Here is a 55,547-nt window from a genome sequence, read left to right on the forward strand (position 1 = left end):
CGGGGTCCTCAGGTCGCCGGGGACGATGCCGAGGAGTTCCTCGCCGTCGTACTTCGGCGGGTCGGCGATTCCCGGATCGGGCTGCGCCCGGCGGTGGTTGAGGCGGGCGACGACGCGGCGGGCCTGGCGCAGCGCGTCGGGTTCGTCGACCGCGTAGTAGTCGGCGAGCCCGGAGGTGCGGGCGTGCATGTCGGCGCCGCCGAGCGATTCGTCGTCGCTCTCCTCACCGGTGGCCATCTTGACCAGCGGCGGCCCGCCGAGGAAGACCTTCGACCGCTCCTTGATCATGACGACGTGGTCGGACATGCCGGGGACGTACGCGCCGCCCGCCGTCGAATTGCCGAACACCACCGCAACGGTGGGGATTCCGGCGGCCGAGAGCCGGGTGAGGTCCTTGAACAGCGCCCCGCCCGGGATGAAGATCTCCTTCTGGCTGGGCAGGTCCGCGCCGCCGGACTCGACCAGGCTGACCACCGGCAGCCGGTTGGCGAAGGCGATCTCGTGGGCGCGCAGCGCCTTCTTCATGGTCCACGGGTTGCTCGCCCCGCCGCGCACGGTCGGGTCGTTGGCGGTGATGAGGCACTCGACGCCCTCGATCACACCGATCCCGGTGACGAGTGACGCGCCCACCGGGTAGTCGCTGCCCCACGCTGCGAGCGGCGAGAGTTCGAGGAACGGGGTGTCCGGATCGACAAGCAGCTCGATGCGTTCGCGGGCGAGCAGCTTGCCGCGCTCGCGGTGCCGGGCGGTGTACTTCTCACCGCCTCCGGCCACGGCCTTGGCGTGCTCGGCGTCGAGTTCGGCCAGCTTGCCGAGCATCGCCTCGCGGTTGGCGGCGTACTCCGGCGCGGCGGTGTCGAGAGCGGACGGCAGGACGGTCACAGGAGGACCTCCGGGATGTCCAGCCGGCGGGAGCGCAGCCACTCCCCCAGGGCCTTGGCCTGCGGGTCGAAGCGGGCCTGGGAGGCGACGCCCTCGCCGAGGATGCCGTCGACGGTGAAGTTCAGTGCCCGCAGGTTCGGCAGCACGTGCCGCGTCACCTCCAACGAGGCTGTCTCGGGCAGTAGTTCACGGAAGCGGTCGACGGTGAGGGTGTGGGCGAGCCAGCGCCATCCCTGCTCGTCGCGGGCCCATGCGCCGACGTTGGCGCTGCCGCCCTTGTCGCCGCTGCGCGCCCCCGCGACCAGGCCGAGCGGCGCCCGGCGGGCCGGCCCGTCCGGCAGCGGCTCCGGCAGGGGCGGTTCCTCGACGTCCGCGAGTTCGAGCGTCGTCGCCGGGTGCGGTACGGGGACGCGTTCACCGTCGGGGAGCACCGCGGTGTGGGTCACGCTCGCGGCGTCCGTGTGCACGGCCTCGAACACCCCGTAGGGCGCGCCCTTGCCGGGCGGCGCGGTCACGTGGAAGCCGGGGTAGCCGGCGAGGGCGAGTTCGATGGCGGCGCCGCTGAGCGCGCGGCCGACGGCGTCGGCGTCCGGGTCTCGGACGACCAGCCGCAGCAGCGCGCTCGCCTCCTCCTCGGTGCCGGCGTCGGGGTGGTCGGTGCGGGCGAGGGTCCAGTGCACCTCGGCGGGGCGGTTGCTGCCGAGGGCGTCGTCCATCTGGTCGCGCACCAGCTGTGCCTTGGCCTCGATGTCGAGGCCGGTCAGGACGAACACGACCTCGTTGCGCCAGCCGCCCATCCGGGTCAGCCCGGTCTTGAGGGTGGGCGGCGGGGCCTCACCGCGGGTGCCCTCGACACGCACCCGGTCGGGGCCGTCCTGGGTGAGGCGGACGGTGTCCAGCCGGGCGGTGACGTCGGGCCCGGCGTACCGGGCGCCCGCGGTCTCGTAGAGGAGCTGGGCGGTGACGGTCCCGACGGTCACCGCGCCGCCGGTGCCCGGGTGTTTGGTGACGACGGCGGAGCCGTCGGCGTGGATCTCGGCGAGCGGGAAGCCGGGGCGGCGCACGTCGTGTTCGCCGAAGAAGGCGTAGTTGCCGCCGGTGACCTGGGGGCCGCACTCCAGCAGGTGCCCGGCGACGACGGCCCCGGCGAGCGCGTCGTGGTCGTCCGGCTTCCAGCCGAAGTGGGCGGCGCACGGCCCGGTGACGAGGGCGGCGTCGGTGACCCGGCCGGTGACGACGACGTCCGCGCCGGCCCGCAGGCACGCGGCGATCCCGGCGCCGCCGAGGTAGGCGTTGGCGGTCAGGACGCCGGGGGGCCAGCCGCGCTCGGCGGCCTCGGGCAGCAGGTTGTCGCCCTCGACGTGGGCCACGCGGACGGGCACGCCGACCCGGTCGGCCAGCTCGCGCACGGCGTCGGCGAGTCCGGCGGGGTTGAGGCCGCCCGCGTTGGCGACGATCCGCACGCCGCGCTCGTGCGCCAGGCCGAGCCCTTCCTCCAGTTGCCCGAGGAAGGTGCGGGCGTAGCCGCGGCCGGGGTCCTTCATCCGGTCCCGGCCGAGGATGAGCATGGTGAGTTCGGCGAGGTAGTCGCCGGTGAGGACGTCGAGCGGGCCGCCGGTGAGCATCTCGCGGAAGGCGTCGAAGCGGTCGCCGTAGAAGCCGGAGGCGTTGCCGATCCGCAGGGGGGCGCTCATGCGGCGCCTCCTGACGGCTCGCGGCCCGGGCCGGGCGGTCCGGCGAACGCCTGGGCGATGTCCAGCCACCGGTCGGCGCCGGCGCCCTCGGCGCGCAGGGCGAGGTCGGCGCGGTGCGCGCGCTGGGTGACGAGCAGGCAGAAGTCCAGGGCCCGTCCGGTGACCCGCTGGGCGGCGTCCTCGGGACCGAACGTCCACAGCTCCCCGTCGGGGGCGGTCAGTTCGACGCGGAACTCCTCGCCGGGCGGCTGGATTCCGTGGGCCAGGTGCGCGTAGTCGCGGGTACGGGTGCCGAGGCGGGCGATGTGCCACAGCCGGGCGGACGGGGGCCGCGCGACCTCGAGCGCGTCGGCGACGTCCTGCCCGTGCGCCCAGGTCTCCATCAGCCGGGCAGAGGCCATCGAGGCGATGCTCATCGGCGGGCCGTACCAGGGGATGCGGGTGCCCTCGGGGAGGTCGACCAGGGTCTCGACCAGTTCCTTGCGCCCCTCCCGCCACAGCATCAGCAGCTCGGACGGCGGGTGGGCGGCCAGCGGCTCGGCCCCGTCGTCGACGAACGTGTCCGGCGCGGCCAGGGCCTTCCCGGCCTCCTGGGCGAACGCGTCGGGTTCGTTGACGGCGAGCAGCGCCTGCTCGTCGGTCCAGGCGAGATGGGCGATCTGGTGGGAGACGGTCCAGCCGGGTGCGGGGGTGGGCCGCTTCCAGTCCGCGGGCGGCAGCCCGCCGACCAGCCGGTCCAGCTCCTCGCCCTCGCTGTGCAGGTCGATCAGCACGGTTCGGGCATCGGACACGGTGTGCTCCCCTCGTCGGGCGTGCGGGCACGGCCGGCCGGTGCGGCAGCGGCGCCGCGGGCCTGCGGGTCAGCGTGGCAGCGACCGGCGCACCAAACAAGCATGCGTGCATGATTTTTGCCGGTGGCCGGGCCGGGAGACGTGGCGGAGCGTCAACTCGAGTTGTACGGATTCTGTAGCAGTAGACTTGTACGAGTTCCGTTCAAGTCGACTTGACTGGGAGCCACCGTGACGTATGACCTGGCCAAGCCCTCCGACGTGGTCGACCGCGAGCGCGAATGGGATCTGCTGACGGACTTCCTCGCCGACCCGTCCCGCGAGATGCGGCTCGGCATCGTGTCCGGGCGCCGCCGGCACGGCAAGTCGTACCTCTTGCGGGCTCTCTCCGAGAGGGTCGGCGGCCTGTACATCACCGCCGTCCGCGAAGAGGGCCGCGGCACGGCCCTGCAACGCTTCAGCGATGCCGTGGTCGCCCACGCCGGCATGCGACCGGGGACCCTGCGGTTCAGCGACTGGCGCGATGTCCTGGTCAATGCGATGGACGTCGTCTCACGCCAGGCGGCTACGCCCTTGCTGGTCATCGACGAGCTGCCGTACCTCATCCAGCACTCCCCCGAGGTTCCGGGCCTGATCCAGCAGCTCTACGACGAGCATCAACAGGGCGGGGGCACCGGCGCCCGGCTGGTCCTCTGCGGTTCCGCGATGAGCGTGATGCACGAGCTGCTGTCCGGCGCCAAGCCGCTGCGCGGGCGGGCCGTCGTCGATCTGCGGCTGGGTCCGTTCGACTTCCGCGCGAGCCGGGACTTCTGGGGGATCGAGGATCCGCTCACCGCGCTCCGCGTGCACGCCGTGCTCGGAGGCGCGCCCGGATACCTCCCCGTTGCGGGCCGTCCGAGCCCGAACAACGGCTTCGACCAGTGGCTCGTCAGCACGCTGCTCGACCCCGGACGCGCCGTGTACTCCCGCACCGAGACCGAGTACCTCCTGCGGGAAGACCCTCGTATCACCCACCACACGCTCTACTACGACATCCTCACGGCCATCGCTCAGGGAGCCACCACCCCCACGAAGGTGGGATCCGCTCTGGGGCGGCAGCGCACCGCGATGACTCACCCGCTCGATGTCCTGATCTCCACCGGTTACGTGCAACGCGAACAGGACGTTCTCCGCACGCGGCATCCCGTCATCACCCTGGCCGACCCCGTCATCCGTTTCAACCAGCTCGTCACCCTCCCCCAGGCCGTCACGATCGAGGAGGGGTTCGCCGAACAGATCTGGCAGGCCTCCACCCCCACCTTCGACTCGAAGATTCTGGGGCCGCATTTCGAGGACCTCGCGCGCCAGTGGACGCGTCGCCATGCACACGCCGTACTGCCGGACGGCCTCCCCGGGCCGGTCGGAACCACCGAGGTTGCCGACCCGGCAGCACGGACCCGACACGAAGTGGACGTTCTTGCCCTTGTCTTGGGTGAACGCCCCCAGTCCCCGCGCGCCCGGATCGCCGTGCTCGGCGAAGCCAAGGCGACCGCAGCGCGACGCGGTGCCCGGGATCTGGAACGACTGGAACGGATCCGGGATCTGCTCGCCGAGCAGGGACACGACACCAGCGGGACGACCCTGGCGCTGTACTCACTCCACGGCTTCCACGACGACGTCGTGCAGGCCGGCGAGCGACGCAACGACGTCCTCCTCGTCGACCTCCCCGGCCTCTACGGAGTGCGGGAACCGGTGGTCCGTCCCTGACCGCCCACGCGGCGCCGGCCCGCTCCGACGGGGAGGCACCGACCGGACGACGGCGGCGCGCGGCGGTCACAGCTCCGTCGGCGCTCCGCCCCCGGTCCCGTGCGGCGGCCGGGGGCGCGTGAGGAGACGCTCCTCGAGCACGGTCGCGTAGATCGCGGCCTGCGTGCCCGCGGGGTGGTTCGGCGGCCAGATGCGCCGGCGGTGGGAGAACCGTGTGCCACGGAACACCACCACGGCCCGGACCCGGACCAGGGGCTCACCCGGAGGCCCCGACCACTCGGCATGCAGCGATTCGAGTTCGCCGCCACGGCGGTCGAACAGGTCGACCAGGGCAGGGCGGGCCCGCCGCAGGAAGTCCTCCACGAACTCCTGCGGCGAGCCGTACTCCGCCCGGTCGTCACCCACCGCAGTGGTGCACGGCGCTCTCGGCCGACCCCAGCACCAGGTCACCGGCACCGCCGGCCAGGACCAGCCTGACGCCGTTCACCGACTTCCCGGCGTCGGCGCCGCTGACGGGCTTCTGTTCGTTCACGATGAGCCGCGCACCTCCCGCGAGGGGAACCTCACTGTTGGGAGCGGTCGGCACCGCGACCGGCTCCCCTGCGATCTCGAGGTCAAGCGTGGTGCTGCCGGTGGCCTTGGTGCAACTGCTGCCGGTAGTCGACGTCAGACCGGAGATCTCGATGAGCGGCAGGCCCGGGAGGCCGATCCGCGCATGCGCCACGGTCGCCGTCGCGGTGACCGTGCCCGGGGCGAGCGTGGTCACGACCCGGGGGCACAGCTTCTCCACGGTGAGCAGCGGCGACGCGAAGCGGGCCGCGCAGGGGGTGGAGGTGGTGGAGCCCCGCGCGGTACGGATCCGGCCGGTGTCGGGCTGCGGCTCGATGTCGAGCAGCGGCAGGGGGCCCAGCTTCGCGTCGGCCGAGAGCCCGTAAGCGCGTCCGGTCGCATACTGCAGCCGCAGCTCCGCGGAGGTCTCGGACGCCAGGAACGAGGCATCACCGGCGAAGGACGCCGTCAGCGGCACGGTGGCGTCGGCGTTGAGGGGTTGGTCGACCGAGTCCACCGTGCATGTCGCGGTCCCCGACCCGGAGGTCGTGCCGGTGCACCGCTGTGCGGTGTCCCCGCTGCCGAGGGTGAACTCGACGGTGCGGCCGGGGACAGCAGTGTCCCGATGGTCCGAGAGACGGGCCGCGAGCCGCGCCGACGTGCCGTTCGCGATGTGCCTGTCGCCCGTGTAGGCGAGTTTCGTGGGCGTCGTGATCCCCAACTCGGCCGCATCACGGGACGGGTGGTAGTCGGAGTCGCCGGCGAAGGACGCGGTCAGCGCGATCCGGCCGGTGCCCGGAGGCTGGTCGACCTCCGTGACGGTGCACGTCGCCGTGCCCGAACCGGCTGTGGTTCCGGTGCACTGCTGGGCGGCGTCACCGCTGCCGAGGGTGAAGCGGACGGAACGGCCCTGGACCGGCGTGCCGAACTCGTTCGTGAGCCTGGCGGAGAGCCGGGCGGAGGAGCCGTTCACCACGGCGCCGGGTCCGGTGTAGGCGAGGGTGGTCTTCACCTTCGCCGGAGGTTCCGGCGACGGGCACTTCGCCGCCTGGAAGCACGGCAGGAAGTAGTAGGCGGTGATGATGCCGAACGGCCTGCCGTCCCCGGAACGCGCGTCGACGTGGGTGGCGTAGACCACGACGAGACTGAACTCGGTGTTGGTGCAGATCACGCGGTCGTCGGGCGCGGGGACGCAGTAGCCGGAGGTGCCGACGGTTTCCTGGATGTCCTCGTGGTCGGGGACCATCCCGTGGCCGTCCTCGATGTGGTATTTGCCGAAGCCGTCCTGGTCGGGGTGGTCGTGCTGGCCGTATCGGAGCGGGATGTCGTTGCCCGCCGGGCCGGTGAAGTCGTCGAACACGTTCCAGTTGATGATGTTGGGGTTCGGGTCCCCCGGGTCGGCGTACGCGGCCGTCGGGGCCAGCATCGCTGCGATCAGACCCACGATCAGGCCTAAGACGACGGATCCCGTTCCCCGGCGGCTTCGCACCCTGCCGTGCTGCTGTGTCATGACATTCCCCCTGGTGGTCGGTTGGGCCCCGGCGCGCGGCACGTCGGCGCGTGCCGACGGACCGGAGCTTCCACCGTTCCACGTCGGCGGTGCACATGACAGGAGTTGGCGGGCGCGTCGCGCGATCGGCCGTGGCGTTCGCCGGGGCGCGTTCGCGAAGTGCCGGGCCAGGACGCCTCGTGGCCTGACCGGCCCGGGCCCGTACCGACGGTTGCTCGCCGCCGGGTCGGCCACGTCATGCACGAACGGGCCGCACACCCCGGGCTCCGCGGCGCTGTGCGGTGCCCGGGGTGCCTGCTGCCGACCGCGCCGGACGAGATGCCCGGCCGTTCGGGTGTCAGTGGTACTGGCCCACCTGGTAGTTCCCGGCGGGCTGCTGGGTGATGACGTTTCCGCGGTTGAAGGCGTTGATGAGGGCGATCTGGGCCACCAGGACGGCGAGCTGGTCCTCGTCGTAGTGCTTGGCGGCGTTGTCCCACACCTCGTCCGGGACGCCGCCGGCCGCATCCGCGATGCGGGTGCCCTCCTCCGTCAGCTCCAGCGCGGCGCGCTCGGCGTCGGTGAAGACCGTGGCCTCGCGCCAGGCTGCGACCAGGTGGAGGCGCAGCGCGGTCTCCCCGGCCGCGGCGGCGTCCTTGGTGTGCATGTCGATGCATCCGGCGCAGCCGTTGATCTGACTGGCGCGGAGCGACACCAGTTCGCGCGTCGCGGCGGGAAGTGTCGAGTCCGCGAGCGCCCTGCTCGCGGAGATGATGTGCTTCATGGCCTGGGCTGCGACCGGACTGGCCATGATGTTCAAACGGGCTTCCATGCGTACTCCTGTTGTCGTTGTCGGGAGTTGCACCTTCTCGACGGAACAGCCCGGAACTTTGTGACACGGTCGGATGTGACGTGCGTCTCCCGGCCGCCTCGAGAGACGCGGACCATGACGACGCTCCGTGCCGCCGGCCGGACTCCGTCTCCGCTCACCGTGGTCGCCGCCCGGCTTCACGTTCCACGGCCTGCGTCGAGGCGCCGCGCCGCCGAATCGCGGTGTCGGCGGCCGACCGTCCACGAGCACGTCGGGGCGATCGGGCCGCCGTCGATCGCCCACCTGCCTGGCACACCATGCGGAAAACCGGTGTTCCGGGCGCCTGGGCAGTGCCTACTCTTCCGGCTCATGGATGACACCGGTGCCCCGCCGCGACTGACCCGACTCACCTTCCACGGCCCCCTCTCCGAGGAGCGGGCCGCCAGGATGATCGGCCGGCTCCCCGACCGAACCGCCCCGACCGCCCCGACCGCCCCGACAACGGTGCTCGACATCGGTTGCGGCTGGGGCGAGTTCATGCTCCGTCTCCTCGAAGCGACGCCCGGCGCGACCGGTGTGGGAATCGACCTCGCGGAGGACGACCTCGCCCGCGGGCGCGCCGACGCCGAGGCCCGCGGGCTGGCCGAGCGCGTCCGCTTCGTCCGGGAGTCCGCCGTCGACACCGTCCGAGGGCCCGCCGACCTCGTTCTGTGCTTCAGCGCCTCCCACGCCCTGAGCGACGCCAGGCCGCCGGAGAACACCGCCACCGCACTGCACGTCCTCCGCCGACTGGTGAAGCCGGGCGGCCGTGTCCTTCTCGGCGAGGGCTTCTGGCAGCGTCCGCCGTCGGACGACGAGTTGTCGGCCATGTGGCCCGACGCCTCCGAGTCCGAGTTCCACGACCTCCCCGGCCTCGTCGACCTCGCCGTCGCCGCGGGCTTCCGCCCCGCCTGGATCGAGACCGCGAACGCCGACGAATGGGAGCAGTTCGAGTCCGGCTACCAGTCCGACGTCGAGGAATGGCTCGCCGCCCATCCCGATCACTCGCTGGCGGAGGAGACCCGCGACCGTGTGGACCGCCACCGCCGTACGTGGCTCCGCGGTTACCGCGGTGTCCTGGGACTGGCCTACCTGACCCTCGTTCCGGTGCACTGAGGATCTACGAGACCGGAAAGGGCTCACCGCGCAGATGCGGCAATGCCGTCGTCATGCGCGAAGCTTGGTGCCATGCAGATCAGAGCAGGTGCGCAGGACGACATGGAGCAGATCGCGGCACTTCACACCGACAGCTGGCGCACGGCTTATCCGGGGATCATGCCGCAGAGCTTCCTGGACGGCCCCGTGTTCGAAGACCGCCTGGCCCTCTGGCGGGGACGGCTCACCGAGCCCCGACCGGCTGCCGGGCTGTTCGTGGCCGAGGACGGCGGCAGCATCAACGGGTTCGTGTATCTGACTCCTCGTTCCGACGGCCGTCTCCTGCTGGACAATCTGCACGCCCGGCCCGGCCGTACGGGCTCGGGCATCGGCGGACGACTGCTGCAACACGGCCTCGCGTGGGCTGCCTTCGAACATCCCGGACGCGACGTCTACCTGGAGGTACTGCGCGCGAATGTGCGTGCCGTCGCCTTTTACGAGCGGCACGGCGCGGTCCTTACCGACGAGCGCGTCTGCCATTTCGAGCAGGGCTTCGAGATCCCTGAGTTCGAGTTCACGTGGACGGCGGACTCCGTGCCGGTGGCCGCGGGCCTGTCGTCGCGTTGATGCCCGGACCAGGAACGAGCCGAAAGGAAGCCGATCAGCGATCTCCGGAGAGCGAACCCTGGAATGCCGGCGGGCCCTGTTCGATGCGGCGCAGCACCGGTTCGAGTCGGTCGAGGTCATCACCGCTCTGGAGTTGCCGCTCGTCCCACCAGGTGGCGCCGGCGTCCCGCAATGGGCCGATCAGGTCGCGCGCTTTCGCGGGGTCGCCGGGGGTGGCCCCGCCGAGGACGATCTCGAACGGCTCGTCGCGGCGGTCCCCGCGCTGCCCGCGCAGGTATCCGACCAGGTCACGTACCTCGTCCACCCGCGGGATCTCCCCGTGCCGGGCGGTGGCGAACAGCGGGACCGCGCCGTCCCAGCGGGCGGCCCGGCGCATGGGCGGGCGGTTCGGCCAGAAACCGCCGACCCAGACCGGTGGACGGGAGCGCTGCACGGTGGCGGGCCGCAGGGTGACGTCCCGGACCCGGTAGTGCTTCCCGTCGTGGTCCACCGGTTCGCCGGACCAGTAGCGTCGCAGCAGGTCGAGGCCCTCGTCCAGGCGTTCGGCGAGCACGACCGGGTCGGTGGGCTCGCCGAAGCTGCCGTACTCGTCCTCGATCGGCCCGCCCAGGCCCGTCCCGAAGATCACCCGGCCGCCACTGATCGATTCCAACGTGGCGACCTGCCGGGCGAGTTGCTCCGGACGTCGGCGGGCGACCGGGGTGACGAGCGGTCCCAGGCGGATCCGGGAGGTCGCCAGCGCGGCGGCGGTCAGCAGCATCCACGGGTCCCCGAAGTGCGTGGTCCGGCGCAGCCGCTTGTCGTGCACCACGTGGTCCCAGACGAACAGCCCGTCCCAGCCCGCCTGTTCGGCTGCCGCGGCCACCGTGGCGACGTTCCGGGCATCCGCGAAGTCGCCGAAGTTCGGAATATTGATCGAAAAGCGCATCCCCGCATGCTCCTCCGCGACACCGGGCCCGGCAACGGGATTCGCGCGGGCGCCCGCACGGCCCCGGACTCGGGACCGGAGCCACCACCGGCGCCCGCACCCAGGTCCCGCACTGGAGACGAGGCGGGGTACAACCTCGCCAGTGAGCAGGGGTGTTGGCATCATCGACCGCGTGACCACGCCTGGCGCCTCGCACGACACCGACCGGTCTTTTCGTCGTCGCCTCATGGATCTGGTGGAGGGCATCTCCCCCTGGGACGACCAGGAGCGCGGCCACGTCGCCGTGGTTGCGGAGTGGATCACTCGCGGATCCCCGCTGCACCGGGTGCGGAAGCCGGACGTCCCCGACCAGCACCTGGTCTGCTACTTCGTCGTACTCGACGAAGCCCATGAGCAGCTGCTGCTCGTCGCCCATCGCAAGGCCGGGCTGTGGCTCCCCAGCGGCGGGCATGTCGAGCCCGGAGAGGAGCCATGGGACACAGTGGTGCGGGAGTGCCGGGAGGAACTGCGCATCGGGGCACGTCCGTCGGCGCTGTCGGGCACCCGGCCCTTCTTCCTGACGGTCACGCGGACGCGCGGAGCGGGCGAGCACACCGACGTCTCGCTCTGGTACCTCCTGCAGGCCGACCCCGACGACATCACGTCCTTCGACTCGGGCGAATTCGAAACGGTCCGCTGGTTCCCCCTGCGCCAGGTGCTCACGACGCCCGTGGACACCCTCGACCCCCACATGCACCGGTTCACCCGCAAGCTGCTGGCCGCCGTCCCGACGGGGTGAGAGCGGGCTCCACCGGGGCGCTGCCGGAAAAGGAAGTGCGACGGAAGCCGCGCTCCGCCACCCTCGGGCGATGACTTCAGCCGGGACGAGTTCCCTCCTCGCCGCAGCAGTGCAGAACAACGCCGAGTGGTGCGACGCGGTCTGCCGCTCCCACGGGCTCCCCGGGGCGTTCGGCGACCGGGTCTGGCGCAGTCCCCGCCGCACCCCGGTGTACTACCCCGACTCGGTCACGCTGCGCCCCGACGCCGTGCCCGGCGACGTCCTTCTCGGGATCGACGCCTCGCCCGGGTGCTCGGTCAAGGACAGTTACGCCGGGCTCGACCTCACACCGCACGGCTTCACCGAACTCTTCGGCGCCCACTGGATCCACCGAGCGGCCGATCTCCCCGCGCCCGGAGCCCCGGCGCTGCGGGCCGAGCGGGTCCGCACCGCCGGCGGGCTGCGCGCGTGGCAGGACGCCTGGCACGGCGCAGACGGGGCCCCGGACGTGTTCCGGCCGACGCTGCTGGAGGACCCGGAGGCCGTGGTGATCGCCTTCCTCGACGTCGACGCCCTCGCCGGAGGCGCGGTGCTGTACCGGGGCGCGGGCGTCGTCGGCGTGTCCAACCTCTTCGCGGCCGGGGGCCGGGACGTCGCCGGCGCCTGGTCCTCGGTGATCGCGGCAGCCGCCGGGCACTTCCCGGGGCTCCCCCTCGTCGGCTACGAGCACGGGGACGACCTCGCGCCGGCACTCGACAGCGGCTTCACCCCGATCGGCGACCTCCGCGTCTGGCTGCGCACCGGCTGACCGCCGACAGCGCCGGGCCCCGTCCGACGTCGATGACGACGGGCACGCGAGCCCCCTGGACGGCCCGGGCACGCCCGCGCCCTACGCTCCTGACCGGCCCGGCCGGCCGGAGCCCGGCGATCGATCACCGTCGGCAGCGAACTCGGCCGCGAAGGCGACGAAGGCCGACCACGCGGCGGGCGCGAACGCCAACTGCGGACCCTGCCGGTCCTTCGAATCCCGGACATGGACGGCGGCAGGGGCTGCGGCGACCTCCACGCAGTTGCCACCCTCGCCTCCACTGTGGCCGCTCTTGATCCAGTCGAGCTGCAGGGATGGCGAGGTGCGCTTGCCGGTATTCACAGGTCTCCCACCAACTTCTCGATCAACGCCAAGGACTCCCTGGGCGTGAGAGCTTGCGCCCGGATAATCCCATAGCGCGCGGCGACGACGCGCACCTCTTCGGAGTCTGTGATCAGACGGCTGTGTCCTTGGACCTCGAGATACGCCACTTGCTGCCGCCCCTTGGGGGTGAGGAGAACGAGCGGGCCATCGAAGCCCGGATTGTCCTCGGTCACCGTAGGCATCACCTGCAGGCGGACGTTGCGTAGTTGGCCATAGCTCAGGAGCTGTCGCAACTGCTCTCGGAGCACCTTCGCGCCCCCGTAGGGCCGGTGCAGAGTGGCTTCTTCGAGCGTGAAGCTCAGCGTTGGAGCCGGCCAGCGCTGGAAGATCTCCTGTCGCTCGATCCTCGCCGAAACGCGCTCTTCGATGGTCCGCTCGTCGAGCAACGGCTGACGGATCGAGAAGATGGCTCGAGCGTAGTCCTCGGTTTGAAGGAGCCCCGGGATCGTCTGGGTCTCGTAATCGTGACGCTCCACCGCCTCGGCCTCCAGGCGGGCGAAGTCGCGGAACCACGACGGATGCTTCACGCGCGCCTTGGCCTTGGCCCGCACCACGTCGTCCTTTGCCGCCTTCAACAGGCCTCCCGCGCCCAGCAGTTCGTCCGCCGCGTCCAGGAACTCCGGCTGCGGGATGCGGCGCCCGCGTTCCAGGGAGGAGATCTGGTCCTCGCCGTACCCGAGCCGGTCGCCCAGCTCCCGCTGTGTCAGGCCCGCCCGCTCCCGCAACAGCTTGACCTGCTTGCCCATCGCGCGGAACAGGTCGACCGTCTCGTCACGGTCCTCAGCGGGTTCCGGACGTCGTTCCGACGGCCCGCCCACACCTGCCATCTCGCCACCTCCCCGTGCGTTCCGGTCACGGCCGCCGCGGCGGACAGGACACCGTCCGCACCCGGACAGGCACCCTGCGTACCGGGGTCTTTCCTGGTCAGGGTAGGCCCGACCGGCCACGCTGGGTGACGTGAAAGCCGAAATCATCACCCCTGCCGGTGTGTTCACCCAGCGGTTCAGCTCCACCCGGCACGGGGCACGCCTCGCCCGGCACCTGGCCGTCCAGCAGCTCGACACATGGGGCGTCCCGTACGACAGCGACCCCTCGGACACCGCAGCCGTCATCGTCGGCGAACTCGCCGCCAACGCCGTGACCCACGGCCGCGTCCCCGGGCGGGACTTCGAGCTGCGCCTGACGCTCGACGGCCGCACGATCCGCGTCGAGGTCGGCGACACCCGAGACGACAGGCTGCCGGACCGGGACGCCGCACCTCCGGCTCCCGACGCCGAGTCCGGCCGGGGGCTGCTGCTGGTCGGCCTGCTCGCCACGCGCTGGGGCGTCCGCGAGCGGGCGGTCGGCAAGACGGTGTGGGCGGAGTTCCCGTCCGAGCCGGACCCCGATCCGGCCGCGCAGGGGAGCCCCCGGCGTCCGGCACCGCTGCCGGCCAAGGGCCGGACCCGACGCACACGGTCCTGACGCGCCCATGGAGAAGAGTTCGCCAAGACGAGGGCCCCGGAGTCACAGGGCGATCAGGCCTGCCGCCGTCTCACGGAAACCGCAGGCGTCGAGATAGAACCGCCGCAGGTGCTCCTCGAAGTCGACATGCAGCCATGCGCACCGCGCGGCGCGGGCCTCCCCGGCCGCCGTTGCGACCAGCGCCGCCCCGAGCCCCCTGCCGCGGCACCGCTCGGCCACCACCGTATCGAGGAGGAAGGCATGGGCTCCGCCGTCCCAGGCGACGTTGACGAAGCCGACCAGGGCGCCGGCCTCCCGGGCGCACACCCAGCCGAGGCTGTGCCGGTGCAGCCGGGTCCACCAGTCGACGGTGCCGGGCGGACCGCCGAAGCCCTCGGCGTGCAGCGCGTTGAGGGACGCGTTGTCGACGTCGCCCCGCCACTCGAACTCGACCGTCACGCCCCGATCGTAGGTCCGGGCATCCACCACCGGGGTAATTCCGTGAGCAGCGGACCGGATCCCGGCCCGGGCAGCGAGGAGGCGGGTCAGCCGAGCCGGGTGGAGGCGAGGTGCGCGAAGACCACGACGTTGTCCTCGTAGTCCTTGGCCTTCCGGTCGTAGTCGCCGCCGCAGGTGATCAGCCGCAGTTGGGCGGTCGGGGCGTCCGCGTAGACCCGATCGTCGGGGAAGTCGTCCTTGTTGAAGGTCTCGACCGAGTCGACCTCGAACGTGGCGACCACGCCGTCCTCACGGGCGATCTCCACCGTGCTGCCCTGCTTGAGTGAACTGAGGTTCAGGAACACCGCGGGCCCGGTCCTGGTGTCGACGTGCCCGGCGACGACCGAGGTGCCGCGTTCACCGGGTGTGGCACCGCCCTCGAACCAGCCGGCCAGGTTCTTGTGGTTCGGCGGCGGGGCGTTGAGCTGCCCGGTCTTGTTCAGCGTCAACGGCGTGAAGGGGGCGTCGACGGCGATCTCCGGGATCCGGATGCGCTCCGGCTCGGAGCGCGGCAGGGCCGGGTCGGCAGAGCGGATGCCGTTCCCCGGTTCGGAGGCCACGGACGGTGCGGTCACCACGGATCCGGCCTGGGGTTCGCCCTCCGCGTTCGTGTCGAAGGAGTTGAAGATCAGGAGGGCGCCCAGCCCCACCGAGGCGGCGGGCCACAGCAGGGCCTTGCCGAGGGAACGGGTGCCGGGGGGTTTCCGGGCGGGAGCCGGTCCGGAGGGCTGCTGGGCGACCATCTGTGCGTGCCTTTCGTCGTGCGAGGTGGATCACCGGCGCTGCGGGAGCGCCGCCCGCCGCCGGATCGCGGCGGAACGGGCATGTCGGTGCGGGAACTTCGGGGCGCTGCCGGGGGTGCGGGGCGGCCGTGGCCACCGCCGGAGCGATGGCCACGGCAGCCCGCGGTCGTGCCGGGACTGCCGGCCGTCAGGCGGCCGCGCCGCCCGAAGCGCCTCGGCGGCGCATGCGGTACGCCGCGACGGCGAGCCCGCCGAGCAGCAGAGCCGAGCCCGCAGCGGCGCTGCTGCCGCTGACGGCCGTGGCGCCGCCACCGGTGTGGACGCCGCCGTTCGGCTTCTCGTGCTTCCACTTGTCGTGGTCGTCCTTCCACGACTTCTCCTGCTCGCCCTTACCGGACTTCTCCTGCTCGCCCTTCCAGGAGTCCTCGCCCTTGCCGGACTTCTCCTGCTCCTCCTTGCCGGACTTCTCCTGCTCGCCGCTGCCGGAGGAGTTGCTGTTCGGGTCCCATTCGGTCTTCGAAGCGAGGGCGCCGCCACCGGTGCGCATGCCGCCGTGGGGCTTCTTGTGCTCCCACGACTTCTCGTGCTCCTTGTCCTTCTTCCACTCCTCGCGCTTCTCCTCGTTGCCGGACTTCTCGCGCTCGTCGCCACCGGACCGGGCCTCACCGCTCGGGTCGTCGGCCGTCACCCGGGCCAGCGCGCCGCCACCGGTGCGCATGCCGCCGTGGGGCTTCTTGTGCTCCCACGACTTCTCGTGCTCCTTGTCCTTCTTCCAGTCGTCGCTCTTCGCCTCCTTGCCGGACTTCTCCTGCTCGCTGCTGCTGGAGGAGGAGCTGTTGTCCGGGTCCCAGTCCCCCAGGCCGAGGGCGCTGACGGCGGGGGCGGAGATCACGAGTACCGCGGCGGTCGCGGCCGAGGCGAACAGGGTGCGGGCTGTGCGCATAGGGACACATTCCTTCCGCCGCGACTGCGATGGCCGACCCCTCGCCGGCTCATCGGATCGCAGTGGCGACGTGATCACCGTCAGTCGTCCCGGCCCGGCGCACCAGCAGAGAGCAGCATTAGAACGACAAATGTGCGCTTATCGGGTGATGATCGGCCTCGTCCGCCGTCGGACACGACGCGTGACGCGGCGCCCGGAACAAGCACCGGGCGGGCGACGGCGGCTCCGCTCGCAGCGTCACGCGGCGCGCGGCTCGACGGGGAGAGCGGCCAGCCGCCACTCGAGCATGCCGTCGGCCAGCCGCTTCGCCCGGCGCCCGCGGGCACCGAGCAGGCGTACGGCGTCATGGGCGAGGACACAGTTGGCGCCCCGGCAGTAGGCCACGACCTCGGCATCCGCGGGAAGTTCACCCAGACGGGCCTCGAGTTCACCCAGGGGTAGGGACAGGGCCCCGGGAATGTGGCCGGCGGCGTACTCCTCGGCGGGCCGGACGTCGACGACAACGACAGAGCCGTCCTTCACCCGTTCCAGGAGTTCGTCGCGGGTGAGGTGGTCGGTGTCCTCGGGACCGAGGTAGGCGGCGCGGGCGGCATCCGCCGCGGCCTGATGAGTACGGGCGACCTGCTGCAACAGCCCGTACAACGCCACGACATCGTCACCGGCGAGCCGGTAGTGGACGCGGGTGCCCTCGCGCCGGGTGACGACCAGGCCGGCCTGCTTCAGCGTCTGCAGGTGCGCCGAGGCCGTCGTCACGCCCAGACCCGCGGCCCTGGCGAGGGCGTCGACACTGCGCTCGCCCTGGGCGAGCAGGTCGAGCAACTCCAGCCGCTTGCCGTTGGACAGCGCCTTGCCGGTCCGGGCCAGCGCATCGTAGAGAGCAGCCTTGCGCTCGGGGTCTCCCACGACTCCCCTCCTTTCTCCAATATTCCATGGAATACTATATCTGCGTGGGTGGCGTCCGGTCACTCCGTCGCGTCCCCGAGGAGGCACCGTCATGAGCTTCACCGACGACCACCTGATCCCCCTGGTCGACGCCGGCCTGGGCAACACCTCCTACCTCCTCGACCTCGGCGACGGCCGCGCGCCGGCCGTCGACGCAAGCCGCGACCTGCGCACCCTGCACGCGCCGTCCGCAGCCACGGCACCGCCCGGCGCCGTGGTGATGTGCGGCCACGGAGAGCGCGCCATGACGGCGGCCGGCCTCCTCGCCCGCAACGGGGCCGGAACGCCCGCCGTACTGACCGGTGGCGCCGCCGTCTGGGCGAACGCCACCGGACGCACCCTGGAGGAGAGCGCGTGACCACGACACCGGCCGACCGCTCGGCGCGGCAGCACACCCTGCGGCTGGGCCTGCGGGCGAACCTCGCCCAGTTCACGCTGCTCGTCGTGGTCAACGCCCTGGTCGGCGGCATGCTCGGCCAGGAACGCACCGTGCTGCCGCTCCTGGCGGACGACGTCTTCCACCTGTCCGCCTACACCTCTGCCCTGACGTACATCGTCGCCTTCGGCGCCACCAAGGCCGTCACCAACTTCTTCGCCGGCACGTTCTCCGACCGCTACGGCCGCAAACCGGTGCTGGTCGCCGGATGGCTCGTCGCCCTGCCCGTTCCGGCCATGCTGGCCTGGGGGCCCTCGTGGGGCTGGATCGTCGCCGCCAACGTCCTGCTGGGCATCAACCAGGGCCTGACGTGGTCCACCACCGTCATCATGAAGATCGACCTGGTCGGACCGGAACGCCGCGGGCTGGCCATGGGCTTCAACGAAGCCGCCGGATACGTCGCCGTGGCCGTCACGGCCGTGGCCACCGGCGCCGTCGCCGACCACTTCGGACTGCGACCGGAACCCTTCCTGCTCGGCGCCGCCTATGCGCTCCTGGCGCTCGGGCTCTCCACCCTGGCCGTCCGGGAGACCCGCGGGCACGCGCGCCTGGAGGCCGCCGGCCATTCCGGCTCCCGGAACCCCAGCCACCACGGGGAACTGAGCACCGGGCAGATCGCCCGGCGCGTCAGTCTCGGTGACCGGGCCCTGTCGACCGCGAGCTGGGCCGGCCTGGTCAACAACCTCAACGACGCCCTCGCCTGGGGTATCTTCCCGCTGTTGTTCGCCGCCCACGGCCTCGGTGTCGCCCGGATCGGCGTGCTGGCCGCGCTCTATCCGGCCGTGTGGGGCGCCGGGCAGATGCTCACCGGGTGGTGGTCGGACCACATCGGCCGCAAGCACCTCATCACCGCCGGCATGCTGCTGCAGGCCGTCGCCATCGCGGCCGTCGCCATCGGCACCACCTTCACCGTGTGGGCCGCCGCCCAGGTCGTGCTCGGCATCGGCACCGCCCTGGTCTACCCCACCCTGCTAGCCGCCATCGGCGACGTGGCCCACCCCATCTGGCGGGCCCGCGCCGTCGGTGTCTACCGGCTGTGGCGGGACGGCGGTTTCGCCGTCGGCGCGCTCCTCGCCGGAGGCCTCGCCGACGCCTACGGCCTGACCACCGCGATCTGGGCCGTCGCCGCTCTCACCGCCCTCTCCGGCCTGGTCGTCGCGGTCCGGATGTACGAAACCCACCCGCGCTCCGCAAGCCCCGCCCATGCCGGTGCCGGATAGCGCGTGCGCTGCCCCTCGCGCAGGCAGCCGGCCGCCCTCCGGGGTTCGCGCGGCAGCCCCGCCCCCCTGCCCGGCCGGCCCATGCTTTGCGTGGTGCAGGACTCCGACCCGAGGGAGCGAACCCCCGAAGCACCTGCAATGGGCCAACGGGCTGTCCCTTCTCCGGGCCGGTCGCGCCTCAGTCCCCGGGCGGCAGCCCGTCCGCCAGCACCTCCGCGAGGTGCCGTCCGGTGCGCCCGGCGAGCTGGTCCAGCTGGGTGCGGCAGGAGAAGCCGTCAGCGAGGATCTGCGCCCCCTCCGGGGCCTCCCGCACGGACGGCAGCAGCTGTTCCTCCGCGCAGGCCACCGAGACCTCGTAATGCCCCTTCTCGAAGCCGAAGTTGCCGGCCAGACCGCAGCAGCCGCGACTCAACTCACCGGTCAGACCGGCCCGTTCCCGCAACTTTCGCTCCGCTGCGTCGCCGAGCACCGCGTGCTGGTGGCAGTGGACCTGGCCGACGACGGGACGGTTCACCTGCGGCGGCTCCCAGTCCGGCGCGTACTCGTCCAGGGCCTGGGCGAACGTCTTCACCGAGGCCGCCAGCCGCGCCGCCCGCGGATCGGACCCGCCCACGAGCTCGGGCACATCACTGAGCAGCGCCGCCGCGCAGCTCGGCTCCAGCCCGACCACCGGCAGGCCCGCGTCCAGTACCGGCTCCATGACGTCCAGCGTGCGCCGCATGACCGCCCGCGCCTTGTCGAGCTGCCCCGTCGAGACGTACGTCAGCCCGCAGCACACCTTCCCCTGCGGCGGCAGCACCACCCTCAGCCCCGCCGCCTCCAGCACCCGTACCGCGGCCCGGGCGACGGACGGGGACAGGTGGTCGGTGAAGGTGTCCGGCCACAGGACGACCGTGCGCGCGGCGTCGTCCCCCTCCCCCGCCCGCGGGCGGTCGCCCCACCACCGGCTGAACGGCTCCGCCGCGATCTCCGGGATCCGGCGCTCGGGAGCGATCCCGGCGAGCCGCTTGGCGATTCCCGACAGCGGGCTGCGTGCCGCGGCATTGAGCGCCGGCACCAGCCGGGAGGCGGCGGCCGCCCGCAACCAGTCCGGCAGTCGCCCCATCGCATAGTGCGCAGCGGGCCGCACCCGGCCCCGGTAGTGCTGGTGCAGGAACTCCGCCTTGTACGTGGCCATGTCCACCCCGACCGGGCAGTCGCTGCGGCAGCCCTTGCAGGACAGGCACAGGTCGAGCGCCTCGTGCACCTCCGGTGACCGCCAGCCGTCGGTGACGACCTCGCCGGCCAGCATCTCGTGCAGCAGCCGCGCCCGGCCCCGCGTCGAGTGCTGCTCCTCGCCGGTGGCCCGGAAGGACGGGCACATCACCCCCGAACCGGCCGATGTGTTGCGGCACTTGGCGACGCCCACGCAGCGGCGCACCGCCGCCGAGAAGTCGCCGTTGTCGTGCGGGTAGCCGAACTCGACGTCCACCGGCTGCTTCGGGAGCACGTCGAAGCGCAGGTTCTCCTCCATCCGGTGCGGCCGGACGAGCATCCCCGGGTTCAGGCCGTTCGACGGGTCCCACAGATCCTTGAACTCCCCGAATGCGGCGACGAGTTCGGGCCCGTACATCCGGGGCAGCAGTTCGGCGCGCGCCTGACCGTCGCCGTGCTCGCCCGACAGCGAACCGCCGTGCGCCACCACGATGTCCGCGAGGTCGGTCCCGAAGTCGCGGAAGCGCTGCTTGCCGGCGTCGGTGAGCAGGTCGAAGTCGATCCGGACGTGGATGCAGCCGTCGCCGAAGTGCCCGTACGGGATGCCGCGCAGCCCGTGCTCGGCCAACAGGGCCCGGAAGTCCCGCAGATAGGCGCCGAGCCTGGGCGGCGGCACCGCGCAGTCCTCCCAGCCGGGCCACGCCTCGCTGCCGTCCGGCATCCGGGTCGCCGTGCCCGAGGCGTCCTCGCGGATGCGCCACAGCTTGCGCTGACCGGCGGGGTCGTCGACGACCAGGTGGTCCGTCGTGCCGGCCGCGGCCGCCCGGCACACTTCGTCGGCGCGAGCCCGCGCCTCCGCGGCCGTGGCGCCCCCGGTCTCGACGAACAGCCAGGCGCCGCCCTTCGGCAGCGCGGCGGCGGAGACCGGCGGCACCAGGTCGGTCGCCATGCCCTCCACGGTCAGCGGCCCGTACGGCAGCAGGGTGTGCGCGGCCTCCGCCGCCGCGCTCTCGTCGGAGTAGCCGAGAATCGCCAGGGCGCGGGCCCGGGGCGAGTCCACCAGCCGGACCGTCGCCTCGGTCAGCACCCCGAGCGTGCCCTCCGAACCGGTGAACGCGCGGGCCCAGTCGGCGCCCTTCTCCGGCAGCAGCTCGTCCAGCGCGTAGCCGGAGATGCGGCGCGGCAGTTCGGGGAATCCGGTCCGCAGCAGCGCCAGGCGGTCCGCAACCAGCGCGTCGGCCCCCGTGCGCAGCCGGTCGGGGAGACCGGTGGTGCGCTCGCCGCGGCCGAGGCGCACCTGCTCGCCGCCGTAGCCGAGGACGTCGAGCTCGTGCACGTTGTCGGCGGTGGTCCCCCAGGCGACCGAGTGGGAGCCGCAGGAGTTGTTGCCGATCATGCCGCCGATCGTGCAGCGGCTGTGCGTGGAGGGATCGGGACCGAACGTCAGCCCGTACGCCTGCGCTTCCCGGCGCAGACCGTCCAGGATCACGCCCGGCTGGACGACGGCGGTGCGCGCCCCGGGGTCGAGGGAGACGATCCGGTTCATGTGCCGGGTGAAGTCGAGGACGACGCCCGCGCCGGTGGCCTGTCCGGCGATCGACGTCCCGGCGCCCCGCGCCACCACGGGCACGCCGCGCTCGCGGCAGACGGCCAGCACCGCGGCGACGTCGTCGGTGTCCCGGGGCGAGACGACCCCGTCGGGAACCCGCCGGTAGTTGGAGGCGTCCATCGTCATCAGCGCCCGGGCGGCCGCGTCGAACGCGACCTCACCCCGCACGGCGTCCCGCAGCGCCTGCTCCAGGCCCTTCACATCGCGCAGTTCAGCCATGGGCCCAGCCTGCCCCGAAACCGCCGCGAGGCCGACCCCGAATCGCGACCGATTTCGATCCCGGCCCGGTCGGCGGCCCCGGTGGCCGCCCTGCGGTCCGCGTCAGCGGCGCGCGGCGACGAGGCGGCGCACCCCGTAGGCGGCAGCGCCGGCCGCCAGCACCGCGCCTCCCGTGACCACGGAGGCGACCGGCAGGGCGAAGGCCAGGACCAGGCAGCCGGCCAGCCCCAGCACCGGGACGATCCGCGGTGGGCGCCCTTCGCCGGCCGTGAGCGTCCAGGCGCTCGCGTTGGCCACGGCGTAGTAGACGAGCACGCCGAACGACGAGAAGCCGATCGCGCCGCGCACGTCCGCCGTCGCAGCCAGCACCGCGACCACGGCGCCGACCGCCGGTTCCGCGTGGTGCGGGACCCCGAACCGGGGGTGGACGGCGGCGAGCACGTGCGGCAGATGGCGGTCGCGGGCCATGGCCAGGGTGGTGCGCGAGACCCCGAGGATCAGCGCCAGCAGCGACCCGAGGGCCGCCACGGCGGCGCCGGCGCGGACGACCGGCACCAGCCAGGACGCCCCGGCGGCACGCACCGCGTCGGCCAGCGGCGCGCTCGCCGCGGCCAGCCCGCCGGGGCCCAGCACGGCGAGAACCGACACGGACACCAGCGCGTACACGGCCAGTGTGATGCCCAGCGCGATCGGGACGGCCCGGGGGATGGTGCGCGCCGGGTCCCTTACTTCCTCGCCGAGGGTGGCGATGCGTGCGTACCCGGCGAAGGCGAAGAACAGCAGGCCCGCGGCCTGGAGGATCCCGCCGGGGGTGACGTCGCCGCCGATGCCGAGCCGCGCGGCGTCAGCCTCGGCGGAGGAGAGCGCCGCGACCACGACGGCCGCCAGCACTGCCAGGACGACGGCCACGATCCACCGGGTCAGCCACGCGGACTTCTGCACCCCGCCGTAGTTCACCGCGGTCAGCGCCACGACGGCGGCGACGGCCACCGCATGGGCCTGGCCCGGCCACACGTAGGAGCCGACGGTGAGGGCCATGGCCGCGCAGGATGCGGTCTTGCCGATCACGAACGCCCAGCCCGCAAGGTACCCCCAGAAGTCGCCGAGCCGCTCACGACCGTAGACGTAGGTGCCGCCCGATGCCGGGTAACGGGCGGCCAGCCGGGCCGAGGACGTCGCGTTGCAGTACGCCACGACGGCCGCGACGGCGAGGCCGAGCAGCAGACCGGTCCCGGCCGCGCGGGCGGCGGGGCCGAGAGCGGCGAAGATCCCGGCGCCGATCATGGCCCCGAGGCCGATGGTCACGGCGTCGGACACCCCGAGCCGCCGGCGCAGCTCGGGGGCGTCGTCTGGGGGTGCCGGCCTGCTCATGGGTCACTCCTGGAAGGTGCGCCCGCGCGCATCTCACGGGTCCGTCGTCTGCCGGGGCGACGATATCCGGGCCGGGTCGGCAGCTTGCGGGCCGGTGCACCGGGAACGCCCGGGCGGGAGCGCGCCCGGCTACTCCCGCCAGGCGCGCAACAGTTCGTCCGGGCCGTAGGCTCCGTCCAGCCCCTCGCAGGCGAACCCACTGCGCGAGACGGCCACCGTCGGCAACGGCTCGTCCGTCAGGGCCGCCCGGTGCTTCAGCAGGGCCGCCATGTCGTGGCGGTCGAAGGCGGAACGCTCGAGCCACGTGATCGAGCCGACGAACAGCAGTCGGCGTGCGACCGGCCCCCGATCCGCCCCGACGATGTCGATCTCCACGTCGTTCGTCCGCGTCCGGTAACCGCCGACTGCTGGAGCGGCCGGCACGGCACCATCGGAGAGAAGACGCGCCAGGGCCTCCCGTACGAGGGGTTCCACCGCCCTGCCCCTCCAGGCGGTCCATCCCTGCCGGATCCGCTCCAGGGTGAGGTCGCCGCGGCCGCGCACGATCTCGGCCATGTGGGGCTGGACGAAGTGCGGCCAGAAGCGCAGATACGGGTCCTCGACCCGGTACCGGCGGTCACTGGACGGCCGGGTGGACAGCGGAAGTTCGGCAGCGAACAGGCGCTTGTCGACGAGCAGGGAGAGTGCTCTCGGCAGTGGCGTGGCACCGATTCCGCCGGTGGCCTAGTTCATTTCCGTAACCACCCGAACGCGCGTCGGAACCGCTTCGGGCCGACCCCCATCGCACCTCGTCCGCCGCCGCATCTCACCGGCTGGACGGCACTCCGACGGGCGGGCGCCGCTCGCTTAGGGTGTTTGCGTGGCTGAGATCCAGATTCCCGCTGACATCAAGCCCGCCGACGGCCGGTTCGGCTCGGGCCCGTCCAAGGTACGCACGGAGGCGCTGGACGCCCTTGCGGCCACCGGCACCTCCCTCCTCGGCACCTCCCACCGGCAGGCCCCGGTACGAAACCTGGTCGGCCGGGTCCGCGACGGCATCAGCGACCTTTTCTCGCTGCCCGACGGCTACGAGGTGATCCTCGGCAACGGCGGCACCACCGCCTTCTGGGACATCGCGACCCACGGCCTGATCGAGCGCAAGTCGCAGCACCTGTCGTTCGGTGAGTTCTCCTCCAAGTTCGCCAAGGCCGCGAAGCTCGCCCCCTGGCTGGACGAGCCCTCCGTGATCTCCTCCGACCCGGGCACCCACCCGCAGGCGCGGGCCGAGGCCGGCGTGGACGTCTACGGCCTGACCCACAACGAGACCTCGACCGGTGTCGCCGCACCGCTGAAGCGGGTCGCGGGCGCCGACGAGGGATCGCTCGTCCTGGTGGACGCCACCTCCGGCGCCGGCGGCCTGCCCGTCGACATCACCGAGACCGACGTCTACTACTTCGCGCCGCAGAAGTCCTTCGCCGCCGACGGCGGCCTGTGGCTGGCCGCGTTCTCGCCCGCCGCACTGGAGCGCGCGGCCCGCGTCCACGCCTCCGGCCGGCACGTCCCCGAGTTCTTCTCGCTGCCGACCGCGATCGACAACTCGCGGAAGAACCAGACCTACAACACCCCGGCGCTGACCACGCTGTTCCTGCTCGCCGACCAGCTCGACTGGATCAACGGACAGGGCGGACTGGACTGGGCCGTCGCCCGTACCACGGACTCCTCGTCCCGGCTGTACGGGTGGGCGGAGAAGGCGTCCTACGCCACCCCGTTCGTCACCGACCCGGCCCAGCGCTCCCAGGTCGTCGGCACCATCGACTTCAACGACGACGTGGACGCCGCCGCCGTCGCCAAGGTGCTCCGCTCCAACGGCATCGTCGACACCGACCCGTACCGCAAGCTCGGCCGCAACCAGCTGCGCATCGCGATGTTCCCGGCCGTCGAGCCGGCGGACGTCGAGGCGCTCACGGCCTGCATCGACCACGTGATCGACAAGCTGTAGCACCCGGCAGAATTCAGGCCCCCACGGGAGACGGGCCCCGGCGACCTGTCGCCGGGGCCCGCCCCCGTCCCGGGCGTCGACAACCCCGTCCTTCCTCTTCCGCCGCACCTCTGCCCTCGGAAAATTGGAAAGTGAGAAAACGAGAATGTGGTGGTAGCTTGGCAGCACCGACTGAACTCCCGAGGAGGCACCATGGCAAGCGCCACCATCTCCGTGCGGGTCCGGAACAAGGCCCAGGTGACCCTGCCTCCTGCAGTCCGCGAAGCGCTCGGAGTGCGCGAGGGCGACCAGCTCGAATTCGAGATCAACGAGGACGGCAGCGTCGAGGTCCACGGGACTCGCACGATCCGCACCGACCAGGCGTACTTCTGGACGGACGCCTGGCAAGCGGGCGAGCGTGAGTCGGACGCTGACATCGCCGCCGGCAGGACCACCGCACATGAGGACGAGGACGCCTTCCTGGCTCACCTCTCCGACATGAAGAACGACTGAGGAATCGCCGGGGGACTCGTGCCGACGTTCGACACCACTCCTGCCTTCAACCGCGCCTTCAAGAAGCTGCCCCGGCAGCAGCAGGAACGGTTCGAGAGCGTCATCAGGGAGCGCTTCTTTCCCGACCTGAAGGCAGGTCAGTTCCGACCGGGATTGCGCGTCAAGCCCGTTCAAGGCGCGAAGGCCGAAGACGGCAGCTCCATCTTCGAGATGACGTGGGCGCCCGATGGCCGGGCAACCTGGCAGTACGGCAAGGAGCGCAAGCCCGGACATCCCCACGTCTTCTGGCGCAACATCGGTACTCACAAGGCCATCGACCCCGGCCCACCTTGATCTGTCAGCGACCTGGCGTCGTGGTCGGAATACGTCCTGTGTGACTGGCCATCCGCCTCGCCACATCGTCCTGCGCCCCCGAGCGAGCTCACCGCTCCGCCGGCTCGATCAGGTCCCAGCGGTTGCCGTACAGGTCCCGGAAGACCGCGACCGTGCCGTACGGCTCACGCCGAGGAGCCTCTTCGAACACGACCCCCGCCTCCCGCATCCGCGCGTGGTCGCGGTCGAACGCGTCGGTGTACAGGAACCAGCCGACCCGGCCCCCGGTCTGGTCACCGACCCGGGCCACCTGCTCGCCGGGCACGGCCCGGGCCAGCAGCACCGCCGTCCCGCGCGCTGCCGGAGGAGCGACCACGACCCAGCGTTTGCCGTCGGAGAGGGGAGTGTCCTCGACCAGCTCGAAACCGGCGGCGCCGACGTAGAAGGCAATGGCCTCGTCGTAGTCCCGCACGACGACCGTCACGAGTCCGAGGTGAGGCATCCGGCGATCGTGCCGTGCGGCGGCCGGGGTTGCCACCCCGGGCCGGTAGTGCGGGCCGGAGGTGCCGCCCCGGGCCCGTACCTCCGCGCGCCCCGCTCGGCCCCGCCACGGGCGTCCGGAGAGGCGTCGCCGCTCAGCCGCGCCCGCGGCGGAACATCCGGCGGACCGCCATCGCCAGGACCGCGAGCCCCGCCAGGGTCGCCGCACCCGCCAGGGCGTCACCGCCCTCCTGCGACCCGCCGCGATCCCTGTCCTCGGCATGCCGCGCCCGCTCCTCGCGCGCCTTGTCCTCCCGGGCCACGGATTCCGGGCGCAGCTTCCCGCTCAGCGACACCCGCGTCACCACGCTGCCAGCGCCCTCCGTGCCGTACATCAGCGCCCGTCCGTCGGACGTGAACGTCACCGATTCGCCCTGCCGCTGCATCGGCAGGGCGGGCTCGCCCAACTTCGTGATCCGGCCGTCCCGCCAGCGGTACATGCGTGCCTCGAAGTAGCCGCGCACCACGAGCCGGGAGCCGTCGGGCGAGAACGCGGCGTCCGTCGCCCAGAGGCCGACGTCCGCCTTCCGCAGGAAGGTGTTGCCGCCGTTCGGCACGAGCTCCGCCGGGCCCTCGTACAGCCCGCCGCCGTCCTGATGCTTGCTCACGATGTAGACCCGGCCCGTCCGTGGATGGACCATCAGCGACTCCGCGTCGCGGGGCCCGCCGTCGTACCGCACCGTGTGGCGCACCGGCGTGACCGTGGTGTCCTTCAGCTCCGCCGGCTCGCGGAACCGGTAGATCCACACCTCGGGCCAGGTGCCGCCGAGGTTGTCGCCGATGTCGCCCACATACACCTGGCCGCCGGGGCCGACCGAGATCGCCTCGACGTCGCGCGGGTCGACGCCGCGCAGGGTGACCGTCGCCACCGTGCGCCCGCTCCGGCCGTCCACGGCATAGACGTACGGACCGTCGTCGCTGTCGTTGTGCGTCCAGTAGATCCCGGGGTGGGCGCGGCTGGCGGCGAGGCCGCTGGACTCGGTGATCCGCCGGTCCTCGATGGTGAAGGACGGGCCGTCGGCGGCCGCCGCGGTACCGGCGGCGGGCAGTACGGCGCACAGCAGCGCAACCGACAGGCAGAGATACGAACGCATGACCACAGCCTGCCATCAGCGCGGACCGGCGGGAGGCCCGTCACGACAGCCGGGGCCCGTCCGGAATACTGCGTGGTCCGGGAATCCCCCACCACGCCCGGGGCCGGAGGAACACGCGTGAGGATCACCTTCGTCGGCGACTCGATGACCATCGGCAGCGCCGGCGACTTCACCTGGCGCTACCGCATGTGGCAGCACCTCAACCGCACCTTCGGCGGCCCGTACCGCATCGTCGGCCCGCGCCACCGGCTGCACGACCCGGCCGCCGACGCACCGGAGTCCGACGCCTACGCCGACCCCGCCTTCCCCGAACGGGCCCGCCGCCACCTCGCCGGCTGGGGCGAGGGCTGGCTCCAGATGGCGCCCCTCATCCGCGAGACCGTGCGCGAGTACCGCCCCGACCTGCTGCTCGTCTCCCTCGGCCTGATCGACCTCGGCTTCTACACGCAGGCCGGGCCCACCGCCGCCAATGTCCGGACGTTCGTCGCGGAAGCGCGCGAGGCCGATCCCGGCATACGGATGGTGCTGCTGCCCGTCATACCGAACATCCGCGCCCTGACCGACCCGTTCTTCGCCGTTGAGTGCGAGCACTTCAACGAACTCCTCGGCAAGGCAGTCGCCGACCTCGACACCACCGCATCGCCACTGCTCCTCGCCTCGCACCCGGCGGACTACGACATCCACGGCGACACCTACGACGGCACCCATCCCAACCGCTCCGGCGAACACCGCATCGCCGCCGCCTTCGCCGAGGCGATGCACCAGGCCTGGGACCTCGGCGGCCCGTACCTGCCGGCCTCCTGAACCGCCACCGGAAGGCCCCGGCCCCCGATTCACGCTGCTCGACGGCCGGTCCGCGCGCCCGGGGCACCCGGCCGGTTCCCGGCGGACCGTGCGGCGCCCTTGCTCCGGGCACCTCCGAGGGCGTTGGCTGAACCCATGGAGTACACGCAGCTCGGACGCACCGGACTCAAGGTCAGCCGTCTCGTCCTCGGCACCATGAACTTCGGTCCCCAGACGAACGAGACCGACAGCCACGCGATCATGGACGCCGCCCTCGACGCCGGCCTCAATTTCTTCGACACCGCCAACGTCTACGGCTGGGGCGAGAACAAGGGCCGCACCGAGGAGATCCTCGGCAGCTGGTTCGCCCGGGGAGGCGGCCGCCGCGACAAGGTCGTCCTCGCCACCAAGGTCTACGGCAACATGGGCTCGGACGGGCCCGTCTGGCCCAACGACGACAAGCTGTCCGCCGTCAACATCCGGCGGGCCGTCGACGCCAGCCTCAAGCGGCTCGGCACCGACCACATCGACCTCTACCAGTTCCACCACGTCGACCGCGCCACCCCGTGGGACGAGATCTGGCAGGCCATGGACGTCCTCGTCCAGCAGGGCAAGATCCTCTACGTCGGCTCCAGCAACTTCGCCGGCTGGAACATCGCCCAGGCCAACGAGGCGGCCCGGCGGCGCTCCTCACTCGGCCTCGTCAGCGAGCAGTGCCTGTTCAACCTCGCCGAGCGCCGCGCCGAGATGGAGGTGATCCCGGCCGCCCAGGAATACGGGCTCGGCGTCATCGCCTGGTCGCCACTGCACGGCGGGCTGCTCGGCGGCGTCCTCAAGAAGGAGGCCACGCAGGGGCGCCGGGCGAGCGGCCGCGCTGCCGACGCGCTCAAGGACGCCAAGACGCGCGAGCAGATCCAGGCGTACGAGGACCTGCTGGACAAGCACGGTCTGAAGCCCGGAGAGGTCGCCCTGGCCTGGCTGCTCACCCGGCCGGGAGTGACCGGGCCGATCGTCGGGCCGCGCACGGTGGAGCAGTTGTCCTCGGCCCTGCGGGCCGTCGAGCTGGAGCTCCCGGACGAGGTGCTGACGGGGCTGGACGAGATCTTCCCCGGCCCCGGCCCCTCACCGGAGGCCTTCGCCTGGTGACCCGTGCGGTGCTGCGGTCGGTGGTCAGCCGCCGACTGCTGCTGCCACGGCGACCACGATGAGCATGAGCACGAGGGCGGTGCTCACGATGCGGGTTCTGGTAGTCGGATTCACCCTTCGAGGTTAACCGGGGCGGGCGCCCGTTCCGCCCCGGGGCCCGAGGGTCCGGGTATCAGCGGCCCAGGGGCCAGGCGCCGATCGTCTCGTAGCGGGGCTGCTCCCCGGGCACCCCGCCGGCGGGCGGGTGGCTGCGCACCAGGCACAGCCGCTCCACGCTCCACCAGGTGCCGGCGAAGTCCGCCAGTTCCTCGACGAAGGGCGCGAGGCCCAGGTGCGTCCGGTTGCGGGCGACCGTGAGATGGGGCGCGTACGGGCGGTGCTCGTCCATCGGGATGCCCTCCCGGCGAGCGGCCGCGGCGGCCGAGCGGGCGAGGCCGCGCATGGCCTCCCGGTCTCCCTCGGCGCCGACCCACACCACGGCCCGGGCGAAACGCCCGCCGCCGGCCAGCCGCAGGTCGAACGGGCGGTGCCGGCGGGCCACACGCTCGAGCCGGGTGTTCAGCGCGGGGACCAGGTCGTCGCCGACCTCGCCGTAGAAGGCGAGCGTGAAGTGCCAGCCCGGGTGGCCGGTCCAGCGCAGCCGGTCCGCCCCGGGCAGTGACCGCAGCCGGGCGACGGCACCGGCCAGCTCGGCCAGGGCGGCCTGCGGCGGGAGCACGGCGGCGAACAGTCTCATGCGTCCAGTCTCCCGCCCGGCGCCGGGTAGGGGCGGGGCGTGCTCACGCCGCGGGCGCCATGCCGTCCTCCGGTATCCGGGGGACGATCGTCACGTGCCGCCTGCCGCGCCGCAGATCGACCTTGACCCGCAGGCCGCCGGCCCGGAACAGGATGATCCCGATCACGGCGGACGCGGCGGCGGCGACGATTCCGCAGGCCATGAAGCCGACCCGGGGGCCGTACATGTCGGTGACCCAGCCGACCAGCGGGGCGCCCAGCGGCGTGCCGCCGACGAACACCATCATGAACAGGCTCATCACCCGGCCCCGCATGGCCGGTGCCGTGGCCAGCTGGATGCCCGAGTTGGCCGTGACGTTGATCGTGAGACCGAACATGCCGATGGGCACCAGCAGTGCGGCGAAGAGCCAGAACTGCGGGGCGAGAGCCGCGGTGATCTCCAGCAGGCCGAAGGTGACCGCCGCGCCGATCAGCAGCCGCAGCCGGGATGTCCCGCGCCGGGCCGCCAGCAGGGCGCCGGCCAGCGAACCGCCCGCCATCAGCGTGTTGAGCATGCCGTACGTGCCGGCGCCGGCGTGGAAGACCTCGTCGACGAAGGCGGTCAGCCAGATCGGGAAGTTGAAGCCGAAGGTGCCGATGAAGCCGACCAGGACGATGGGCCACAGCAGTTCGGGGCGGCCCGCCACGTAGCGCAGTCCCTCCCGCAGCTGGCCCTTGCCGCGCGGGGCCCGCTCGACCGCGTGCAGCTCGGTCGTGCGCATCATGAGGAGGCCGGCGATGGGGGCGAGGAACGACAGCCCGTTGAGCAGGAAGGCCCAGCCGCTGCCCACCGCGGTGATCAGGACGCCCGCGACGGCCGGACCGACGAGCCGGGCGGACTGGAAGTTGGCCGAGTTGAGGCTGACGGCGTTGCGCAGGTCGCGGGGTCCGACCATCTCGGAGACGAACGCCTGGCGGGCCGGGTTGTCGACGACGGTCGCGAGGCCGAGCAGCAGGGCGGTGAGATAGACGTGCCACACCTGGACGTGGCCGGTGAGGGTGAGGACGGCGAGGGCGAGGCCGGTCAGCCCCATCGCCGACTGGGTGATGAGCAGCAGTTCACGCTTGGCGAAGCGGTCGGCGATGACGCCGCCGTAGAGGCCGAGCAGCAGCATCGGCAGGAACTGCAGGGCGGTGGTGATGCCGACCGCCGCGGAGGAGCCGGTGAGGCTGAGCACCAGCCAGTCCTGGGCGATGCGCTGCATCCAGGTGCCGGTGTTGGACACCACCTGACCGGTGGCGAAGAGCCGGTAGTTGCGGACCTTCAGCGAGCTGAACATCCCCCGCCGCGACTCAGCGGGTGTCGTGCTCTCGTCGGAGTTCGGTGCGGGTGCGGAAGCTGCTCCGGGTCCCGTACTCAAAGTGGGTTCGCCTCCTCGTCACGGCATGCGGGTTTGTGTCAGAGGTGCGCCAGCTTCTCCAGCACGGGCGCGGCGGCGCGCAGGGCCGCGCGCTCCTCGTCGTCCAGGCCTTCGACCAGTGCGGCGAGCCAGGCGTTGCGCCGGCGCCGGCTCTCCTCGAGCATGCTCTCGGCCTGTTCGGTCGGGGTGACCACCTTCTGGCGGCGGTCCTCGGGGTGGGGCTCCATCCGGACCAGTCCCTTGGCCTCCAGCAGCGCCACGATGCGGGTCATCGACGGCGGCTGGACGTGTTCCCGGCGGGCCAGCTCACCCGGGGTCGCGGAACCGCACCGGGCGAGGGTGTCGAGGACCGACATCTCGGTGGGGCTGAGCGACTCGTCGACCCGCTGGTGCTTCAGCCGACGCGCGAGGCGCATGACCGAGGACCGAAGGGCGTTCACTGCGGCGGGGTCGCCGTAGGAGTGTTCCGGCATGTTCCTTAGCGTAGGTCATTACCCTGTCTAAAGACCAGCTGGAGCAATTGCTCACTCGTACGAGTGAGTGAGGGCCGGAAAGTGACGTCGATCGGGCTCGGCACCCGGGACCGTTCTCGCATGGGATCGGAAGTGCTCAGCCTGCGGCTGGACGGTGAGCTTCTCGACCGAATCCGGCAACACGCGGCAAGACGCGGAATGACTGTCCAGGACTACGTGGTGCGGCTGCTGGTGCGCGACGATTTCGACGAACGCTTCCAGGCGTCCGTCGACGCAACCGCCGAGCTCGGGACGTGGGGCCTGCCCCAGGCGGCGGCTCCCGCCGGTGACGGCGCACGGCTGCCGCAGGCCGCCGCCCCGCCGGGCTGGTGAGCCGGGCGGCACGAGGCGAACCGAACGCGACGGGCCGGCGGGCGCCCTCGACCCGGGAACGACGCCGACCCCACCGGCCCGGGGTCCGGTGGGGTCGTACGAACGTCTGCGCGACGGCCGCCGCCGCGTGCTACTTCACGCCGACGAGCTGCTCGATCGGGCCGAGCAGGAAGTAGATCAGGAAGCATCCGCCGACGACGTTCAGCAGCCACGGCAGCGAGCGCGCCCGGCCGGTTGCCACACGCAGCAGGACGAAGGCCAGCACGCCGAGGCCGATCCCGTTGGTGATGCTGTACGTGAACGGCATCGCGATCATGGTGAGGAACGCGGGGGCGGCGACCGTGAAGTCGTCCCAGTCGATCCCGCGGATGTTCGACGCCATGATCAGGAAGCCCACGACGACCAGGGCCGGTGTCGCCGCCTGGGACGGCACGACCAGCGCCAGCGGGGTGAAGACCAGCGCCAGCAGGAAGAGTCCGCCGGTCACCAGGTTCGCCAGGCCCGTCCGGGCGCCCTCGCCGACGCCCGCGGTGGACTCCACGAAGCAGGTGGTGGCCGAGGCCGAGCCGAATCCACCCGCCGCGACGGCCGCGCCGTCCACCATCAGGACCTTGCCCATGCCGGGCATCCGGCCCTCCTGGTCGACCAGTTCCGCCTCCTCGCCGACGCCGATGATCGTGCCCATCGCGTCGAAGAAGCCGGACAGCAGCACGGTGAACACGAACAGGCAGCCGGTCAGCAGACCCACCTGCTGGAAGCCGCCGAACAGGCTGACGTCACCGATCAGACCGAAGTCGGGGGTGCCGACCACGGTGTCCGGCAGCTTCGGGACCGTCAGGCCCCACGCCTGGTCCGGGACGGAGGCGATCGCGTTGACGACGATCGCGAGGACCGTCATGGCGACGATGCTGATCAGGATCGCGCCCTTGGTCTTGCGGATGACCAGGACGAAGGTCAGTGCGAGGCCGAGGACGAAGACGAGGACCGGCCAGCCCTCGAGCCGCCCGCCGACGCCGAGCCCGAGCGGGACGGTGGTGTGCGCGGCGTCGGGATTTCGGGTGACGAACCCGGCGTCCACCAGACCGATGAGCGCGATGAACAGGCCGATGCCGATGGCGATGGCCCGCCGCAGGCCGGTGGGGATCGCGTCGAGCACGCGCTGGCGCAGGCCCGAGGCGACCAGGATCATCAGCACCAGACCGGCGAGCACCACCATGCCCATGGCGTCCGGCCAGCTCATCTGGGGGGCGAGCTGGAGCGAGACCACGGCGTTGATGCCGAGGCCGGCGGCGAGGGCGATCGGCACGTTGCCGATCACACCCATGAGGACGGTCGACAGGCCGGCCATCAGCGCGGTGGCGGTCACCAGCTGCGCGGTGTCCAGCTGGTGACCGAACTTGTCCTGTCCGGCACCCAGGATGATCGGGTTGAGGACCACGATGTAGGCCATCGCGAAGAAGGTGGCGAAGCCGCCGCGGATCTCGCGCGGGACGCTCGATCCCCGCTCCGTGATCCTGAAGAAACGATCCAGCGGCCCGTGCGGCGGACCGGACGGGGACTTCTGCTCAATGCCGGCCGAGACGGGGGCCGAGGAGGGCATGGGGAACCTCAGGTGGTGCGGGCCTTGCGGCGGGGTGGAGGACGACCGCTGACGCGGTCGTAGCCGTTCACATTTGATCCGATTTGGAGGTTTCAACGAAAGCTTCCAGTCAGACAGAGACCGACCCAGTATGAATATCCAGGTCAAAGATCACCAGCTCCGCGCGTAGACCCAACGGAACACTGGCCTTCGGAGAGACGCCGAGGCCGCAACGGAGCCCCCGGGAGACCCCCGTAAGCTGTCGCCATGACGAAGTGGACCCCGCGGCACGAGGCACCGGCTCCCCTCGAGGGGAACGTCGTCGCCACCATCACCGGCGGCACCGTGCTGTGGTTCGTCCTCTTCCTCGTCCAGCTCCCGTTCTACGGCTGGTTCGACGCCCACGGACACCTGTGGTGGCTGTGGACCTGCCTGGCCGGGGCAGGACTCGGCTGCATCGGAATCTGGTACGTCCGCCGGCGTGACGCCGCCCTGCGCCGCGAGGCGGCCGCCGCGGGCGGGACCCGTTCCTGACCTGCCCGGAGCGGCCCGCCGCCGAGGCAGCCGGCTCGCGGTAGCTGTCCAGTAGGTCGTGCGCAGAGCCGGAGGCGAGGGGCCGCGACGGTCCGCAACCGCGACCTGCAGCACCCGAACCTGCACCCCTCACCCCGGCAACCCGCCGACTCGCATGATCCGTCGGACACGCCCTAGTGTCCTGAGTCGTAAGTGTCCATATAGTTAAAGCATGGGACGTCCGGGACCGAAACTTGCGCCGTTGAACCTCACCGCGTCGGAGCGGGCTGAGCTGGAGCGGTGGGTGAGGCGGCGGAAGTCGGCTCAGGACCTGGCGGCGCGGGCTCGGGTGGTCCTGGCCTGTGACCAGGTCGGTGAGGATGGGCGTCCGGTGCCGATCGGTGCGGTGGCCGATGAGGTGCGTGTCTCGCGCGACACGGTTACCCGGTGGCGGAAACGGTTCCTGGCCTCGCGGTTGGAGGGGCTGGTGGACGAGCCGCGTCCGGGGCGCCCACGCACGGTCGGCGACGAGCGGGTCGAGGAAGTCGTGCGGCGCACGCTCGAGGAGAAACCCGCCGGTGCCACGCACTGGTCCACGCGGGCCATGGCCCAGCGAACGGGGCTGTCGCAGTCGACGGTCTCGCGGATCTGGCGAGCTTTCGGACTGCAGCCCCACCGGGCGGAGACCTTCAAGCTGTCCACCGATCCCTTCTTCGTGGACAAGGTGCATGACGTAGTCGGCTTGTACCTCAATCCGCCGGAGAAGGCGCTGGTGCTGTGCGTGGACGAGAAATCGCAGATCCAGGCACTGGACCGAGCTCAACCAGTGCTGCCGATGATGCCCGGAGTGCCCGAGCGGGCCACCCATGACTACGTGCGAGCCGGCACGACGACCCTGTTCGCGGCGCTGAACACCGCCACCGGCGAGGTCATCGGATCCCTCCATCGCCGCCACCGCACGGTGGAGTTCAAGAAGTTCCTCACCCGGCTGGACAAGGGAGTGCCACCCGGGCTGGACGTGCACCTGATCTGCGACAACTACATCACCCACAAGAACGAAACGATCCGCAGGTGGCTACTGGCGCATCCCCGCTTCCACCTGCACTTCACCCCCACCGGCTCGTCCTGGCTGAACCTGGTCGAGCGTTGGTTCGCCGAGCTGACGAACAAGCAGATACGCCGTGGCGCCCACAAGTCGGTCCAGGCGCTTGAGAAAGACATCCGCGCCTGGATCAATCACTGGAACGACGATCCGAAGCCGTTCGTCTGGACGAAGACCGCAGACGAGATACTCGAACGCCTCGCCTCATACTGTCAGCGAATTACTGACTCAGGACACTAGGCGTCGAACCAGCGGTCCCGGGCCAGTTCCTCCGTGCGCGAGGGATCCTCCAGCAGCGCGGCGACCTCGAAGCGCCGCGGCCACGCGCCCGCCGCCCAGGACAACCCTGCCGCCACGCCCTCCAGCGTCGCCGCGTGCAGCACCCCGTCCGGCGTGAGCCGCCAGTCCGTCTCCACCCCGTCGACCAGCAGCTCCTCGTGCTCGACGTACGTCCAGGGGGTCCCCGCGCCCAGCAGGACGCGCACCGGCTCCGGCACCTCCCGCTCCTGGCCGTCCCCCGAGCCGACCCGTCCCTCGTACGCCTCGCCGAGCCGGCGCACCTGGAGCAGCTCCGCCAGACCCGCGGCTGCGGACGGCCGGACGGGCAACAGCGCCCGGCCACCGGCGAGCGGCATCAGATCGGGAGCGTCCGCCACCAGGGCGTCCGCCGGGTCCACCACCTGCACCACGCCGTCCACGACCGCACGGAGCTCGTCCGGCAGCGTCACCCGTTCCGGATCCAGATCCGCCAACGCGCTGTAGAGACCGCGCAGTTGGGACGGACGGACCGACAGTCCGGGATCGGCGAGCCGGCTCAGCAGCTCCGCGGCCCCGCCCGGCTCGTCGAGCAGCGCCGGGACCGAAGTGCGCACGCCCAGCGCCCGCAGCGCCTGCTCGTCGAGGGTGCCGTCGTCCCCGAACGCCGACGCGTCCGCCGGCTCGTACAGCCCGGCCAGCAGCGGATCACTGCCCGCGGCCCGCAGCCCGGCCGGGCGGCGGCCGTCCAGCACCGGGTGGCCGCGCAGCCACCACGCCGTGTACGGGCGGACGTTCTCCGTGGTGCCGTCGGGCAGCAGCACCCGGACCGGCGCGGTGAGCGCGTCCCGCAGCGGAGGCTGTGCGAGCATCGCCAGGGCCTGCGGCCAGGCGTCGTCGTCGACGAGGTCCAGGTCGCGGACGGCGACCAGTTCGGTGGCGACCGGCGGCACGGGCGTCTCCGGGAGACCGTCGAGTACGTCCTCGCACCAGACGTCCACGGCGTCCAGCAGTCCGGCGTCGTCCGGCTCGGAGTAGTCCTCGCTGCGGGGCTCGAACTCGTCCGGGTCGAGCACGACGTCGGTCGCGCGGACGAGCGCGAAACGCGCCTGCACCCCGACCGCCGTCAGGGGCTGCTCGCCCCAGCGCTCGGCCAGCTCTGCGTCGCACGACGCCAACTCGCCCTCGCGGATGACCTGTTCGAAAGGACTGCCGGGCAGGACCAGCTCACCGGCAGGGGCGAGTTCGCCCTCGTCGTCGGGGAGCGCCAGGGCGCCGAGCCAGGGTTCGTCACCCGGTTCGAGGCCGGCGTCCCGCACCAGACCGAGGACGGTCTCCGCAAGCTCCTCGGGGCCCGGGGCACCCCGCTCGTCCTCGTCGAACCAGGCGTCCTCCGCCTCCAGCGAAGCGGCCACGGCGGCCCGCACCTGCGGCGTGGTCAGCACCGCGCGGGGGGTCGCGGGCGTCGCCCCCAGCTTCTCCAGCAGTGGGTGCGCGGCGTCGGGATGAGCGACCTTGAGTCCCAGCCGGGCGAGCGACGCCGCGCCCCCGGCGCCGCCCTCGCCGTCGCCGGGCAGCGGCAGCAGGACCTGCCGGGGGCCGATCGTCGTCCGGCCACCGCCCGGACCGGTATGCGCCAGCGGCACCGGAAGGCCGCTGAGCCGCTCCGGGTCGGTGCCGCGCAGGCTGTCGTACAGCCGCCACCACCAGGCGGCGGGACGCTCGATGCCGGCCAGCCGGTCGATGGCCTCGCCCAGCGGCACCCGGGCGACGCCGAGGGTGCGCAGTTCGGGCCGGCGTTCCAGACCGGCGGGCAGCAGACAGGGGAACAGCTCGGCGAGCACCCCCACGGTCGTCTCCCCGGCGCCTTCGAGGAGTTCGGCGTCGACGGGCCGCAGCGCGTACGCCTCGCCGGCCGTCCCGCGGTCGTCGTCCGTGGGTCCCGCGTGCTCGCCGTACTCCGGCCGGGGCTCGCCGTCGCCGGCCGGCGGGGCCGCGCTGGGCAGGAACGGGACGCGCGGCAGCCGCTCGAGGATGCCGGCGCGCAGCCGTCCGTCCAGTTCGCCCCGGCCCAGCGGGCCGGGCACCAGGTCGAGGATGCCGGTGCCGACGGGATGCCAGTCGGCGAGCAGCCCGACGTAGGCGGCGGCCGCGCGGTCGACGAGGAAGTCGGTGAGCGGCCCGGGCGCGGTGTGGCGCCGGGTCGGCTCCAGCGGGAACGAGGCGATGAGCAGCGCCGGAAGTCCGAGCGGTTCCTCGGTGGGCGTCGGGGCGTGGACGACGGCGGCGGTCGCCGGACGTGCGGGCGTTCCGCCCTTCTCCCCCGGCTCGGAGGCCAGCGGGACCGCCCAGGTCACGGACCAGTCGGGGCGCAGCCGCTCCTCGGTGGGGCGGTCGGCGAGCAGTTCGGCGCCGGCCACACCTGTGTCCGTCACGGTCCGCCAGTAGGTGGTGCGCGGCGCAGTGTCCGTGGCCGCGGCGTCCGCGGTGTGCACAACGTCCTCGATCACGGTGTACGGGCCGTCCTGGCGGCGGGTCAGGGTGCGGTCGCCCTCCGGGGTCTCGATGACCACCTCGTCGAGGCCGGGCAGGGTGAGCAGCAGGGCGTCGTCGATCTCCGCGAGGAGCCGAGCGACCAGGTCGGCCGCCGCACCGTCGCGCAGGGGGAGGACGACGGCGGTGTCGTAGCCGACGGGCGCGGAGCCCTCCGCGGGCAGCGGCAACCGCAGCAGCGGCACATGGCCGTCACGGCGGCGCAGTTCGTCGCCGAGGCCGGGGGCGCCCTGCGCCGCCTGCCGGGCGAGTTCGCGCGCCTCGGCGAGCGACCAGCGCACGCCGCCGCTCCGGCCGACGACGGCGGGCTCGTCGCTGACGGCCAGGACCGCCGCGAATCCCACCCCGAAGCGTCCGATGCTGCCGGTTGTCCCGACCGGTGTGCCGGGTTCCCGGCGGATCTCCCGCTTGGCGGAGGCGCGCAGGGTGGAGAGGGACTCGACACCGGCCGCGTCCAGCGGGGCGCCGTTGTTGGCGGCGGCGAGCACGGCCGGGCCGTCGTCCCCGGCAGGGTGCAGGGTGAGCCGCAGCCGGCCGGGGACCCCGGCGCGGCCCGCCGCGTCCGACGCGTTCTGGGCGAGCTCGACGACGAGCCGGTCGCGGTAGCCGCCGAGCGCCAGGTCCTCCTCGGCGTTGGCGTCTTCGCGGAACCTCGCCGGGGACGCGCCCCAGCCGTCCAGCACGCCGCGTCGCAGCCGCGCCGTGGCGAACGGGTCGGTCCCGTCGGCCGCCGCTTGCACCCTCGCCGTGCCGCTCACGTCGTCTCCTCATCGCTTGCCCTGCGGCGAACGTACCGCGTGAGCGGCGCACGCGGTTTCCCGGCCCGGGGGAATCGGGCCGTGCGGGAGGGCTGACGGGCCGTGAGGACCGGCCGGTGCGGGCCGGTGGGAGGGCGGGAGGCCGCCGCGGGGAAGCGCAGCGGGCCGGAGAACGGAACGGCGAGGGACGACCGGGGGGCAGCAGCGGTGCAGCCGGGCGCTGCGGCCGGGTGCCCCGGGCCGAGGCCGCGGCAGACCTCAGGAGTGGCCGAGCTCCTCGGCCGGCGTCGAGTCCTCCACCGATCCCTCGGCCGGCTCGGGCCGCAGCGGCAGCACGTCCACCCGGGTCTCGTCGATCACCGGCTCCGCCGGCTTCGGCGGCTTCGGCATCACGGCGGCCTCGGAATGCCCGCCGCAGCCGTACGCGAGGGACACCACACGGCCGTCCGCGGGTGAGAACTCGTTCGCGCAGATGCCGAACGCCTGCCGCAGCGAGCCCGCGAGCGGAAGCAGGAAACCGCAGCTCACACAGGGCGCCGGGGCGGCCTGCGCCATCGCTGTGCGGGCGCCGTACGCCTCGTCCCAGCGTTCGGCCGCCTCGAGCAGCCCCTGCCGGGACAGCACCCGGGCCCGGCCCATGCCGGTCTCCTCGGCCACCGAGGCGATCCGGGCCACCTCGGGGACAGCCGGTCCGGGCAGGACCTCCACGTCCTCCTCGGCGACGGTCTCCGCGAGCTCCGAGGAGACCACACCTCCCGCGGCCAGGGGCGAGTTCGGCAGCGGTCGGTCGGCTCCGGTGAAGCCGGGCTCCAGCCGCAGGTCCTCGGCATCCGTCGGCAGCAGGTCGCCGGGGCCCATGTCGCCGGGGCGCAGCCGCTCGCTCCAGGGCACCCACTCCGGGGCCAGCACCGCCTCGGAACCGGGCAGCAGAACGGTCTCGTCGAGAGTGACGACCCTGGCCCGGGATGCGCGGGCCACCGTCACGGCCCATCGCCAGCCGCGGTAGGCGATGTCCTTGCAGGCGAAGAAGTGAGTGACCACCCGGTCGCCGTCGGCCACCGCCTCCAGGTGCTCACCCACGGACGCCTCACCCGCGGCTTCCACCGCCGCAGCGCGGGCGAACTCGACCGCCTCGGCGCACAGGCGGTCGGGGGTACGGCTTCGCATCGTCGCAGCACTCACAAGAATCGATTCTCTCCTACGCCGTCTCACGAGCGCGCCGGCCGACCCGGCCGTGAAGCCGGAAGGAGCAGCGGACGGAGCGGACCGGGGGACCGCGTCGACGTCCGCGCCCGAACGGCCTCGAGCGCACCTGTCACGTCCCATTCTGCGGGATGTCCGGCAGGCGCACAGCCAAGATCCACCACGGGCGGCGCACCATCACGCTACCTCCATGGACCGGCCACGGCCCACCCTGCCCCGCCATCCGCCCGCAGCACGGCAGGAACGGGCGGTTTGTCCCCGCGCCGACGGCGGATCCGGCCGACGGGTCCCGACCGGGCCTGGTGTGGACAACGTCATGGGTGCCTGGAGTTGGGGCAGTATGACGACGTGGCAGCCGACCGGCCGTACGACGGAGCGGGCCCGCACCTCGACGCGGGCCCGGGGGGTGCGCCGTGCCCTGGGTGAAGGCGGCCGGCCGGGCCGTCCGCCTGCCGTTCACCGCCACCGCACGCGGCATCCGCCGACTCACCCACGCCCACGGTGCGGGTGAGTCGGGCCTCGGCAAGCTGATCGAACTGCACGCCGTGAACTCCGCCGGCGACATGATGATCACCGTGGCACTGGCCTCCACCGTCTTCTTCTCCGTGCCGACGGACGAGGCACGCGGCCGGGTCGCCCTCTACCTGGCCGTCACCATGGCCCCGTTCGCGCTGCTCGCCCCGGTCGTCGGTCCCCTCCTCGACCGCATCCCGCACGGCCGCCGCGCCGCGATGGCCGGTTCGATGCTGACCCGCGCCGTGCTCGCCCTGACCATGTCGGGCGCGGTGGCGACCGGGGGCCTGGAGCTGTACCCGGCGGCGCTCGGGGTGCTCGTCGCGTCCAAGGCGTACGGCGTGGTGCGCAGCGCCGTGGTGCCGCGGCTCCTCCCGCGGCGTTTCTCCCTGGTCAAGGCCAACTCCCGGGTGACGCTCGCCGGGCTGCTCGCAACCGGGATCGCCGCGCCCGTCGCCGCCCTGCTCCAGTCCACCGGGCCGGGACGGTCCCTCTACGCCGCGTGCGTCGTCTTCTGTCTGGGCGCGGTGCTGTCGTTCCGGCTGCCCCACAAGGTGGACTCCGCGAAGGGGGAGGCGAAGGCACGGTTCGCCCTCACCCCGCCGGGCAGGAACGGCGAGGTCGCCGAGGCACCCGGTGTGGTCGGGGCCGGGGCGACCCGGGTCGCCCCGGACAGCGCCCGTGCGACCGCGGGGGGGAACGGCACCGGAACGGGTCCCGCACGTCGGGGCGGCGCTGCGCAGCGCGGCAAGCGGCCCGGTCTGCGCAGCGTCGGCCCTTCGGTACTGCGCGGCCTGGAGGCGAACGCGGCACTGCGCTGCCTGTCCGGGTTCCTCATCTTCTTCCTGGCCTTCCTGCTGCGCGACCAGCCGATGAGCGGCTACAGCGCTGCCGTCTCCCTGGGCATCGTCGCCGTCTGCGCGGGTACGGGGAACGCGCTCGGCACAGCCGTCGGCGCACTGCTCAGGGCCCGCGGACCGGAGAAGATCATCGTCTCGGTGCTCGCCTTCGTGTTGTGCATGGCGGTGCTGACCGCCCTCACCTTCGGGCTGTACGCGGTCGCGGCGCTCGCGGCGACGGCCGGGTTCTCGCAGGCGCTCGCCAAGCTGTCCCTGGACGCGATGATCCAGCGGGACGTCCCCGAGGAGGTTCGCACCTCCGCCTTCGCGCGCTCCGAGACCGCGCTGCAGATGGCCTGGGTGGTGGGCGGTGCCATCGGAATCTCGCTGCCCCTCAACGGCACGTTCGGCATGGCGGTCGGCGCGGTGGTGGTCGCGCTCGGATTCGTCACGGCCGTGCGCGGGCTGCTCGCCGGCGGACGCCGCGGGCCGGCGAACCCGCGCGTGGTCTGAGGAGCCGTCCGGCAGCCCGGGGGCCTCCGGCCGACAGCTTCTGAGCTGCGGGACCCCGGCCTGCGGGGGACCCGCCCGAGGCCCCCCGCGGCTTCCGCCGAGCCGCCTCCCTATAGCCTTTCGAGCATGACCACTGCCACGCGGCGGAGCCGCACTTCGACGCCGTCCCGCGGTAAGGCCCGCCGCACCGTCGCCGTTCTGGGCGCCGTGTCCTTCGGGCTAGTCGCGCTCGCGGCCTGTGACAAGCCCACGCCCCTGACGACCGTGACGGTCGGCTCGGACACCATCACCACCGGGGCAGCCTGCTACAACGACGGCAAGCCGCTGTCGACGAAGATCCTCCAGTCCTGCCTCGGCGCGAAGCCGGACAAGAAGATCTCCGTCGGCCCGGGCGGCAAGGTCCGCATCGGCGTGGAGCCCGAGGTCGCCGACAACGGCTGGGCGCTCGTCGTCAACGGCCAGGGCCTGATGAACGAGGCCAGCCACGACACGTACCGCTCGTTCAGCCACGACGAGCTGTTCCCGGTGCAGCAGTCCCAGCAGGGCGCGGCGCCGCCGGCGAAGACCGCGCAGGTCGCGTTGATCGAGGTCGGCAAGTCGAACAAGCCCAAGGGCGCCTGGCAGTTCGTCGTGGACCGCAAGTCCTGACGGCGCACGGCAGCCGCTGATGCGCATTCTGGTGGTCACCGCTGTGGCGGCGGAACGCGATGCCGCCGCGCGTGGCCTCCCGCCGTCCGACGGCGAGCCCGCACCGTCCGTGCCCGGCTGCGAGCTGCTGCGCCGCGCGCTGCCCGCACCGCAGGCCGCCGGCGGGACGGGGGGCTCCCCCGGGACCGTCGACCTGCTGGCCGCCGGCGTCGGTCCGGCGGCGGCAGCAGCGGGAACGGCGGCGGCGCTCACCGCCACGGCCGTCGCCGGACGCCCGTACGACCTCGTCGTCTCGGCCGGCATCGGCGGCGGATTCACCGGCCCGGCGCCGGTGGGTTCGGTCGTCGTGGCCGACGCGATCGTCGCGGCCGACCTCGGGGCCGAGCTCCCCGGCCGGCCCGACGGCTTCCTTCCCGTCAGCGACCTGGGGTTCGGCACGTCCGAGCACCTTCCGCCGGCAGCGCTGTCCGCGGCCGTCGCCCGGGCCGTGGAGGGCGTCCACGCCCCGGTGCTGACGGTGTCGACCGTGACCGGCAGCGCCGAACGCGCCGCAGACCTCGCCTCCCGTCACCCCGGGGCGGCCGCCGAGGCGATGGAGGGCTTCGGCGTCGCCGAGGCCGCAGCGCTCCAGGGGCTGCCCGTCCTGGAGATCCGCGGGGTGTCGAACCCGGTCGGGCCGCGCGATCGCGCCGGCTGGGACATGGCGGCGGCGCTGACCGCCGTGGAGCGGGCGTGCGGCGCGACCGGTGCCGTACTCGGAGCCTGGAAAGGACCGTTGTCGTGAGCGACCGTCTGCGGATCGCCTTCTCCCCGTGCCCCAACGACACGTTCGTCTTCCACGCCTGGGCCCACGGGCTGGTGCCCGGAGCACCGGAACTGGACGTCACGTTCGCCGACATCGACGTCACCAACCGCTGGGCCGAGCACGGGGCGTCCCCCCAGGAGCCGGGCAGCGACGCCGACGTGCTCAAGGTGTCGTACGCCGTGCTGCCGTGGATCCTCGACGAGTACGCCCTGCTGCCCTGCGGCGGGGCGCTCGGCCGGGGCTGCGGGCCGCTGGTGCTCACCGCAGAGCCGGGCAGCGGCCCGGCCGATCTGCGCGGCCGGACGGTCGCCGTCCCGAGCAAGCGCTCGACCGCCTACCTCCTGTTCCGGCTCTGGGCGGCCGCGGAGGTCCCCGGCGGGGTCGGTGACGTGGTCGTGCTGCCGTTCCACGAGATCATGCCCGCCGTCCGGGAAGGCAGGGTCGACGCCGGCCTCGTCATCCACGAGGCCCGGTTCACCTACCAGGACTACGGCCTGCACCGGCTCGCCGACATGGGCGAGCACTGGGAGGAGACCACCGGGCTGCCGATTCCGCTGGGGGCCATCGTCGCGAAGCGGTCGCTGGGCGGGGAGCGGATCCGGGAGCTGGCCGAGGCGGCCCGGGAGTCGGTGCGGATGGCGTGGGACGACCCGGAGGCCTCCCGCTCGTACGTCCGCGAACACGCCCAGGAGCTGGATCCGGCCGTCGCCGACCAGCACATCGGGCTGTACGTCAACGAGTTCACGGCCGACCTCGGCGAGAGCGGGTACGCCGCGGTGCGCGGACTGCTCACCCGGGCGGCGGCGGAGGGCCTCGTTCCGCCGCTCGGGCCCGACGCCCTGCGGCTGCCCTGACGCGCACACGCCGAAGCGGGAGGTGCGGCCGTGCCGCCCTCCCGCTCCGTGCGCTCAGACGTCGAGCTGGTCGGCCACCGCGCGCAGCATGCCGGCGATCTTGTGGCCGTGGTTCCGGTCCGGGTAGCGCCCGCGCTCCAGCGACTGCGCGACCCCTTCGAGCAGGGTCGTCAGATCCTGGACGATGGACGCCAGTTCGTCGGGCTTGCGGCGCTGCGCCGCGGCGACCGAGGGCGTCGGATCCAGGATGGTGACCGACAGGGCCTGGTCCCCCCGCTGACCGGCGACCACTCCGAACTCGACGCGCTGTCCGGGCTTGAGCGCTTCCACGCCGGCCGGGAGCACCGAGGAGTGGACGAAGACGTCGTCGCCGTCGTCACGGGAGAGGAAGCCGAAGCCCTTCTCATTGTTGAACCACTTGACTTTGCCGGTGGGCACGTCCGTCCTCGTCCTCGACTCGTGGTGGAAACGCAACAACACAGCTCTGCAGAGCAGCACGGCGGATCTCGACGATCCGCTGATCCCCAGGCTAATGGTCCTGCCCCCGGTGACAAGACGTCGCCGGTCGGTTCCGGTCCGCTGTCGCCCCCTTCCGGCAGCGCGGTGTCACCGATCTACCCTTGTCGCATGAGCGACACACCTGCACGCCGGGCCACGGCCACCGCGGACGACGCCCGGGATGCGCGGGCCGGGGACGGCCTGGTGCGGGCCGGCGGCATCGTCTTCCTCGTCGGCGCGCTGGCGACCCTGGCCACGATCACCCCGCTGTTCATCGGGGCGGACCCGCTGCCGACCGCCGCGTACGCGGTCTCGATGCTCATGGGCGCCGGTTTCGCGATCGCCGGCGCCGGGGTGCTGCGGTCGATCGCCGTCCAGCGGCGTCAGGCCAGGTCGGCGGCGACGGGCTCGCGTCCCGCGGCGTAGTCCTCCAGCCAGGCCGGGAAGCCGGTCAGCCCCGGCAGCACCACGTCCGCGCCCGCGGCCCGCAACTCGTCCGCGCTGCACGGGCCGGTCGGCACCGTCACCGACAGCGCCCCCGCGGTCCGGGCGCCCCGGACGTCACCGGTGTGGTCGCCGACGTACACCGCTGCTCCGTGGGCGCGCAGCGCCTCCGCCTTGGCCTCGGCCCACAGGCCCCCGATCACCGCGTCGGGCTCGAAGCCGAGCCGTTCCAGGTGCAGCACCACGAGCGGCTGGTGCTTGGCGCTGACGACAATCGCCGTCCCGCCGAGCCGGCGCACCGCGGCGACGGCTTCCCGTGCCCCGGGCAGCGCGAGCGCCGGCTCGACGGCGTAGCGCGGGTAGATCTCCCGGTAACGGTCGCGCATGGCCGGGATCTCGTCCTCCGGGAACCAGTGCGCCAGTTCCTGTTCCAGGGGCGGCCCGAGCCGGGTGATCGCCAGGTCCGCGTCGATGTGGACGCCGGTCCGGGCGGCCAGCGCCTCGTAGGCGGCCTTGATGCCCGGCCGGCTGTCGATCAGCGTCATGTCGAGGTCGAAGCCGACGGTCAGGGGATGCGTGGACATGCCCGTCATTGTGCCGGGGGCGGGTCAGGGCGCTGCGGGCGGGCATGCCCGGGGGCTCGTCACCCGGCCTCGGGGACCGGCCGCGGTCCGGGCGCGGGGCACCGGGCCGCTGGGTGGTCCGGCGCGCTGTCCGCCGCAAGGCGGGATGTGTCCGGCAGGACCTAACCGCGGGGGCGCCGCGCCGCCCGCCAGACCAGGAACAGCGCGGACGCCACCGCCGCGACCCGGACGACGACCGGCCAGGTGTCCGCCAGCGCGTCCGCGAGCTGCCCGACGGGCAGCGGCTCGCCCCACCGCCCCGTCCGGCGTCCCCAGAGCCAGACCAGCCCGCCGCCCGCGACCAGACCGGGCACGCCGAGCGCAGCCGCCTTGGCCTCGGTCCGTGAGAGGCGGCGGGTGCCGCCGTAGGCCAGCAGCCAGCCCAGCGCGAGAGCGATCAGCGAGCCGAGCACGGCGCCGACGAGCAGGAGCGCGGCGGCGGCCAGTGCCATCGGCGCGAGGGCGCGACGGGGTGCAGCGGGGGCCGCGGCCGGCCCGGCCTCGGGCTGTGCGGGCCGGCGTCGGCCGATCAGGCGGCGCAGCAGGTTCCGGCGCGGCTGTTCCGTGCCGTCCGGTCCGGCGCCGGCCGGCGCATCGCCCGGCCCGGGGGGCGGCGGAGGCGGTTTGAGGATCTCGGGGATCTCGATGCCGCCGGTGAAGCCGGGGACGGTCGTCCCGGCCCCGAAGGCACCGGAGGATCCGCTTCCGGTCCCGGGAGGCATGCCGCCGGGGGTGAAGCCGGGGGCGCCGACGCGCCACCAGTCGGGCTCGCCGCCGGTGCGTGCCCCGGGGAAGTCCGCCGGGGCGGCGAGCTCGTCCGAACCGGCCAGGTGCGGAGGGGACGCGCCAACGACCGGAACACGCGGCTCCGGTGTGCCGCTGCGCGGTGCGGGCAGCCGTTCCTCCCGGCTCGCGGGCGTGGGAGAGGCAGCGCCGGGGAGGCCGGGGCCCGCGGGCTGTACCCCCGTGCCGCCCGCCGTGGCCACGACCTCCTCCGGAGTCCCGATCCCGCCGAGAATCCGGCGCACCGCGGCAGGGCTGTCGGCGACGGCCTCCGCCCGGCGGCGCTCGATCTCGTCCCGGAGTCCGGCGACCAGACGCATCCGGTCGGCGGAGGGCAGCTTCCGTTGCTGGGCCAGGTCGCCGACCCGGCTCAGGTAGTCGTACACGAGCTGCTCGCTCTCGATGCCCACCAAGTCCCCTGCGGCTGCGCGTCGTTGGTGCCGTCCGTCCCGACGGTACCCGTTCGGCCCTCTGTTCAGCAGGTTCGCCGCGCGGCGGCCGTCGGCGGCTCGCATCGCCGATCCGGGGCGCGAGGCACTCCACGCGCCCTCCCCGGACGATTACTGTGGGACGAATGACCACCGAGCGGAACCGGGAGGCGCGCGTGCCGGAGGAGACCCGTCGCGGCGGCAGCGGACCGCGCACGCTCGCCGAGGAGCTGCGCACCCGGCCGGACGAAGAGCTCACCGCTCTGCTGCGCGCCCGCCCCGACTTGCTGAACCCGGTGCCGAACGACCTGACGCAACTCGCCACCCGGGCCGGGACCCGGGCGTCCGTGGTCCGGGCCCTGGAGCGTCTGGACCGGTTCGCGCTGCAGACCGCGGAGGCGCTGGCCGTCGCCCCGGACCCGTGCCCGTCCGGAACCCTGCTCACTCTGATGACCGGCGACGACGGTGACGACACGATCGCCGGCGCGCTGCCCCGCGCGGTCGCCACGCTGCGCACGCAGGCCCTGGTCTGGGGCGGCGCCGACCGTCTTCACCTGGTGCGCACGGCCCGCGAACTGCTCTCCCCCGGCGGCGCCGGGTCCCGCCCGGCCTCCCCCACCGGGCTGGGCCCGACAGTGGCCGACGCGTGCGCGGGCATGTCGCCGGGCCGCCTCCAGGAGATCCTCGCCGCAGCCGGGCTGCCGGCCACCCACGACCCGGTGACCGCCGTCGCATCCCTCACCGCCCTGTTCGCGGACCGCAGGCGGATGGCGGACCTCCTGGCGCAGGCGCCGCCGGAGGCGCAGGCCACGCTGGAGCGCCTGACGTGGGGACCGCCGTACGGGACCGTCCCGGCGACCCCCGCGCCTCCGGTGCGATGGCTGACCGCCCGGGGTCTGCTGCTTCCCGCGGGGACGGGCACCGTCGTGCTGCCCCGCGAGGCCGCCCTGCATCTGCGCGGCGGGCGTGCCCACCGGAGCTGCGAGCCGCTCCCGCCCGAGGTGGTGGCCGCGGCGGAGCACCGGACGGAGGTCGTGGACACCACGGCCGCGGGCCAGGCGCACGTCGCGCTGGTCACCGTCGAGGAACTGCTCCAGGAATGGGACACCGGCGGCCCCGCCGTGCTGCGCGCCGGCGGCCTCGGCGCCCGCGACCTGAAACGTGCTGCGACCGCGCTCGACCTGCCCGAGCCGACGGCCGCGTTCTGGATCGAACTCGCCCACTCCGCCGGGCTGCTGGCCTCGGACGGCGAGGCCGACGAGCGATTCGCCCCCACGCCTGGGTACGACGAGTGGCGGGCGCTGCCGGCCGAGGAACGCTGGGAGGCGCTGGCCGCCGCCTGGCTGACGGCCACCCGTACCAGCGGCGTGGTCGGCGGGCAGGACGCCAAGGGCCGGGTGCTCTCGGTGCTCGGGCCGGGCCTGGACCGCTCGGCCGCTCCCGAGGTGCGGGCCCGGGTCCTCGAGTTGCTGGCGTCCCTGCCGGAGGGAACCACCGCCGAGCCGGAGTCCCTGCTGGCCCGGCTCCGGTGGGAACACGGGCTGCCGCGCGAGGAGCCGGCCGGAGCGGTGGACAGGCCGGAGCGCGTGGGGCCCGGCCGCGCCGGCCGGACCCCACGCGGAAACGGCGGCGCCGCGGAGACTTCCGAGGACCTGCGCACGCGGCTCGCCCGGTGGACGCTCGTCGAGTGCGAACTACTGGGGGTCACCGGCCGCGGTGCCCTCGCCGCGCACGGCCGGGCGCTGCTCGGCGCAGCTCCCGCGGACCACCAGGGCGCGGGCCCGGAGGCCGTTTCGCCGGGCGGGCCCGCCCGGCTGCTCGCGCCGCGGCTGCCGCAGCCCGTCGACCACATCCTCATCCAGGCCGACCTCACCGCCGTCGCCCCCGGCCCGCTGGAGCGTCCGGCGGCCGAGGTCATGGGGCTGCTGGCGGACATCGAATCGAAGGGCGCCGCCACCGTCTACCGCTTCACCCCCGGGTCGGTGCGGCGGGCGCTGGACTCCGGCCGGACGGCGTCCGACCTGCACGCATTTCTCGCCACACGCTCCCGGACACCGGTGCCGCAGCCGCTCAGCTATCTCATCGACGACGTGGCCCGCCGGCACGGGCACCTGCGGGTGGGCGCCGCGTCCTCCTATGTGCGCTGTGACGACGACGCGTTGCTCACCGAGATCGTCGCGGACCGCAGGGCCGGGGAGCTGCGGCTGCGCCGGCTCGCTCCGACGGTGCTCGCAGCCGCGGCGGCGCCGGACGTCCTGCTGGCGCGGCTGCGCGCGATGGGATACGCCCCCGCGGCCGAGGGCGACGAGGGAGACGTGCTGGTCACCCGGGCGGACGCGCACCGCACCCCGCCGCGCACGGCGCCGGCGCCCGTCCCTGACGGCCCGCCGGTGCCGGGCCGCAAGCTGCTGACCGCAGCGGTGAAGGCCATCCGGGCGGGGGACCTGGCGACGACGGCGGTGCGGGTTCCGGTGCCGGCCGATGGGGTGGAGGAGGGTCCGGGCACCCCCGGCGAGGACGGCCGGCTGCCGCGCACCACGTCCGCCGAGACCCTGGCGACGGTGCAGGCCGCGGCGCTGACCGGGGGCGCGGTGTGCATCGGATACGTCAACGCCGACGGTGCGGCGAGCCAGCGGGTCATCGCCCCGGTCCGGGTGGAGGGCGGCTTCGTCACGGCCTACGACCACACCTCGGACGCGGTGCGCACGTATCCGCTGCACCGGATCACGGGGGTGGCGGAGCTGGCGGACGGCGCCGCGCCCTGACGCCGGACGGTACGTGCCATTGCCGGACCGGAGAGTGGCGAGCCGACGCCGGAGGTGCGGTGCGAGGACCCGTCACGTCCGGCGAACGGGAAAGGCCCACCGGGCGCCCCGGCGGGCCTTCGTCGCACCACGTCGCCGCGGATCAGGCGGACTTCACGACCCTGCGCACGTTCTCGATCCGGCCGGGGCCGGTCTTCAGGTGCTCCGCCCGTGCCTGCACGAAGAGCACGCCGATCTCGGCCCGGCGCTCGTCCGTCATGTTCTCCCGCGCATCGTTGAGGAGCGTGCGCTCCTCCTCGTCGGTGTGGTGGGTGATCGCCTCGACGAGCTCCTCGAGCTTTTCCTCCCAGACGTCACTGGCGGTGTCGTCCACCTCGAGCAGGGCGAGCAGCGCCCTGTTGCCCTCGTCGTGCTCGTGCACGCCGTGCTCGACGTCCTCGTTGTCGACGTTCTTGTAACGCCTCAGCGCGGGATAGACCTTTTCCTCCTCGGCCTCCGCGTGGGCAATGAGCAGATCGGCGAACTCCTTCAGCGCACCGGCCCGGTCGGCCTCCTTGTTGCGCATCGTGCGAAAGAGTTCCTCCATCGTCCGGTGGTCCTCGAGAATCAATTCGACGACGTCGGAAGTGACGGACGGCATGGCGACTCCTTGCATCGGGTTGTTCCGGCCGACGGGCGCGGCATTCATCGGTCCGCCCCTCCGGCTACCCGGAACCGGGCTCATCAGGCATACCGAAGATCCGTGCGGCGTATCCAGCACCCCGGCCACGACGCGCCGGTGCGGCCGTCGCACCGACGTGGAGCGCGTTCCGGACGGAATTCGGCATCGTATGCCCTCCCGCAGAAAAAGCAAACAGGAAATGGGCAGGAATAGCGAATAAGCGCGGGGGCAGGCGAACGGCCGGAGGTTGATAAACATGGTTCCCCTGCTTCTCGTTCTGCTTCTCGCCCTGATTCTCTTCGGCGCCGGTTTCGCCATGAAGGCACTGTGGTGGATCGCCGTGATCGTGCTGGTCGTCTGGCTGCTCGGATTCGTCGTCCGGCCCACCGCTTCCGGCGGTCGCAGAGGCAGGTGGTACCGCTGGTGACGCGCTCCGCCTGACCGAACGGGACGCGTCCGCACGGAAGCGTCCCGGCCGGGACCCATGTGACGGCCGAACCCGAGACGCGGCGGCCGACCGGAGAATCCGATTCCCGGTCGGCCGCCGCCTTTCTGCGTTCCGCCGCGTTCCCCGGCCGCTTTCCATCGCATGCCTCCACCACCGGGCCCCGGCGGGACTGCGCGGCGGGTGGATCCCGTTCCGTGAGCGGCCGCACAGCGACCGGCGGTATGCCCCCCTGCACGGCAGGGCAGCCGTTCGGCATGGCACGTCTCAGCGGTCCGGTTCGGGCCATGCGCGCAGAGGGCCGTTCCGTCGCCGCAGCGGTCACCCGGGCCTTCACGACCGCCGGCCGCGAACGCGATCTGGCCGTCCAGTCGATGAAAGCCGCCGGTGCGGCCATCGTCGCCTGGGCGATCTCGGGCTGGTGGCTCCAGGACCCGATGGGGATGATGGCGCCCTGGGTGGCGATCCTCCTGGTACAGGGCACCGTCTTCCGGTCCGTGCTGAAAGGCGTCCAGCAGCTCGGGGCGATCGCCATCGGCACCCTGTTCGGCGCCGGGGCGATGATGCTCACCGGGAACACCCTGACCGCCCTCGCCCTCGTCCTTCCGGCGATGATGCTGCTCAGCACCTGGTCGTGGTTCGGCGACCAGGGCATTGCCGGGCCCACGACGGCGCTCCTCACCCTCACCTCCGGGCCCGTGTCCGACACCAGCGTCGGCCATCGGCTGCTCCAGTCCGCCCTCGGCGCCGCCATCGGCATCGCCGTCAACGCGCTCGTCCTGCCGCCCGTCCATCTGCGGGACGTGCGCGAGAGCCTGTGCACCCTGGCCCACGACACTGCGGACACGCTGGACGCCGTCGCCGAACGGCTGGGCGAGGAGGAGTGGGACGCGAAGGCCGTCGCCGACTGGCGTCACCGCGTCCACGGCCTGGAGGGGCGCCTGGACAACCTGCGCTCGGCCCGTCAGTGGAGCGGCGAGAGCATGCGGATGAACCCCAAGTGGCGGAAGCGGCTGCACCGTGACGCTCCCCACGTGCCGCCGGAGGACGTGGACGGTCACTGGGTGGCCGTCGTCGGCTCCGTCGACGCACTCGTCCGGATCCTCGTGGACGTCGCCGGCGAGGATCGCAGGACCCCCGCACCCACCCTGGGCGCGCTGCGCGAGTACGGCACACTGCTGTCCCGGCTGGCCGCCGCGAGCCGCGCCCAGGGCGACCTGCTCAACCGCTCCGAGGTCCGGCAGCGTGCCACCGAACGGGACGACGCCCTCGACGAAGCGGCCCAGCGCGAGGCCGCCCTGCACGAGAAGCTGGCCTCGCCGGGCGGCAGCCTGTCCAGCATCGCAGCGCTCGGGACCCTGCTGATCCAGGCCCGTGCCATCCGGGCCGAGATCTGCCACGACACCGCGGACCGCTCGGAGGAGGACGGCGACGAGGGGACGCGCTCCGCCGCCGGATACCGGGAGGACACCGCGGAGAACACCGCGGTGAACACGGCGGAGAACACCGGAGAAGGCACCGGGCAGCACGTCGGAGCATCCACCGGGGAGGACACCGCACCGGGTCCGGCCGCGGACGACGACGGGCGAGCCGCAGCCGTCGGCCGTGCCAGGGACCCGCGCAAGCGCGTACCGTAGAACGTTCGGTCGTCACGAGCGTCGGTCCCCGACTGTGAGGTGTGCGTGTCCTGCCTGATCGTCCAGAGCGACAAGACGCTGCTGCTGGAGGTTGACCACGAGCGGGCGGATGCCTGCCGCCGCGCCATCGCGCCGTTCGCGGAGCTGGAGCGCGCCCCCGAGCACATCCACACCTACCGGCTGACGCCGCTGGGCCTGTGGAACGCCCGCGCCGCGGGGCACGACGCCGAGCAGGTCGTCGACGCGCTCGTCGAGTTCTCCCGCTTCCCGGTCCCGCACGCCCTGCTGGTCGACGTCGCCGAGACGATGGCCCGCTACGGCCGGCTGCGGCTGCTGAAGCACCCCACGCACGGGCTGGTCCTGGAGAGCACCGACCGGCCGGTCCTCGAGGAAATCCTCCGGTCGAAGAAGATCCAGCCGCTGGTCGGTGCCCGGATCGACGACGACACCGTTGCCGTCCACCCCTCGGAGCGCGGCCAGATCAAGCAGGCGCTGCTGAAGCTGGGCTGGCCGGCCGAGGACCTCGCCGGTTACGTCGACGGCGAGGCGCACCCGATCGAGCTGCGCGAGGACGGATGGGCGCTGCGCCCCTACCAGAAACAGGCCGTCGAGGGCTTCTGGCACGGCGGGTCCGGCGTCGTGGTGCTGCCGTGCGGGGCGGGCAAGACGCTGGTCGGTGCCGGCGCGATGGCCACGGCCAAGGCGACCACGCTGATCCTGGTGACCAACACCGTCTCGGCGCGGCAGTGGAAGCACGAGCTGGTGAAGCGCACCTCGCTCACCGAGGACGAGATCGGCGAGTACAGCGGTGCGCGCAAGGAGATCCGCCCGGTGACCATCGCCACCTACCAGGTGCTCACCACGCGGCGAAAGGGTGTCTACCCGCACCTCGAACTGTTCGACTCGCGCGACTGGGGACTGGTCGTCTACGACGAGGTGCACCTGCTGCCCGCGCCCGTCTTCAAGTTCACCGCCGACCTCCAGGCCCGCCGCCGGCTGGGGCTGACCGCGACCCTGGTCCGGGAGGACGGCCGCGAGTCGGACGTGTTCTCGCTCATCGGGCCCAAGCGTTTCGACGCGCCGTGGAAGGAGATCGAGGCGCAGGGGTACATCGCGCCGGCCGACTGCGTCGAGGTCCGCGTCAACCTGACCGATGCGGAGCGGCTGGCCTACGCGACGGCGGAGACCGAGGAGAAGTACCGGTACTGCTCCACGACGGCCACCAAGCAGCGGGTGACGGAGGCCCTCGTCGCCAAGCACCGGGGGGAGCAGACACTGGTGATCGGCCAGTACATCGACCAGCTCGACGAGCTCGGCGAGCACCTGAACGTGCCGGTCATCAAGGGCGACACCACCAACGCCCGGCGGGAGCAGCTGTTCGAGGCTTTCCGGCAGGGCGAGTTGAACGTGCTGGTCGTCTCGAAGGTCGCGAACTTCTCCGTCGACCTGCCCGAGGCGACGGTCGCGATCCAGGTGTCGGGCACGTTCGGCTCCCGGCAGGAGGAGGCGCAGCGCCTGGGCCGGGTGCTGCGGCCGAAGGCGGACGGGCACGAGGCGCGCTTCTACTCGGTGGTCGCCCGCGACACCGTCGACCAGGACTTCGCCGCGCACCGGCAGCGGTTCCTGGCCGAGCAGGGGTACGCGTACCGGATCGTCGACGCGGACGACCTGCTGGCCGGCAACGACGGCATCGGCGGCCTGGCGGGGGGCGGCCCGGCCGCCTGAGCGGACCGGACGGGGTCCGGATCGGCGAGGAAGTCCGCTCGGCGTGCCCAGCGATCCACGCCGTCGCCGTGTTGGGCAGACCCCCGTCAAGATGGGCAGTCGGAGGACTGTCTGCCCCAGCCGGTGGCAGCCACCACCTCACCCGCGATGTCCACGACAGCGCGTCCATCGGTTGCCACCCGCACCGTGTCCGCAGATGCCTGCGCATCCAGAAGCCGAGCTTTGCGGGAACTGGACTCCACTGCATCCTCCAGTTCCGTGCCGAGCTCCCGGCCCGCCAACCGGTCACCGGCGGTGGCGTCGGACGCGGTGAGCAGGACCCGCACGATCCGCACACCGGCCCCCATGCTGCGCTCGAAGATTCCTGCCGCCTCGGGAAGAACGCTCAACGTGTTCGTGTAGATCAAACGGCGGTAGCCGAGGTCGGCGAAGTTCGCCCAGACAGCGGCCAGATTGCGTTCGACGATCTCCAGCCGGTGCGGATCCCCTGCCGGCGCCGGATGCACCTGTCCCATGAAGTCGCCCTCGATGATCGCGTGAGGAACCGGCACAGAACGCAGATGCGCCGAGACCTCCCACCCCACTGTCGACTTGCCCGCCCCGGCGCGGCCTCCGATGAGCAATAACTCCGCCTGATCCATGCAGGCAGCGTGACAGCTCGCAGGCGCGCCACGCGACCACGTTTACCCCCATGCCTTCCGCAGGAGTGGTCCGGGTCCGCTGCCCTCGCCGCAGTTCAACGGACGACCCCGGTCCACTCACGCCGTCCACGAACCCAGCCCCCTGAGAGGCTCTGCAGACGCGATACCTGCCATGGCACTCCACCCTGGGGTGCGGTTCCCTCCTAGCCTCGCCGTTTCGGT

The 55,547-nt window shown here is 72.7% G+C and carries 53 protein-coding genes and 1 pseudogene (1 of these 54 only partly in view); 25 read left to right on the forward strand and 29 right to left on the reverse strand.

What is annotated here, in order from left to right; genetic code table 11:
• The 3 genes in view from M1E25_RS05525 to M1E25_RS05535 are tightly spaced (each overlapping or abutting the next) and all read right to left on the reverse strand, a layout consistent with a single transcriptional unit that may run on beyond the window.
• Positions 1-882: the 5' portion of an acyl-CoA carboxylase subunit beta gene (locus tag M1E25_RS05525; RefSeq protein WP_251410487.1), read on the reverse strand. The gene continues 717 nt to the left of window position 1, outside the view; the window shows 882 of its 1,599 coding nt (coding positions 1-882); its start codon is at positions 880-882; its stop codon lies beyond the left edge, outside the window.
• Positions 879-2,576, reverse strand: a complete 1,698-nt coding sequence (locus M1E25_RS05530; RefSeq protein WP_251410489.1) for an acyclic terpene utilization AtuA family protein — start codon at positions 2,574-2,576, stop codon at positions 879-881. Before M1E25_RS05530 ends, M1E25_RS05525 begins: the two co-directional genes overlap by 4 nt.
• On the reverse strand, positions 2,573-3,367 hold the full coding sequence (locus M1E25_RS05535) for a TIGR03084 family metal-binding protein (protein WP_251410492.1): 795 nt from the start codon (positions 3,365-3,367) through the stop codon (positions 2,573-2,575). Before M1E25_RS05535 ends, M1E25_RS05530 begins: the two co-directional genes overlap by 4 nt.
• Positions 3,368-3,595: 228 nt before the next feature.
• Here M1E25_RS05535 and M1E25_RS05540 point away from each other — a divergent pair, with 228 nt between their 5' ends.
• Positions 3,596-5,110, forward strand: coding sequence for an ATP-binding protein (locus tag M1E25_RS05540; protein ID WP_251410495.1), 1,515 nt, complete (start codon positions 3,596-3,598; stop codon positions 5,108-5,110).
• A gap of 66 nt (positions 5,111-5,176) precedes the next feature.
• Here M1E25_RS05540 and M1E25_RS05545 read toward each other — a convergent pair whose 3' ends face one another.
• The 3 genes from M1E25_RS05545 to M1E25_RS05555 form a co-directional block, all read right to left on the reverse strand.
• Complete coding sequence (locus M1E25_RS05545; RefSeq protein WP_251410497.1) at positions 5,177-5,515, reverse strand: hypothetical protein; 339 nt, start codon at positions 5,513-5,515, stop codon at positions 5,177-5,179.
• Entirely contained in the window at positions 5,508-7,103 is a 1,596-nt protein-coding gene (locus M1E25_RS05550; protein WP_251410500.1) for a choice-of-anchor P family protein, read from the reverse strand. The genes M1E25_RS05545 and M1E25_RS05550 overlap by 8 nt, the downstream gene beginning before the upstream one ends.
• A 403-nt stretch (positions 7,104-7,506) precedes the next feature.
• Entirely contained in the window at positions 7,507-7,980 is a 474-nt protein-coding gene (locus M1E25_RS05555; protein WP_251410503.1) for a carboxymuconolactone decarboxylase family protein, read from the reverse strand.
• Between the two features lie 348 nt (positions 7,981-8,328).
• Here M1E25_RS05555 and M1E25_RS05560 point away from each other — a divergent pair, with 348 nt between their 5' ends.
• Both M1E25_RS05560 and M1E25_RS05565 read left to right on the forward strand, forming a co-directional pair.
• Positions 8,329-9,114, forward strand: a complete 786-nt coding sequence (locus M1E25_RS05560) for an SAM-dependent methyltransferase (protein ID WP_251410506.1) — start codon at positions 8,329-8,331, stop codon at positions 9,112-9,114.
• Positions 9,115-9,186: 72 nt separating this feature from the next.
• Complete coding sequence (locus M1E25_RS05565) at positions 9,187-9,720, forward strand: GNAT family N-acetyltransferase (RefSeq protein ID WP_251410509.1); 534 nt, start codon at positions 9,187-9,189, stop codon at positions 9,718-9,720.
• 34 nt (positions 9,721-9,754) lie between these two features.
• Here the strand turns inward: M1E25_RS05565 and M1E25_RS05570 are convergent, their stop codons facing one another.
• Positions 9,755-10,648, reverse strand: a complete 894-nt coding sequence (locus M1E25_RS05570) for an LLM class flavin-dependent oxidoreductase (RefSeq protein WP_251410512.1) — start codon at positions 10,646-10,648, stop codon at positions 9,755-9,757.
• A 172-nt stretch (positions 10,649-10,820) separates the two neighbouring features.
• Between M1E25_RS05570 and M1E25_RS05575 the strand changes: the two genes are divergently transcribed.
• Positions 10,821-11,426 carry an NUDIX hydrolase gene (locus M1E25_RS05575; protein WP_251410515.1) on the forward strand — a complete coding sequence of 202 codons (606 nt, stop codon included), beginning with the start codon at positions 10,821-10,823 and terminating at the stop codon, positions 11,424-11,426.
• Positions 11,427-11,496: 70 nt separating this feature from the next.
• Complete coding sequence (locus tag M1E25_RS05580; protein WP_251410519.1) at positions 11,497-12,213, forward strand: hypothetical protein; 717 nt, start codon at positions 11,497-11,499, stop codon at positions 12,211-12,213.
• A gap of 81 nt (positions 12,214-12,294) precedes the next feature.
• On the opposite strand, the gene M1E25_RS05585 is transcribed toward M1E25_RS05580, so the two are convergent.
• Both M1E25_RS05585 and M1E25_RS05590 read right to left on the reverse strand, forming a co-directional pair.
• Positions 12,295-12,555: a DUF397 domain-containing protein gene (locus M1E25_RS05585; RefSeq protein ID WP_251410522.1), complete on the reverse strand. Its 261-nt coding sequence runs from the start codon at positions 12,553-12,555 to the stop codon at positions 12,295-12,297.
• Positions 12,552-13,424, reverse strand: coding sequence for a helix-turn-helix domain-containing protein (locus tag M1E25_RS05590; protein ID WP_251410525.1), 873 nt, complete (start codon positions 13,422-13,424; stop codon positions 12,552-12,554). The genes M1E25_RS05585 and M1E25_RS05590 overlap by 4 nt, the downstream gene beginning before the upstream one ends.
• Before the next feature lie 130 nt (positions 13,425-13,554).
• Here M1E25_RS05590 and M1E25_RS05595 point away from each other — a divergent pair, with 130 nt between their 5' ends.
• Positions 13,555-14,061, forward strand: coding sequence for an ATP-binding protein (locus tag M1E25_RS05595; protein WP_372500525.1), 507 nt, complete (start codon positions 13,555-13,557; stop codon positions 14,059-14,061).
• A gap of 42 nt (positions 14,062-14,103) precedes the next feature.
• On the opposite strand, the gene M1E25_RS05600 is transcribed toward M1E25_RS05595, so the two are convergent.
• The 4 genes from M1E25_RS05600 to M1E25_RS05615 all read right to left on the reverse strand — a co-directional run bounded on the left by M1E25_RS05600 (position 14,104) and on the right by M1E25_RS05615 (position 17,127).
• The gene (locus tag M1E25_RS05600) at positions 14,104-14,499 is read right to left on the reverse strand and encodes a GNAT family N-acetyltransferase (protein ID WP_251410529.1); all 396 of its coding nucleotides are present in this window, start codon (positions 14,497-14,499) and stop codon (positions 14,104-14,106) included.
• A gap of 86 nt (positions 14,500-14,585) precedes the next feature.
• Positions 14,586-15,281, reverse strand: coding sequence for a class F sortase (locus M1E25_RS05605; protein WP_251410532.1), 696 nt, complete (start codon positions 15,279-15,281; stop codon positions 14,586-14,588).
• 187 nt (positions 15,282-15,468) lie between these two features.
• The gene (locus M1E25_RS05610; RefSeq protein WP_251410535.1) at positions 15,469-16,224 is read right to left on the reverse strand and encodes a hypothetical protein; all 756 of its coding nucleotides are present in this window, start codon (positions 16,222-16,224) and stop codon (positions 15,469-15,471) included.
• 237 nt (positions 16,225-16,461) lie between these two features.
• Entirely contained in the window at positions 16,462-17,127 is a 666-nt protein-coding gene (locus tag M1E25_RS05615; protein WP_251410537.1) for an ArsR/SmtB family transcription factor, read from the reverse strand.
• Between the two features lie 91 nt (positions 17,128-17,218).
• Between M1E25_RS05615 and M1E25_RS05620 the strand changes: the two genes are divergently transcribed.
• Both M1E25_RS05620 and M1E25_RS05625 read left to right on the forward strand, forming a co-directional pair.
• On the forward strand, positions 17,219-17,524 hold the full coding sequence (locus M1E25_RS05620) for a rhodanese-like domain-containing protein (protein WP_251410540.1): 306 nt from the start codon (positions 17,219-17,221) through the stop codon (positions 17,522-17,524).
• The gene (locus M1E25_RS05625) at positions 17,521-18,822 is read left to right on the forward strand and encodes an MFS transporter (RefSeq protein WP_251410543.1); all 1,302 of its coding nucleotides are present in this window, start codon (positions 17,521-17,523) and stop codon (positions 18,820-18,822) included. The genes M1E25_RS05620 and M1E25_RS05625 overlap by 4 nt, the downstream gene beginning before the upstream one ends.
• 178 nt (positions 18,823-19,000) lie before the next feature.
• On the opposite strand, the gene M1E25_RS05630 is transcribed toward M1E25_RS05625, so the two are convergent.
• From M1E25_RS05630 to M1E25_RS05640, 3 genes and pseudogenes are all read right to left on the reverse strand, one after another.
• Positions 19,001-21,844, reverse strand: a complete 2,844-nt coding sequence (locus tag M1E25_RS05630) for an FAD-binding and (Fe-S)-binding domain-containing protein (RefSeq protein WP_251410546.1) — start codon at positions 21,842-21,844, stop codon at positions 19,001-19,003.
• A 102-nt stretch (positions 21,845-21,946) separates the two neighbouring features.
• Positions 21,947-23,215, reverse strand: a complete 1,269-nt coding sequence (locus M1E25_RS05635; protein WP_251410549.1) for an APC family permease — start codon at positions 23,213-23,215, stop codon at positions 21,947-21,949.
• Positions 23,216-23,344: 129 nt separating this feature from the next.
• Positions 23,345-23,938, reverse strand: a pseudogene (locus tag M1E25_RS05640) (DUF234 domain-containing protein); the annotation flags it as partial.
• Between the two features lie 136 nt (positions 23,939-24,074).
• Between M1E25_RS05640 and serC the strand changes: the two are divergent.
• From serC to M1E25_RS05655, 3 genes are all read left to right on the forward strand, one after another.
• Positions 24,075-25,193, forward strand: a complete 1,119-nt coding sequence (gene serC / locus M1E25_RS05645; protein WP_251410552.1) for a phosphoserine transaminase — start codon at positions 24,075-24,077, stop codon at positions 25,191-25,193.
• 192 nt (positions 25,194-25,385) lie between these two features.
• Positions 25,386-25,685, forward strand: coding sequence for an AbrB/MazE/SpoVT family DNA-binding domain-containing protein (locus M1E25_RS05650; RefSeq protein ID WP_251410555.1), 300 nt, complete (start codon positions 25,386-25,388; stop codon positions 25,683-25,685).
• Between the two features lie 18 nt (positions 25,686-25,703).
• Complete coding sequence (locus M1E25_RS05655; RefSeq protein ID WP_251410558.1) at positions 25,704-26,018, forward strand: hypothetical protein; 315 nt, start codon at positions 25,704-25,706, stop codon at positions 26,016-26,018.
• An 88-nt stretch (positions 26,019-26,106) separates the two neighbouring features.
• Here the strand turns inward: M1E25_RS05655 and M1E25_RS05660 are convergent, their stop codons facing one another.
• Together M1E25_RS05660 and M1E25_RS05665 are read right to left on the reverse strand one after the other, a co-directional pair.
• Positions 26,107-26,499: a VOC family protein gene (locus M1E25_RS05660; RefSeq protein ID WP_251410561.1), complete on the reverse strand. Its 393-nt coding sequence runs from the start codon at positions 26,497-26,499 to the stop codon at positions 26,107-26,109.
• Positions 26,500-26,632: 133 nt separating this feature from the next.
• Positions 26,633-27,631: a TolB-like translocation protein gene (locus tag M1E25_RS05665; RefSeq protein ID WP_251410564.1), complete on the reverse strand. Its 999-nt coding sequence runs from the start codon at positions 27,629-27,631 to the stop codon at positions 26,633-26,635.
• 117 nt (positions 27,632-27,748) lie between these two features.
• On the opposite strand from M1E25_RS05665, the gene M1E25_RS05670 reads away from it, so the two are divergent.
• The gene (locus M1E25_RS05670) at positions 27,749-28,435 is read left to right on the forward strand and encodes a GDSL-type esterase/lipase family protein (RefSeq protein ID WP_251410567.1); all 687 of its coding nucleotides are present in this window, start codon (positions 27,749-27,751) and stop codon (positions 28,433-28,435) included.
• 135 nt (positions 28,436-28,570) lie between these two features.
• Complete coding sequence (locus M1E25_RS05675; RefSeq protein ID WP_251410570.1) at positions 28,571-29,560, forward strand: aldo/keto reductase; 990 nt, start codon at positions 28,571-28,573, stop codon at positions 29,558-29,560.
• Between the two features lie 172 nt (positions 29,561-29,732).
• On the opposite strand, the gene thpR is transcribed toward M1E25_RS05675, so the two are convergent.
• Genes thpR through M1E25_RS05690 form a run of 3 tightly spaced genes read right to left on the reverse strand, consistent with a single transcriptional unit; the run spans position 29,733 to position 32,168 of the window.
• The gene (thpR, locus tag M1E25_RS05680; protein ID WP_251410573.1) at positions 29,733-30,296 is read right to left on the reverse strand and encodes an RNA 2',3'-cyclic phosphodiesterase; all 564 of its coding nucleotides are present in this window, start codon (positions 30,294-30,296) and stop codon (positions 29,733-29,735) included.
• A gap of 43 nt (positions 30,297-30,339) precedes the next feature.
• On the reverse strand, positions 30,340-31,695 hold the full coding sequence (locus M1E25_RS05685; RefSeq protein WP_251410577.1) for an MFS transporter: 1,356 nt from the start codon (positions 31,693-31,695) through the stop codon (positions 30,340-30,342).
• 38 nt (positions 31,696-31,733) lie between these two features.
• The gene (locus M1E25_RS05690; RefSeq protein WP_251410580.1) at positions 31,734-32,168 is read right to left on the reverse strand and encodes a MarR family winged helix-turn-helix transcriptional regulator; all 435 of its coding nucleotides are present in this window, start codon (positions 32,166-32,168) and stop codon (positions 31,734-31,736) included.
• Between the two features lie 120 nt (positions 32,169-32,288).
• On the opposite strand from M1E25_RS05690, the gene M1E25_RS05695 reads away from it, so the two are divergent.
• The gene (locus M1E25_RS05695) at positions 32,289-32,540 is read left to right on the forward strand and encodes a BrnA antitoxin family protein (RefSeq protein ID WP_251410583.1); all 252 of its coding nucleotides are present in this window, start codon (positions 32,289-32,291) and stop codon (positions 32,538-32,540) included.
• 130 nt (positions 32,541-32,670) lie between these two features.
• Here M1E25_RS05695 and M1E25_RS05700 read toward each other — a convergent pair whose 3' ends face one another.
• Positions 32,671-34,140, reverse strand: a complete 1,470-nt coding sequence (locus tag M1E25_RS05700; RefSeq protein WP_251410586.1) for an NCS2 family permease — start codon at positions 34,138-34,140, stop codon at positions 32,671-32,673.
• Between the two features lie 246 nt (positions 34,141-34,386).
• Here M1E25_RS05700 and M1E25_RS05705 point away from each other — a divergent pair, with 246 nt between their 5' ends.
• Entirely contained in the window at positions 34,387-34,653 is a 267-nt protein-coding gene (locus M1E25_RS05705) for a DUF2530 domain-containing protein (protein ID WP_251410590.1), read from the forward strand.
• 211 nt (positions 34,654-34,864) lie between these two features.
• Positions 34,865-35,974 carry an IS630 family transposase gene (locus M1E25_RS05710; protein WP_251410592.1) on the forward strand — a complete coding sequence of 370 codons (1,110 nt, stop codon included), beginning with the start codon at positions 34,865-34,867 and terminating at the stop codon, positions 35,972-35,974.
• On the opposite strand, the gene M1E25_RS05715 is transcribed toward M1E25_RS05710, so the two are convergent.
• Complete coding sequence (locus M1E25_RS05715; RefSeq protein WP_251410597.1) at positions 35,971-39,300, reverse strand: sacsin N-terminal ATP-binding-like domain-containing protein; 3,330 nt, start codon at positions 39,298-39,300, stop codon at positions 35,971-35,973. The genes M1E25_RS05710 and M1E25_RS05715 overlap by 4 nt on opposite strands.
• 258 nt (positions 39,301-39,558) lie before the next feature.
• Complete coding sequence (locus M1E25_RS05720; protein ID WP_251410649.1) at positions 39,559-40,467, reverse strand: DUF3027 domain-containing protein; 909 nt, start codon at positions 40,465-40,467, stop codon at positions 39,559-39,561.
• A 449-nt stretch (positions 40,468-40,916) separates the two neighbouring features.
• Here M1E25_RS05720 and M1E25_RS05725 point away from each other — a divergent pair, with 449 nt between their 5' ends.
• The 4 genes from M1E25_RS05725 to M1E25_RS05740 all read left to right on the forward strand — a co-directional run bounded on the left by M1E25_RS05725 (position 40,917) and on the right by M1E25_RS05740 (position 44,675).
• Positions 40,917-42,368 (forward strand): MFS transporter, encoded by a 1,452-nt coding sequence (locus tag M1E25_RS05725; protein WP_251410600.1) that lies wholly within the window; start codon positions 40,917-40,919, stop codon positions 42,366-42,368.
• A 126-nt stretch (positions 42,369-42,494) separates the two neighbouring features.
• Positions 42,495-43,016, forward strand: coding sequence for a hypothetical protein (locus M1E25_RS05730; RefSeq protein ID WP_251410602.1), 522 nt, complete (start codon positions 42,495-42,497; stop codon positions 43,014-43,016).
• A 19-nt stretch (positions 43,017-43,035) separates the two neighbouring features.
• Entirely contained in the window at positions 43,036-43,800 is a 765-nt protein-coding gene (locus M1E25_RS05735; RefSeq protein WP_251410605.1) for a futalosine hydrolase, read from the forward strand.
• The gene (locus M1E25_RS05740) at positions 43,797-44,675 is read left to right on the forward strand and encodes a 1,4-dihydroxy-6-naphtoate synthase (protein ID WP_251410608.1); all 879 of its coding nucleotides are present in this window, start codon (positions 43,797-43,799) and stop codon (positions 44,673-44,675) included. Before M1E25_RS05735 ends, M1E25_RS05740 begins: the two co-directional genes overlap by 4 nt.
• Positions 44,676-44,729: 54 nt before the next feature.
• Here the strand turns inward: M1E25_RS05740 and M1E25_RS25575 are convergent, their stop codons facing one another.
• Entirely contained in the window at positions 44,730-45,113 is a 384-nt protein-coding gene (locus M1E25_RS25575) for a cold-shock protein (RefSeq protein WP_308290392.1), read from the reverse strand.
• A gap of 189 nt (positions 45,114-45,302) precedes the next feature.
• Between M1E25_RS25575 and M1E25_RS05750 the strand changes: the two genes are divergently transcribed.
• On the forward strand, positions 45,303-45,599 hold the full coding sequence (locus M1E25_RS05750; protein ID WP_251410611.1) for a hypothetical protein: 297 nt from the start codon (positions 45,303-45,305) through the stop codon (positions 45,597-45,599).
• Here the strand turns inward: M1E25_RS05750 and M1E25_RS05755 are convergent.
• Positions 45,557-46,210: an HAD family hydrolase gene (locus M1E25_RS05755; protein WP_251410614.1), complete on the reverse strand. Its 654-nt coding sequence runs from the start codon at positions 46,208-46,210 to the stop codon at positions 45,557-45,559. The two genes, M1E25_RS05750 and M1E25_RS05755, sit on opposite strands and share 43 nt — an antisense overlap.
• Before the next feature lie 152 nt (positions 46,211-46,362).
• Positions 46,363-47,433, reverse strand: coding sequence for a hypothetical protein (locus tag M1E25_RS05760; protein WP_251410617.1), 1,071 nt, complete (start codon positions 47,431-47,433; stop codon positions 46,363-46,365).
• A 164-nt stretch (positions 47,434-47,597) separates the two neighbouring features.
• On the opposite strand from M1E25_RS05760, the gene M1E25_RS05765 reads away from it, so the two are divergent.
• Positions 47,598-50,216, forward strand: coding sequence for a helicase-associated domain-containing protein (locus M1E25_RS05765; protein ID WP_251410620.1), 2,619 nt, complete (start codon positions 47,598-47,600; stop codon positions 50,214-50,216).
• A 142-nt stretch (positions 50,217-50,358) separates the two neighbouring features.
• Here M1E25_RS05765 and M1E25_RS05770 read toward each other — a convergent pair whose 3' ends face one another.
• Positions 50,359-50,856, reverse strand: a complete 498-nt coding sequence (locus M1E25_RS05770) for a hemerythrin domain-containing protein (RefSeq protein WP_251410622.1) — start codon at positions 50,854-50,856, stop codon at positions 50,359-50,361.
• A gap of 277 nt (positions 50,857-51,133) precedes the next feature.
• Here M1E25_RS05770 and M1E25_RS05775 point away from each other — a divergent pair, with 277 nt between their 5' ends.
• From M1E25_RS05775 to M1E25_RS05785, 3 genes are all read left to right on the forward strand, one after another.
• Positions 51,134-51,304, forward strand: a complete 171-nt coding sequence (locus tag M1E25_RS05775) for a hydrophobic protein (RefSeq protein WP_251410625.1) — start codon at positions 51,134-51,136, stop codon at positions 51,302-51,304.
• 305 nt (positions 51,305-51,609) lie between these two features.
• Positions 51,610-52,959 (forward strand): FUSC family protein, encoded by a 1,350-nt coding sequence (locus M1E25_RS05780; protein ID WP_251410628.1) that lies wholly within the window; start codon positions 51,610-51,612, stop codon positions 52,957-52,959.
• A gap of 45 nt (positions 52,960-53,004) precedes the next feature.
• A complete protein-coding gene (locus tag M1E25_RS05785; RefSeq protein ID WP_251410631.1) occupies positions 53,005-54,684 on the forward strand; it encodes a DNA repair helicase XPB in 1,680 nt (559 codons plus the stop codon).
• 86 nt (positions 54,685-54,770) lie between these two features.
• Here the strand turns inward: M1E25_RS05785 and M1E25_RS05790 are convergent, their stop codons facing one another.
• Positions 54,771-55,325, reverse strand: a complete 555-nt coding sequence (locus M1E25_RS05790) for a P-loop nucleotide/nucleoside kinase family protein (RefSeq protein WP_251410634.1) — start codon at positions 55,323-55,325, stop codon at positions 54,771-54,773.
• Positions 55,326-55,547 lie beyond the last annotated feature (222 nt).

Origin of the sequence: Streptomyces meridianus (assembly GCF_023703325.1) — a bacterium.
Classification (GTDB): Bacteria; Actinomycetota; Actinomycetes; order Streptomycetales; family Streptomycetaceae; genus Streptomyces; species Streptomyces meridianus.

Coding starts and splice junctions, on each gene's coding strand:
- M1E25_RS05530 (WP_251410489.1), bottom strand. CDS start 2,576: ATGAGCGCCCCCCTGCGGATCGGCAACGCCTCCGGCTTCTACGGCGAC.
- M1E25_RS05555 (WP_251410503.1), bottom strand. CDS start 7,980: ATGGAAGCCCGTTTGAACATCATGGCCAGTCCGGTCGCAGCCCAGGCC.
- M1E25_RS05560 (WP_251410506.1), top strand. CDS start 8,329: ATGGATGACACCGGTGCCCCGCCGCGACTGACCCGACTCACCTTCCAC.
- M1E25_RS05565 (WP_251410509.1), top strand. CDS start 9,187: ATGCAGATCAGAGCAGGTGCGCAGGACGACATGGAGCAGATCGCGGCA.
- M1E25_RS05570 (WP_251410512.1), bottom strand. CDS start 10,648: ATGCGCTTTTCGATCAATATTCCGAACTTCGGCGACTTCGCGGATGCC.
- M1E25_RS05580 (WP_251410519.1), top strand. CDS start 11,497: ATGACTTCAGCCGGGACGAGTTCCCTCCTCGCCGCAGCAGTGCAGAAC.
- M1E25_RS05590 (WP_251410525.1), bottom strand. CDS start 13,424: ATGGCAGGTGTGGGCGGGCCGTCGGAACGACGTCCGGAACCCGCTGAG.
- M1E25_RS05605 (WP_251410532.1), bottom strand. CDS start 15,281: ATGGTCGCCCAGCAGCCCTCCGGACCGGCTCCCGCCCGGAAACCCCCC.
- M1E25_RS05610 (WP_251410535.1), bottom strand. CDS start 16,224: ATGCGCACAGCCCGCACCCTGTTCGCCTCGGCCGCGACCGCCGCGGTA.
- M1E25_RS05620 (WP_251410540.1), top strand. CDS start 17,219: ATGAGCTTCACCGACGACCACCTGATCCCCCTGGTCGACGCCGGCCTG.
- M1E25_RS05630 (WP_251410546.1), bottom strand. CDS start 21,844: ATGGCTGAACTGCGCGATGTGAAGGGCCTGGAGCAGGCGCTGCGGGAC.
- M1E25_RS05635 (WP_251410549.1), bottom strand. CDS start 23,215: ATGAGCAGGCCGGCACCCCCAGACGACGCCCCCGAGCTGCGCCGGCGG.
- M1E25_RS05650 (WP_251410555.1), top strand. CDS start 25,386: ATGGCAAGCGCCACCATCTCCGTGCGGGTCCGGAACAAGGCCCAGGTG.
- M1E25_RS05660 (WP_251410561.1), bottom strand. CDS start 26,499: ATGCCTCACCTCGGACTCGTGACGGTCGTCGTGCGGGACTACGACGAG.
- M1E25_RS05665 (WP_251410564.1), bottom strand. CDS start 27,631: ATGCGTTCGTATCTCTGCCTGTCGGTTGCGCTGCTGTGCGCCGTACTG.
- M1E25_RS05675 (WP_251410570.1), top strand. CDS start 28,571: ATGGAGTACACGCAGCTCGGACGCACCGGACTCAAGGTCAGCCGTCTC.
- thpR (WP_251410573.1), bottom strand. CDS start 30,296: ATGAGACTGTTCGCCGCCGTGCTCCCGCCGCAGGCCGCCCTGGCCGAG.
- M1E25_RS05690 (WP_251410580.1), bottom strand. CDS start 32,168: ATGCCGGAACACTCCTACGGCGACCCCGCCGCAGTGAACGCCCTTCGG.
- M1E25_RS05695 (WP_251410583.1), top strand. CDS start 32,289: ATGGGATCGGAAGTGCTCAGCCTGCGGCTGGACGGTGAGCTTCTCGAC.
- M1E25_RS05700 (WP_251410586.1), bottom strand. CDS start 34,140: ATGCCCTCCTCGGCCCCCGTCTCGGCCGGCATTGAGCAGAAGTCCCCG.
- M1E25_RS05705 (WP_251410590.1), top strand. CDS start 34,387: ATGACGAAGTGGACCCCGCGGCACGAGGCACCGGCTCCCCTCGAGGGG.
- M1E25_RS05710 (WP_251410592.1), top strand. CDS start 34,865: ATGGGACGTCCGGGACCGAAACTTGCGCCGTTGAACCTCACCGCGTCG.
- M1E25_RS05720 (WP_251410649.1), bottom strand. CDS start 40,467: ATGCGAAGCCGTACCCCCGACCGCCTGTGCGCCGAGGCGGTCGAGTTC.
- M1E25_RS05730 (WP_251410602.1), top strand. CDS start 42,495: ATGACCACTGCCACGCGGCGGAGCCGCACTTCGACGCCGTCCCGCGGT.
- M1E25_RS05735 (WP_251410605.1), top strand. CDS start 43,036: ATGCGCATTCTGGTGGTCACCGCTGTGGCGGCGGAACGCGATGCCGCC.
- M1E25_RS05750 (WP_251410611.1), top strand. CDS start 45,303: ATGAGCGACACACCTGCACGCCGGGCCACGGCCACCGCGGACGACGCC.
- M1E25_RS05755 (WP_251410614.1), bottom strand. CDS start 46,210: ATGACGGGCATGTCCACGCATCCCCTGACCGTCGGCTTCGACCTCGAC.
- M1E25_RS05765 (WP_251410620.1), top strand. CDS start 47,598: ATGACCACCGAGCGGAACCGGGAGGCGCGCGTGCCGGAGGAGACCCGT.
- M1E25_RS05770 (WP_251410622.1), bottom strand. CDS start 50,856: ATGCCGTCCGTCACTTCCGACGTCGTCGAATTGATTCTCGAGGACCAC.
- M1E25_RS05775 (WP_251410625.1), top strand. CDS start 51,134: ATGGTTCCCCTGCTTCTCGTTCTGCTTCTCGCCCTGATTCTCTTCGGC.
- M1E25_RS05780 (WP_251410628.1), top strand. CDS start 51,610: ATGCGCGCAGAGGGCCGTTCCGTCGCCGCAGCGGTCACCCGGGCCTTC.
- M1E25_RS05790 (WP_251410634.1), bottom strand. CDS start 55,325: ATGGATCAGGCGGAGTTATTGCTCATCGGAGGCCGCGCCGGGGCGGGC.